The 57,450-nt window shown below is 60.5% G+C and carries 51 protein-coding genes and 1 tRNA gene; 25 read left to right on the top strand and 27 right to left on the bottom strand.

What is annotated here, in order from left to right; all coding sequences use genetic code 11:
• The first annotated feature begins 128 nt into the window (after nt 1-128).
• Entirely contained in the window at nt 129-1,220 is a 1,092-nt protein-coding gene (locus AB5Z09_RS16280; RefSeq protein ID WP_201990886.1) for a hypothetical protein, read from the top strand.
• Between the two features lie 64 nt (nt 1,221-1,284).
• Here the strand turns inward: AB5Z09_RS16280 and priA are convergent, their stop codons facing one another.
• Nucleotides 1,285-3,492: a primosomal protein N' gene (priA, locus tag AB5Z09_RS16275; protein ID WP_201990885.1), complete on the bottom strand. Its 2,208-nt coding sequence runs from the start codon at nt 3,490-3,492 to the stop codon at nt 1,285-1,287.
• A gap of 147 nt (nt 3,493-3,639) precedes the next feature.
• On the opposite strand from priA, the gene rpmE reads away from it, so the two are divergent.
• Nucleotides 3,640-3,855 carry a 50S ribosomal protein L31 gene (rpmE, locus tag AB5Z09_RS16270; RefSeq protein WP_005340673.1) on the top strand — a complete coding sequence of 72 codons (216 nt, stop codon included), beginning with the start codon at nt 3,640-3,642 and terminating at the stop codon, nt 3,853-3,855.
• Between the two features lie 99 nt (nt 3,856-3,954).
• Here rpmE and AB5Z09_RS16265 read toward each other — a convergent pair whose 3' ends face one another.
• Both AB5Z09_RS16265 and AB5Z09_RS16260 read right to left on the bottom strand, forming a co-directional pair.
• The gene (locus AB5Z09_RS16265; protein WP_021230765.1) at nt 3,955-4,605 is read right to left on the bottom strand and encodes a chromophore lyase CpcT/CpeT; all 651 of its coding nucleotides are present in this window, start codon (nt 4,603-4,605) and stop codon (nt 3,955-3,957) included.
• A gap of 122 nt (nt 4,606-4,727) precedes the next feature.
• Entirely contained in the window at nt 4,728-6,581 is a 1,854-nt protein-coding gene (locus AB5Z09_RS16260; RefSeq protein ID WP_368195733.1) for a methyl-accepting chemotaxis protein, read from the bottom strand.
• Nucleotides 6,582-6,727: 146 nt separating this feature from the next.
• Between AB5Z09_RS16260 and rraA the strand changes: the two genes are divergently transcribed.
• On the top strand, nt 6,728-7,213 hold the full coding sequence (gene rraA, locus AB5Z09_RS16255) for a ribonuclease E activity regulator RraA (protein ID WP_005340678.1): 486 nt from the start codon (nt 6,728-6,730) through the stop codon (nt 7,211-7,213).
• 270 nt (nt 7,214-7,483) lie between these two features.
• Here the strand turns inward: rraA and AB5Z09_RS16250 are convergent, their stop codons facing one another.
• From AB5Z09_RS16250 to AB5Z09_RS16240, 3 genes are all read right to left on the bottom strand, one after another.
• Nucleotides 7,484-8,158 carry a 7-cyano-7-deazaguanine/7-aminomethyl-7-deazaguanine transporter gene (locus AB5Z09_RS16250; protein ID WP_127007303.1) on the bottom strand — a complete coding sequence of 225 codons (675 nt, stop codon included), beginning with the start codon at nt 8,156-8,158 and terminating at the stop codon, nt 7,484-7,486.
• A 159-nt stretch (nt 8,159-8,317) separates the two neighbouring features.
• Entirely contained in the window at nt 8,318-8,605 is a 288-nt protein-coding gene (locus tag AB5Z09_RS16245) for a DUF3630 family protein (RefSeq protein WP_193860912.1), read from the bottom strand.
• 10 nt (nt 8,606-8,615) lie between these two features.
• Nucleotides 8,616-10,043, bottom strand: coding sequence for a YdiU family protein (locus tag AB5Z09_RS16240; protein WP_368195732.1), 1,428 nt, complete (start codon nt 10,041-10,043; stop codon nt 8,616-8,618).
• A 105-nt stretch (nt 10,044-10,148) separates the two neighbouring features.
• On the opposite strand from AB5Z09_RS16240, the gene AB5Z09_RS16235 reads away from it, so the two are divergent.
• Entirely contained in the window at nt 10,149-10,451 is a 303-nt protein-coding gene (locus AB5Z09_RS16235; RefSeq protein WP_127007298.1) for a cytochrome c, read from the top strand.
• A gap of 67 nt (nt 10,452-10,518) precedes the next feature.
• Here the strand turns inward: AB5Z09_RS16235 and recQ are convergent, their stop codons facing one another.
• Nucleotides 10,519-12,354: an ATP-dependent DNA helicase RecQ gene (recQ, locus tag AB5Z09_RS16230; protein WP_042081697.1), complete on the bottom strand. Its 1,836-nt coding sequence runs from the start codon at nt 12,352-12,354 to the stop codon at nt 10,519-10,521.
• Between the two features lie 133 nt (nt 12,355-12,487).
• Between recQ and AB5Z09_RS16225 the strand changes: the two genes are divergently transcribed.
• Together AB5Z09_RS16225 and AB5Z09_RS16220 are read left to right on the top strand one after the other, a co-directional pair.
• On the top strand, nt 12,488-12,952 hold the full coding sequence (locus AB5Z09_RS16225) for a thioesterase family protein (protein ID WP_005355465.1): 465 nt from the start codon (nt 12,488-12,490) through the stop codon (nt 12,950-12,952).
• 124 nt (nt 12,953-13,076) lie between these two features.
• Nucleotides 13,077-13,604: a hypothetical protein gene (locus tag AB5Z09_RS16220; RefSeq protein ID WP_005356927.1), complete on the top strand. Its 528-nt coding sequence runs from the start codon at nt 13,077-13,079 to the stop codon at nt 13,602-13,604.
• Nucleotides 13,605-13,884: 280 nt separating this feature from the next.
• Here AB5Z09_RS16220 and AB5Z09_RS16215 read toward each other — a convergent pair.
• From AB5Z09_RS16215 to AB5Z09_RS16175, 9 genes are all read right to left on the bottom strand, one after another.
• Nucleotides 13,885-13,961, bottom strand: a tRNA-Pro gene (locus tag AB5Z09_RS16215).
• 155 nt (nt 13,962-14,116) lie between these two features.
• The gene (locus AB5Z09_RS16210) at nt 14,117-14,821 is read right to left on the bottom strand and encodes an MOSC domain-containing protein (RefSeq protein ID WP_368195731.1); all 705 of its coding nucleotides are present in this window, start codon (nt 14,819-14,821) and stop codon (nt 14,117-14,119) included.
• A 45-nt stretch (nt 14,822-14,866) separates the two neighbouring features.
• A complete protein-coding gene (locus tag AB5Z09_RS16205; RefSeq protein ID WP_031227712.1) occupies nt 14,867-15,709 on the bottom strand; it encodes an ABC transporter permease subunit in 843 nt (280 codons plus the stop codon).
• The gene (locus AB5Z09_RS16200) at nt 15,709-16,614 is read right to left on the bottom strand and encodes an ABC transporter permease subunit (RefSeq protein ID WP_005340703.1); all 906 of its coding nucleotides are present in this window, start codon (nt 16,612-16,614) and stop codon (nt 15,709-15,711) included. The genes AB5Z09_RS16205 and AB5Z09_RS16200 overlap by 1 nt, the downstream gene beginning before the upstream one ends.
• Nucleotides 16,611-17,765, bottom strand: a complete 1,155-nt coding sequence (gene potA, locus AB5Z09_RS16195; RefSeq protein ID WP_005340704.1) for a polyamine ABC transporter ATP-binding protein — start codon at nt 17,763-17,765, stop codon at nt 16,611-16,613. The genes AB5Z09_RS16200 and potA overlap by 4 nt, the downstream gene beginning before the upstream one ends.
• A 78-nt stretch (nt 17,766-17,843) precedes the next feature.
• Nucleotides 17,844-18,929, bottom strand: coding sequence for a polyamine ABC transporter substrate-binding protein (locus AB5Z09_RS16190; RefSeq protein WP_005355476.1), 1,086 nt, complete (start codon nt 18,927-18,929; stop codon nt 17,844-17,846).
• Nucleotides 18,930-19,048: 119 nt separating this feature from the next.
• Nucleotides 19,049-20,146 (bottom strand): extracellular solute-binding protein, encoded by a 1,098-nt coding sequence (locus AB5Z09_RS16185; RefSeq protein ID WP_005340709.1) that lies wholly within the window; start codon nt 20,144-20,146, stop codon nt 19,049-19,051.
• Between the two features lie 53 nt (nt 20,147-20,199).
• Nucleotides 20,200-21,561 carry an aspartate aminotransferase family protein gene (locus tag AB5Z09_RS16180; RefSeq protein WP_139433466.1) on the bottom strand — a complete coding sequence of 454 codons (1,362 nt, stop codon included), beginning with the start codon at nt 21,559-21,561 and terminating at the stop codon, nt 20,200-20,202.
• Nucleotides 21,562-21,747: 186 nt separating this feature from the next.
• Complete coding sequence (locus AB5Z09_RS16175; protein WP_013723370.1) at nt 21,748-23,079, bottom strand: glutamine synthetase family protein; 1,332 nt, start codon at nt 23,077-23,079, stop codon at nt 21,748-21,750.
• Between the two features lie 480 nt (nt 23,080-23,559).
• Here AB5Z09_RS16175 and AB5Z09_RS16170 point away from each other — a divergent pair, with 480 nt between their 5' ends.
• The 9 genes from AB5Z09_RS16170 to malZ all read left to right on the top strand — a co-directional run bounded on the left by AB5Z09_RS16170 (nt 23,560) and on the right by malZ (nt 31,835).
• A complete protein-coding gene (locus AB5Z09_RS16170) occupies nt 23,560-23,946 on the top strand; it encodes a TraR/DksA C4-type zinc finger protein (RefSeq protein ID WP_005356952.1) in 387 nt (128 codons plus the stop codon).
• Nucleotides 23,947-24,093: 147 nt separating this feature from the next.
• Nucleotides 24,094-24,951: a hypothetical protein gene (locus AB5Z09_RS16165; protein ID WP_368195730.1), complete on the top strand. Its 858-nt coding sequence runs from the start codon at nt 24,094-24,096 to the stop codon at nt 24,949-24,951.
• A 62-nt stretch (nt 24,952-25,013) separates the two neighbouring features.
• A complete protein-coding gene (locus AB5Z09_RS16160) occupies nt 25,014-25,460 on the top strand; it encodes a DUF962 domain-containing protein (protein ID WP_201954191.1) in 447 nt (148 codons plus the stop codon).
• Between the two features lie 26 nt (nt 25,461-25,486).
• Nucleotides 25,487-25,981, top strand: a complete 495-nt coding sequence (locus AB5Z09_RS16155; protein ID WP_005355485.1) for a CreA family protein — start codon at nt 25,487-25,489, stop codon at nt 25,979-25,981.
• Between the two features lie 74 nt (nt 25,982-26,055).
• A complete protein-coding gene (locus tag AB5Z09_RS16150) occupies nt 26,056-27,045 on the top strand; it encodes a 2-hydroxyacid dehydrogenase (protein ID WP_005340720.1) in 990 nt (329 codons plus the stop codon).
• Between the two features lie 92 nt (nt 27,046-27,137).
• Nucleotides 27,138-28,499 (top strand): molecular chaperone, encoded by a 1,362-nt coding sequence (gene yegD / locus AB5Z09_RS16145; RefSeq protein ID WP_368195729.1) that lies wholly within the window; start codon nt 27,138-27,140, stop codon nt 28,497-28,499.
• 165 nt (nt 28,500-28,664) lie between these two features.
• Nucleotides 28,665-29,081, top strand: coding sequence for an META domain-containing protein (locus tag AB5Z09_RS16140; RefSeq protein WP_159142717.1), 417 nt, complete (start codon nt 28,665-28,667; stop codon nt 29,079-29,081).
• A gap of 70 nt (nt 29,082-29,151) precedes the next feature.
• Nucleotides 29,152-30,000, top strand: a complete 849-nt coding sequence (locus tag AB5Z09_RS16135; protein ID WP_064341032.1) for an HDOD domain-containing protein — start codon at nt 29,152-29,154, stop codon at nt 29,998-30,000.
• Between the two features lie 5 nt (nt 30,001-30,005).
• A complete protein-coding gene (gene malZ / locus AB5Z09_RS16130) occupies nt 30,006-31,835 on the top strand; it encodes a maltodextrin glucosidase (protein ID WP_206876819.1) in 1,830 nt (609 codons plus the stop codon).
• Nucleotides 31,836-31,934: 99 nt separating this feature from the next.
• On the opposite strand, the gene AB5Z09_RS16125 is transcribed toward malZ, so the two are convergent.
• A complete protein-coding gene (locus AB5Z09_RS16125) occupies nt 31,935-32,468 on the bottom strand; it encodes an ATP--cob(I)alamin adenosyltransferase (RefSeq protein WP_043821496.1) in 534 nt (177 codons plus the stop codon).
• A gap of 89 nt (nt 32,469-32,557) precedes the next feature.
• On the bottom strand, nt 32,558-33,700 hold the full coding sequence (locus AB5Z09_RS16120) for a DUF5610 domain-containing protein (RefSeq protein ID WP_368195728.1): 1,143 nt from the start codon (nt 33,698-33,700) through the stop codon (nt 32,558-32,560).
• Between the two features lie 170 nt (nt 33,701-33,870).
• Here AB5Z09_RS16120 and trmA point away from each other — a divergent pair, with 170 nt between their 5' ends.
• The gene (gene trmA, locus AB5Z09_RS16115; RefSeq protein ID WP_368195727.1) at nt 33,871-35,004 is read left to right on the top strand and encodes a tRNA (uridine(54)-C5)-methyltransferase TrmA; all 1,134 of its coding nucleotides are present in this window, start codon (nt 33,871-33,873) and stop codon (nt 35,002-35,004) included.
• A 67-nt stretch (nt 35,005-35,071) separates the two neighbouring features.
• Here the strand turns inward: trmA and AB5Z09_RS16110 are convergent, their stop codons facing one another.
• From AB5Z09_RS16110 to AB5Z09_RS16085, 6 genes are all read right to left on the bottom strand, one after another.
• Nucleotides 35,072-36,805, bottom strand: coding sequence for a methyl-accepting chemotaxis protein (locus tag AB5Z09_RS16110; protein WP_368195726.1), 1,734 nt, complete (start codon nt 36,803-36,805; stop codon nt 35,072-35,074).
• A gap of 51 nt (nt 36,806-36,856) precedes the next feature.
• Nucleotides 36,857-37,867, bottom strand: coding sequence for a galactose/methyl galactoside ABC transporter permease MglC (gene mglC, locus AB5Z09_RS16105; protein WP_005342585.1), 1,011 nt, complete (start codon nt 37,865-37,867; stop codon nt 36,857-36,859).
• Nucleotides 37,868-37,883: 16 nt separating this feature from the next.
• Nucleotides 37,884-39,404 carry a galactose/methyl galactoside ABC transporter ATP-binding protein MglA gene (gene mglA, locus AB5Z09_RS16100; protein WP_041234376.1) on the bottom strand — a complete coding sequence of 507 codons (1,521 nt, stop codon included), beginning with the start codon at nt 39,402-39,404 and terminating at the stop codon, nt 37,884-37,886.
• 53 nt (nt 39,405-39,457) lie between these two features.
• Nucleotides 39,458-40,444, bottom strand: a complete 987-nt coding sequence (gene mglB / locus AB5Z09_RS16095) for a galactose/glucose ABC transporter substrate-binding protein MglB (protein ID WP_005340747.1) — start codon at nt 40,442-40,444, stop codon at nt 39,458-39,460.
• Between the two features lie 276 nt (nt 40,445-40,720).
• Nucleotides 40,721-43,780, bottom strand: a complete 3,060-nt coding sequence (locus AB5Z09_RS16090; protein ID WP_368195725.1) for a beta-galactosidase — start codon at nt 43,778-43,780, stop codon at nt 40,721-40,723.
• 189 nt (nt 43,781-43,969) lie between these two features.
• Nucleotides 43,970-44,977 carry a substrate-binding domain-containing protein gene (locus AB5Z09_RS16085; RefSeq protein WP_110304264.1) on the bottom strand — a complete coding sequence of 336 codons (1,008 nt, stop codon included), beginning with the start codon at nt 44,975-44,977 and terminating at the stop codon, nt 43,970-43,972.
• A 201-nt stretch (nt 44,978-45,178) separates the two neighbouring features.
• On the opposite strand from AB5Z09_RS16085, the gene galE reads away from it, so the two are divergent.
• From galE to bacA, 5 genes are all read left to right on the top strand, one after another.
• Nucleotides 45,179-46,192 (top strand): UDP-glucose 4-epimerase GalE, encoded by a 1,014-nt coding sequence (gene galE, locus AB5Z09_RS16080; protein WP_368195723.1) that lies wholly within the window; start codon nt 45,179-45,181, stop codon nt 46,190-46,192.
• 59 nt (nt 46,193-46,251) lie between these two features.
• Entirely contained in the window at nt 46,252-47,310 is a 1,059-nt protein-coding gene (locus AB5Z09_RS16075; protein ID WP_128816173.1) for a UDP-glucose--hexose-1-phosphate uridylyltransferase, read from the top strand.
• Nucleotides 47,307-48,455, top strand: a complete 1,149-nt coding sequence (galK, locus tag AB5Z09_RS16070; protein WP_368195722.1) for a galactokinase — start codon at nt 47,307-47,309, stop codon at nt 48,453-48,455. Before AB5Z09_RS16075 ends, galK begins: the two co-directional genes overlap by 4 nt.
• Nucleotides 48,452-49,441, top strand: a complete 990-nt coding sequence (galM, locus tag AB5Z09_RS16065; RefSeq protein ID WP_368195721.1) for a galactose-1-epimerase — start codon at nt 48,452-48,454, stop codon at nt 49,439-49,441. Before galK ends, galM begins: the two co-directional genes overlap by 4 nt.
• A gap of 115 nt (nt 49,442-49,556) precedes the next feature.
• Entirely contained in the window at nt 49,557-50,372 is an 816-nt protein-coding gene (gene bacA, locus AB5Z09_RS16060; RefSeq protein WP_069527669.1) for an undecaprenyl-diphosphate phosphatase, read from the top strand.
• A gap of 66 nt (nt 50,373-50,438) precedes the next feature.
• On the opposite strand, the gene AB5Z09_RS16055 is transcribed toward bacA, so the two are convergent.
• From AB5Z09_RS16055 to AB5Z09_RS16045, 3 genes are all read right to left on the bottom strand, one after another.
• On the bottom strand, nt 50,439-51,134 hold the full coding sequence (locus tag AB5Z09_RS16055) for a ChrR family anti-sigma-E factor (RefSeq protein WP_236350602.1): 696 nt from the start codon (nt 51,132-51,134) through the stop codon (nt 50,439-50,441).
• Nucleotides 51,127-51,696, bottom strand: a complete 570-nt coding sequence (locus AB5Z09_RS16050; RefSeq protein ID WP_368195747.1) for a sigma-70 family RNA polymerase sigma factor — start codon at nt 51,694-51,696, stop codon at nt 51,127-51,129. The genes AB5Z09_RS16055 and AB5Z09_RS16050 overlap by 8 nt, the downstream gene beginning before the upstream one ends.
• 140 nt (nt 51,697-51,836) lie before the next feature.
• Nucleotides 51,837-52,403 (bottom strand): LON peptidase substrate-binding domain-containing protein, encoded by a 567-nt coding sequence (locus AB5Z09_RS16045; RefSeq protein WP_368195720.1) that lies wholly within the window; start codon nt 52,401-52,403, stop codon nt 51,837-51,839.
• Nucleotides 52,404-52,713: 310 nt separating this feature from the next.
• Between AB5Z09_RS16045 and argS the strand changes: the two genes are divergently transcribed.
• The 4 genes from argS (at nt 52,714) to hslU (ending at nt 57,424) form a co-directional block, all read left to right on the top strand.
• Nucleotides 52,714-54,459 (top strand): arginine--tRNA ligase, encoded by a 1,746-nt coding sequence (argS, locus tag AB5Z09_RS16040; RefSeq protein WP_368195719.1) that lies wholly within the window; start codon nt 52,714-52,716, stop codon nt 54,457-54,459.
• 3 nt (nt 54,460-54,462) lie between these two features.
• A complete protein-coding gene (locus AB5Z09_RS16035; protein ID WP_005340771.1) occupies nt 54,463-55,308 on the top strand; it encodes an SPOR domain-containing protein in 846 nt (281 codons plus the stop codon).
• Nucleotides 55,309-55,495: 187 nt separating this feature from the next.
• Nucleotides 55,496-56,029 (top strand): ATP-dependent protease subunit HslV, encoded by a 534-nt coding sequence (hslV, locus tag AB5Z09_RS16030; RefSeq protein ID WP_005342555.1) that lies wholly within the window; start codon nt 55,496-55,498, stop codon nt 56,027-56,029.
• Between the two features lie 66 nt (nt 56,030-56,095).
• The gene (gene hslU / locus AB5Z09_RS16025) at nt 56,096-57,424 is read left to right on the top strand and encodes an HslU--HslV peptidase ATPase subunit (protein ID WP_005340773.1); all 1,329 of its coding nucleotides are present in this window, start codon (nt 56,096-56,098) and stop codon (nt 57,422-57,424) included.
• Nucleotides 57,425-57,450: the final 26 nt, after the last annotated feature.

The raw sequence follows: 57,450 nt of genomic DNA, 5'->3' as shown, positions 1-57,450 counted from the left end.
ACCGGGCTGGCAACCTGAATGCCCATCATCCAGCCTCACCGTCACTTTGCAACATGGAACTAACAATTCTGCCTATTAGTCCGATTTGGTGTTAATCCCGGTTTATTTATCGGTCGATAACTGACCAGATGTATAGCGCCGAGGGCGAAGATATGCGCATCGATCACTACGACCTCCAGGGGGAGGTGCAATACCGGCAACAACAGGCCCAAAGCCGCAAGGTGCGCAACCTCGGGCCAGTGCCACCCGCCGTCAATCCACCGGAGGGCAACAACACGGCTGCGGCCAGCGAACGCAGCAGCACTCTGACCCTCACCAGCGCCCTGACGCTGCAAACCGCAAGGCAATCAGCCGCCAGCAAGCAAGCGACAACACCTCCCGCCCCGCCCGCAGCGGACATCGGCAAAGAGCCGGATGGCATTCCCGACGATGGACTGGATAACCGCCAGCGGCTGATCAAGCTGATGATTGAAGCGATGCTGGGCCACGAAATCGAGCTGCCCAAGCCGATCAAACCCTCCGAAGAGGGAGGCGATGGAGTGACCCAAGGAGATGCCGCTGCTCAAGCCGCCGAGCCGGATCAACTGGTGGAGGTGACTGACACCCTGCTGCAACAGGAGCAACTCAACGTGGTGGCATCGGCCAGCGTAGCGACTCGGGATGGTCAGACTATTCAGCTCGATCTCGGCTTTGTGCTCGACTGGCGCCAGCTGGAGGTGAGCCAGCGGCGCACCACCCTCAATGCCCTCAAAGATCCGCTGGTGCTCAGTCTGGATGGCAAGATTGCCGATCTGACCGAGGCACGGGTCACTTTCGATATTGATCAGGATGGCAAAGAGGATAGCCTCCCGGGCTTGAGTGAAGGCAGCGGCTTTGTGGCGCTGGATCGCAATGGCAACGGCACCATAGACGATGGGGGCGAGCTGTTTGGTGCCCGCTCCGGCAATGGCTTCGGCGAGTTGGCCACCCTGGATGAGGATGGCAACGGGGTGCTGGATGAGGGGGATAGCCAGTTTTCAGCGCTGCAGTTCTGGCATCCGGAGCACGCACCTATAGCTCTGGTCGAACTGGGGATCGGCGCCATCCTGCTGCGCCCCCTCGACACCCCCTTTAACCATCTGGGGGAGAACGGCAATCAGGGGGTGCTGCGCCAATCCGGCCTCTATCTCACCGAACAGGGTAAAGGAGGCTGGGTGCAGCAGATCGATCTGCGGGTCTGAGCCTTTAAACGGAATCAGCAGCCCGGTCGCTGACGAGCTCTGCCAGCGACCGGCTCCGGCACTATCAATTCAGCTCGGTGGGGTCGATATCCAGACTCCAGCGCACCTTTTTGGTCTCGGGCCAGCCTTCCAGCTCCTTCACCGCCCAATCCAGCAGTTGGGCCAGCGGTGCCCGATTTGGCCCCTGCACCAGCAACTGCATGCGAAACTTGCCCGCCTTGCGCTCCATAAAGCCGCTGATGGGCCCCAGCACCTGAACGTGGGGATAGCGGGCGCTGCGCAGGGTATCGGCGAGGCGGGCGAGGAACAGCTGCACCTCGTCACGGCCGTTGGCCTCGGCGCGGCACAGACCCTGATAGCTGAAGGGCGGCAGCCCCAGCAGGCGGCGCTCTTTCAACGCCGTATCGGCGAAGTGGCCGTAGCCATTCTGGGTCAGATCCTGCAGCAGGGCGTGCTCCGGATGGTGGCTCTGCAGCACCACCAACCCGGGTTTGCTGGCGCGACCGGCACGGCCCGCCACCTGGGTGTAGAGCTGGGCCAGCTTCTCGGCGGCGCGAAAATCGGCGCTGAACAGGGCGCCATCCACATCCAGCAGGCCCACTAGCGTCACATCCGGGAAGTGGTGGCCCTTGGCCAGCATCTGAGTGCCGATCAGGATCTTGTACTTGCCCGCCTTGATGTCGCCGAGATGGGTCTCCAGCTCCCCCTTGCGACGGGTGTTGTCCCGATCGATGCGCACCACCGGATATTGCGGGAAAACCGTGGTGAGCAACTGCTCCAACTGCTCGGTGCCCACTCCCGATCCAATCAACTCGTTGCTGCCACACTCGGGGCAGTGGTGGGGCAAGGGGCGCACGCTGTCGCAATGATGGCAGTGCAGCCGCCGCCCGGCCTGATGCCAGGTGTACCACGCATCGCAGCGCTCGCAGGCGGCGCTCCAGCCACACTGGTGGCAAATCAGAGCCGGGGCATAGCCACGGCGGTTGAGGAACAGCATCACCTGGTTGCCCGCCGCCAGATGTTCCGCCATCAGCTGCTCCAGCTGGGGGGAGAGCCCGGCCTGCAAGCGCACGTTCTTGATATCCAGGATCACCTGACGGGCGGTCTGGGCATTGCCGGCGCGGCGAGTCAGGGTGAGATGGTGATACTTGCCGCTGCGGGCATTGTGCAATGTCTCCAGCGACGGGGTGGCCGAGCCAAGCAGGATGGGGATACCGGCACGATGAGCCCGCATCACCGCCAGATCCCGCGCGTGGTAGCGAAAACCGTCCTGCTGCTTGAAGGAGCCGTCGTGCTCCTCGTCGATGATAATGATGCCGAGGTTGTGAAACGGGGTGAACACCGCCGAGCGGGTGCCGATCAGGATGGCGGCGCCGCCGTCGCGGCAGGCGAGCCAGGCATCGAGCCGTTCCCGATCGTTCATGGCGGAGTTCATTGCCACCACCGGCACGTTGAAGCGGCGGCGGAAGCGGTTGATGGTCTGCGGGGTAAGACCGATCTCCGGCACCATCACCAGCGCCTGCTTGCCCGCCGTGAGCAAGGGCTCGAGGATGCTTAAATACACCTCGGTTTTGCCGGAGCCTGTGATGCCATCCAGCAGGAAGGCACCAAACTTGTCGCTCTGGCTGGTAACGGCAGAGACAGCCAGCGCCTGCTCGCCATTGAGGCGCAGCCCCTCCCCCGGCTCGAAGCGGGCAGCCCAATCGCCATCGTGGCTCGGCTCCAGCGAACGCTTCTCCAGCAGCCCCTTCTTCTCCAGCGCGGTGAGAGCTGCGCTCTGGATCTCCTCCTGCTTGAGAGCGGAGGGGGTCTGCGGCCCCTTGCGCAGCAAGGCGAGCGCTTGCTGCTGCTTGGCCGCCCGCTTGAGCTCGTTAAGGTCGATGGCCATGCCAGCCTCAGTGGCAAACCAGAACTCCAGTTCACGATAAGCGGCAGGCTCCCCCTTGCGCACCAGCACCGGCAGGGCGTGGGGCAGCACTTCCCCCAGCGGATGCTGGTAGTAGCTGGCGCTCCAGTTCATCAGCGCCAAAATATCCGGCCCCAGCACCGGTGCCGTGTCCAATACCCGTTTGATGGGCTTGAGCTTGTTGCGGGGCACCTGGCTGTCGGCCGGATGATCCACCACCAGCCCGACCAGGGTCTGGGGACCGAAAGGGATCTCGACCCGGCAACCGGGGGCAGGTAACGGCAGGGGAGAGAGATAGTCGAAGTGACGGCGTAACGGTACCGGGACAGCGACACGAACCAGATCCAGCGTTTGGGAAGAATTCACCAGGGGTTGCCTATTTTTTCTGCGAAGCCACTTGCCTGATCTCAGGCATTTCCTATATTATTCGCAGCCTTTGAAACTGTGTTCAACAATCGTGTGGTGTCCGACAAGAGATCGGATGGCGACACGGCCTATTAATTGAGGTTGTCCATGAAAGCTGGTATCCATCCTGACTACGTAGCCATCACCGCCAAGTGCTCTTGCGGTAACGTCATCAACACTTTCTCTACCATCGGTAAAGATCTGAACCTGGACGTGTGCTCCGAGTGCCACCCGTTCTACACCGGCAAGCAGAAAGAAGTTTCTAGCGGCGGCCGCGTAGACAAGTTCAACAAGCGTTTCGGTGCGATGACCACCAAGAAGTAATTTTACTTCTGAAGAATTCTGAAAAAGGCGCCCAATGGGCGCCTTTTTTACGATCCCTGTTTTTCATCCTTCATGTTCCCGCAGCCAGACCACTCGCCCCTACTGGCCAAACCCTTTGGAACGACGCAAATAGACATACCCCTCACCCGGGCTACCCCAGCGCGGGCTCCCTGCGTTGTCATAGGCGCGATCCAGCAATCTGACGCTATCGGGGCCAATCCAGATATGCTGCACCAGCGTCGTGGCACCGCCAAAATCGGTGGAGCAGTGGCCCACCCGGGTGTGACCGGCATATTCGCCGGAGGGGGTACGGGTCAACCAGATCTCGCATCCGTGGCGCAAGGAGAGCTGCTGCGGGGTCAGACTGTCGAGCAGGGCGGGATCATGCCAGGCACCGGCAAAATCGGTGGCACGGGGCATGGTCAGTTCGGCCATCAGGATCCGCCCGTCAGGGGCAGGTGAGAAGCGATAGATGCGCTGGCGGAAAGGACGGACGGAGCGCATGCTCAGATACTGCTCGGCATAGACCCAGCGATAGCCCTGATAGCCGGGCCAGATCTCCATCAGGCGAAGCTCGGCACTGGTAAAGCGGCTGTCGTAACTGGCCTGCTCCCGGCTCGTAAAGGCCCCGTTGAACCAGCTGAGTAGCGGCTCCATACCGGGCTTGAGTGGGGTAGCCTGAGGCGCCGATCCTGCCAACACCAGACAGGAACAGAGCAGCCCGAATACGGCCACCAGCAACTTTGCCATCGAATCCTTCCGAATCATCATAGTGGCGGCGATTATATGAGCGAATTTCCCCAATAACAGCCATTACGATCAAATCATTGCCACTCTGGTGCAAAAACCTCACAAGGATGCCAGTCCGCTCACTAAACCCGATATTTTGCCACCGCCTTGTTGAGCAGCTGTGCCTGCTCGTTGAGGCCCTCGCTGGATCTCGCATTTTCCTCTGCCATGATGCTCGACTCCTGGGCGATGTCGCGGATGTTGTTGACGTTGCGGTTCACCTCGTTGGCCACCAGACTCTGCTGTTCGATGGCGGCGGCAATCTGGGTGCTCATGTCCATGATATGGGTAACATCCTGAGTGATCTGCCCCAACAACTCCCCTGCAGTACTGGCCTGATCCGAGCTGCGGTTGCCCTGCTCGCGGCAGGTCGCCATTACCTCTACGATGCTGCCGGTCTGTTTCTGCAGCGAGCTGATGATGCCGGCGATCTCCTGGGTCGATTTTTGGGTACGGATGGCCAGATTGCGTACCTCATCAGCCACCACCGCAAAGCCACGCCCCTGATCCCCTGCCCGGGCCGCTTCGATGGCCGCGTTGAGGGCCAGCAGGTTGGTCTGCTCGGCAATACCACGGATCACGTCGAGCACGGAGCCGATGGTCTCGCTCTCTTTTTGCAGCTGGCTCACCTCGCGAGATGAGCTCTCCAGATTGTCCGCCAGCGAGCGGATCTGCTCGACAGTATTCTCGACCGCAGCCCGCCCCTCCATCGCCTTGTTGTTGGTTGCCTGTGCATTGTTGGCCGCCTGCTCGGTGTTGCGGGCGATCTCTTCGATGGTGGAGCCCATCTCGGTGGAAGCGGTCGCCACCATATCAGTCTCCTGCAGCTGGCGCGCCGCCCCTTCACTGGTGCGCTTGACGTTGGCCGAGAGGTGATCCGCCGCTTCGGTCAGGGTGTGCACGCTCTGCTTCACATCGCCAATCAGGTTGCGAAACCCGCCCAGCATCACGTCGAGATTACCTGCCAGCTGGGCCATTTCATCTGCCCCGCGCAGCTCTATCTTCAGGCGCAGGTCATTATCCTGACGAATGCGGTTGACGGTATCATTCACCTGAGTAATGGGACGGTCGATGCTGCGCCCCAGCAGCACGCTCATGATGCCGATCAGCACCACAATCACCCCGCCACAGACCAGCATCAGGCTGTTGAGGCGAGCGCTCTGCCGCTCCAGCTCAGCGACAATGTGCTGATCGACGGCGGCAAACCCCTGTTCGGTCTGATGCACCAGATCCCGCATCTGGTTGCGCAGCCCCTCATCCTCTTTCAGCCCCAGTACCTGCATCCCCTGCACCAGCGCCACAAAGTCCTGCCGGTACTGCTTGCTGGCCTGCTCCAGCTTGCCACGATCCCCCTCCGGCAAGGTGGCAAGGCTATCCTGAAAACTCTTGTGCAAGGTCTCGAAACGCTCCAGATACTGGATATCGGAGCGCAGCATGAAGTCCTTCTCCGCCCGTCTCAACTGCAACATAGTGATGAGCAACCCCTGCTGATCCAGCTGCTTGAGCCCATTCTCCACCTCATGCACCGCCGCTCGCAGCTTGCCATAGAGCCCCTCCTCCGGCCCCAGACCAATCTTCTGCTGCTGGGCCACCAGATCGTTGAAGGCTTTGCCATAACCGCTGATCTGCTGATCCAGTCTGGTCAGCTCCCCCTCGACAGCCGCCAGATTGTCATCGGTCACCAGCTCCCGATTGTGCTGGTGAAAGTCAGACAGCCCCTGATTGAAGCGCTCGACGAAGGTCATATCCTTGCGGATCAGAAAATCCTTCTCGGCCCGCCGCAGGTTGAGCATGGCGATTTCCAGCTGGTCGATATTGCGCTGGGCTTCGGTCAGGTGACGGTGCACCTGGCTGGAGTAGATAAACAGGCCGCTCAGTACCAGCATGGCAACGGCAACCAGCACGGTATTCAGGATCAACTTATGACGGATAAGCACGATGGACCTCTCGCAAACAGACAGTGAACTGCATTGAGCTTATGCAGAAAAGCGGCGACAGGTGATCTGTGCAAGGAATATTCATTGAAATGCCACACCCACTCCTTATACTGGTTGCACCTGTTTCCAGCCGTGGATTTGACACTATGGAATACAATACTTCTGAATTGTGCGACATCTATCAGGACATGGTGGATGTGCTTGAACCCATGCTCTGCTCCTTCGGCGGCCGCGCCTCTTTCGGCGGCGTCATCACCACCGTCAAATGCTTCGAATCGAATGGCCTGATCCGTGAACTCGTCAAAGAGAACGGACTGGGACGCGTCTTGCTGATCGATGGCGGTGGCTCCATGCGCCGAGCTCTGATCGACAGCGACATCGCCACCACGGCGGCAGAGAACGATTGGGAAGGGATTGTCTGCTACGGCTGCGTCCGCGAAGTCGATATTCTGGAAGATCTGGATATCGGCATTCAGGCACTGGCAGCCATTCCGGTCGGTGCCGACAGCAAGGATGTAGGGGAGACCGATCTGCCGGTCAACTTCGGTGGCGTGACCTTCCTACCTGACGACCACCTCTACGCCGATACCACAGGGGTGATCCTCTCCCCCGAGGCTCTCGATATCGAGTAAGCCACAGACAGCGTGATGACGGGAGCCTTGGCTCCCGTTTTTTATGCCTGCAACTTGCTGAAAAATGACAAAAAAAGAGGGCCAGATAAACTGGCCCTTAACTGGAAGCAATGTGAGCAATGTCGTGCCTTCACAAGAAGTCCATCACGTTGGAACGAATGAAGTCTTTCCCGGAAAACAAGTTAACAATAATCATTCTCATTTGACTAAGCAAGCGCTATTTGCAGAAAGTGCAAAAAAATTGACCACCGCGAAGGGTGGTCAATCTGGTCAGGCTTGCCGGGTGGCCGCTTGCAGGCTGGATAATCCGGCCTCGCCCACCAGCTTGCGGCTGAGGTAGCGCAACAAGACACCGTAGAGCGGCACGAACAAACCAAGACTTATCAGCAACTTGAATACGTAATCGACGGTTGCGATCTCGACCCAGTGCTCTGCCATGAAAGGATCTGTCGTGCGCCAGAAGGCCACACTGAAGAAAGCGATGGTATCAACCAGATTACCAAACAGGGTGGAGGCCGCAGGTGCAATCCACCACTGCTTGAGCAAACGCAGCCGGTTGAACACCACCACATCCATGAACTGCCCTACCAGATAGGCCATAAAGCTGGCCAGCGCGATACGCGCTACGAACAGGTTGAACTCGGCCAGATGACCAACGCCCTGGAAGCTCCCTTCAAAGAAGAGTACGGAGAGCGCATAGGAGACCGCCAGTGCTGGCAGCATCACGGTCTGGATAATCTTGCGCGCCAGACCGGCACCGAAGATCCGCACCGTCAGGTCAGTGGCGAGGAAGATAAACGGGAAGCTGAACGCACCCCAAGTGGTGTGGAAGCCAAACACGGTGATCGGCAGCTGCACCAGATAGTTGCTGCTGGCAATGATCAGAATGTGGAACAACGACAGGCGAACGAGCGCCGTTTGGTACTGCGCAGGGGTCAGATTCATCTTGTGACCTTTTTGGTTAATGGGGTTAGGGAACCCATATCGCCACCATTGGCGATAATCGAGGGGCAGGATTATACGCCCCAAAACCGATAGTTCAATCTTTATGCGATTACGCTTGTCCAGGTTGGCCAGCGGCAGAACAGGCCTTGTGGGCGATAGTCACGCCTTGTGCTGTCTGGCGAGCCAGAGCAGTGCCTCCCGATCCGCCGGGCGCACCGCCTCCAGCCAGCAGCCGCTGTAGTGTTCATACTCCAGCCGAAACTGGCTCCCTTCAAACTCCAGCAACCAGCTATGGCGGTCGGCCCCCGCATCCTGCTCGAGCGGCTGCAGCTCCCACTCTCGCAGCAAGGCCTGCGCCAACAGCGGAAACATGTCCCAGTCGAGAGCCGGACAATCCAGCGTCACTACGCCAGCTTCGCTATCTACCTGTTTGATTTGCCAACTCATGCCCAATCTCTCAGCTGCTGCAGGAGAGCTCACCCCCGCAATACCATGCCGGAGTCGGGGTGGCGAGATCCTCATATTCGGGTTGTTCATCATAGGGGTGCCGCAGGGCGGCGAACAGCCGCTCGAACGGCCGCATATCCCCTGTGTCGGCGGCGTCGATCACCTGCTGGGCCAGCGCATTGCGCAGCACATACTTGGGATTGATGGCATCCATCTGCGCCTTGCGCACGGCATCCTCGCTGCCTTCGCGCATTAGCCGCGCCCGATAGCGCTCCAGCCACTCCTGCCAAACACCAGGTTCAGACAACAGGGCCAGCAGAGACGCAGGCCACGCCCCCTCTTGCGTTACCTCACCGAGACGACGAAGGAACAGGTGGTAATCCACCTTGTGGGCCGCCAGCAACCGGAACAGCTCGCGGAACAGAGCCGGGTCATCCTCCTCCCACACTGCCAGTCCGAGCTTGGCCCGCATCAACTCGGAGTAGTGCAACATCAGCTGCTGCTCGTACTGGGCCAACGCTGCAGCCAGCGCATCACCGTCTACATGGCCAGCCAGCGCCTGCGCCAGTTTTTGCAGATTCCAGTAACCGACCGCAGGCTGCTGATCCAGCGCGTAGCGGCCCGCCGGATCCGAGTGGTTGCAGACAAAGTCCGGCACATAGGCATCGATAAAGCCGTAGGGGCCGTAATCCAGCGTCAGGCCGAGCAGCGACATGTTGTCGGTATTCATTACCCCGTGACAGAAGCCCGCCGCCTGCCATTTGGCAATCAGCCGCGCGGTGCGGCGCACCACTTCGGCAAACAGTTCGGCACCACTCTCCTGTTCGGGGAAGTGGTGGCGCAGCAGATAGTCGATGAGTGGCGGGATCTTCTCTCCCTGCCCGCTCCAGGCGAAATACTCGATATGGCCGAAGCGCAGATGGCTGGGGGCGGTGCGCAGCACGGTCGCTCCCGTCTCCACCTGCTCGCGGTAAACGGGCTCCTGACTCCCCACCAGCACCAGCGCCCGGGTGGTCGGTATGCCGAGGGCATGGAGCGCCTCGGAGGCGAGATATTCGCGAATGCTGGAGCGCAGCACGGCGCGGCCGTCACCAAAACGGGAGAACGGCGTCTTTCCTGCTCCCTTCAGGTGGAGATCCCAACGCTGACCATCCGGCGCCAGCTGCTCACCCAGCAGCAGCGCGCGACCATCCCCAAGCCGGGGGCTATAACCCCCGAACTGATGGCCGGCATAGACCTGCGCTACCGGTTGCATACCGGGCAGCACTTTTCCCTCGCCACAACAGGCGATCCAGTCAGCCTCGCTGATGCCTCCCAGCCCCAACTCATCCAGCAAAGCCCGGTTGAGATGAAGCAACCGGGGTTGCTGCAGCGGCTGGGGGACCACGGGTTCACAGGCCCAGGGCAACTCGGTCGCAAAAGTGTTGATCAACTTCATGGTTGTGCCATTCGTCCCTGCGTATGCTCGTGTCACTCTTTATACTGCCGTCAGCCATGCTTGCGCTAACTGGCGACCATCATTTTTCAATTCAAGGAGAAGAAGATGCAAAAATGGGTATATGCCCTGCCCTTGCTGGCACTGGCGTGGGGTCATCAGGCCAAGGCTACAGATATCGAGGCAGGCAAAGCCAAGGCGGCGGTCTGTGCTGCCTGTCACGGCGTGGAAGGCAAGGCGATGATCCCCAACTATCCCCATCTGGCGGGTCAGAATGCCGCCTATCTGGTGAAACAGTTGAAAGCGTTCAAGGATGGCACCCGCAAAGAGCCCTTGATGGACCCCTTCATGGCGCCGCTGACCGATGCGGATATCGACAATCTGGCCGCCTTCTACGCCAGCCTGAAATAACCTCGCGTCTGAACCCAGGTTCTTCCGAGCCGCGCTTACCGTGGTCGATTAGGCTGCCTAATCGACCCTAACGACGGCAGTAGTCGATGATCAGGTCCATAAAGGCTTCACCGAAGCGTTCCAGCTTGCGGTGACCGACGCCGTTGATGGCCAGCATCTCGTCTTCAGTCATCGGCATCAGTTGAGCCATCTCAACCAGGGTCGCATCGTTGAACACCACGTAGGGCGGCACCTCTTCATCCTCGGCAATCTGCTTGCGCAGGCCGCGCAGCTCCTTGAACAACCGCTTGTCATAGTTGGCATTGTCGAGCAGACCGTTGCGCTTCTCCTTGCGGCTGGAGATAGGCTGCAGTCGGGGCACCGCCAGCTCCAGCTTCACCTCGCCACGCAGCACGGGGCGAGCTGCTTCGGTCAGCTGCAGCACCAGATTGCGAGTGATGTTCTGGGTCAGCAGCCCCTTGTGGATCAGCTGGCGGATCACGCTCATCCAGTATTCATGGCTCTGATCCTTGCCGATGCCGTAGGTCGAGAGCTTGTCGTGGCCGTGATCCTTGATGCGCTGGTTCAGCGAACCGCGCAGCACCTCCACCACATAGCCCACCCCGAAATTCTGCCCCACCCGCCAGACGCAGGAGAGCGCCTTCTGGGCATCTTCAGTGCCGTCATAGCTCTTGGGCGGATCGAGACAGATATCGCAGTTGCCACAGGGCTTGTCGTTGTACTCGCCGAAATAGTTGAGCAGCACCTGACGACGGCAGGTCTGCGCCTCGGCAAACGCCGCCATCACGTTGAGCTTGTACTGCTCCACCTGCAACTGCTGCGGGTTCTCGATGTTGTCGAGCAGGCGGCGCACCCGGCCGATATCGGCGGGATCGTAGAGCAGCAACGCCTCGGCGGGGGTGCCATCGCGACCGGCGCGGCCGGTCTCCTGATAGTAGGATTCGATGTTCTTCGGAATGTCGTAGTGCACCACGAAGCGCACGTTGGGCTTGTCGATGCCCATACCGAACGCCACCGTTGCCACCACTATCTCGATATCATCCTTGAGGAAAGCATCCTGGGTCTGCTGACGCTGCTCGAGCGGCAGCCCCGCATGATAGGGCGCGGCCTTGCAGCCGTGGCGGGATAACCGCTCGGCCACCTCCTCCACCCGGTTGCGACTGGAGCAGTAGACGATGCCGCAGTTGCCCTTCTGGCTCTGCACGTAACGCAGCAGCTGCTCGGCCGCCTTGAACTTCTCCACCAGGCTGTAGCGGATATTGGGGCGATCGAAGCTGGCAGTATGAATAAAGGGATCGTTGAGCTCCAAACGGTGCAGCATGTCGCTGCGGGTCGCCTCGTCGGCAGTGGCGGTCAACGCTACCACCGGCACCTGCGGGAACCACTGCTTGAGTCGCCCCAGCGCCGCATACTCAGGCCGGAAATCGTGGCCCCACTGGGAGACACAGTGCGCCTCGTCGATGGCGAACAGCCCGAGCGGCAGCTCGGCCAGCCGATCCATAAACTCGTGCTGCAACAGTCGTTCGGGGGAGACATAGACCAGCTTGATCTCGCCGCGGCGCATGGCGGCGAAGTTCTGGATCATCTCCTCCCGACTGAGGGCCGAGTTGATGTAGACCGCCGCTACACCGTTGGCGCGCAGGCTGTCGACCTGATCCTTCATCAGCGAAATAAGGGGAGAGACCACCACACCGAGCCCGGGCCGCAGCAGTGCCGGGATCTGATAGCAGAGCGACTTGCCGCCGCCAGTGGGCTTGAGCACCAGTGCATCGCGCCCCGCGACGATCTGCTCGATGATTTCGAGCTGACCCGGCCGAAACTGCTGATAGCCGAAGACCGCCTGCAGCAGGGCAAGCGGACTCTCTGGCTGAGGATCTGGCAGGGTTTCGGCAATCGCGGTCATGGGCTCTCCTTTGGGGTCGCCATTCTAAAGCAGCCGCCGCCCACAATAAACCTGCCATTGCGACTGTTAAGGAACTGTTGCAGACTGGCTGGAGTTTTTACTCGGCTTTGATGACAAGGATTGGGATCAGAGAATGAAACAGATGCTCAAGAAGATGGCGCTCAGTGGCATTGCCAACCTGTTTGCCGAGAAGATGCCGTTCAACAAGCTGATCGGCATGCAGGTGACCCACTACGACTTCGACAAGGTGGAACTGCGCATCAAGATGGACGAGAAGCTGATCGGCAACCCTTTCCACAACATCCTGCACGGCGGCGTCACCGCCACGCTGCTGGATGTGGCGGGCGGCATGATAGTCGCCGCCTCCTGCATCGACGAGCTGGAGGAGTTCTCCCCCAGCTATCTCAAGGAGCGCTTCGCTCGCCTCGGCACCATAGATCTGCGGGTGGATTACCTGCGCCCGGGACGCGGCAACGAGTTTATCGCCACCGCCCACATCATCCGGGCGGGAAGCAAAGTCGCCGTAGCCCGGATGGAGCTGCACAACGAAGAGGGCACTCACATTGCCTTCGGCACCGGCACCTATCTGGTGGGTTGAACCAAGTTAGTGCATAAAAACCACGCGGCTAATCCACTTTTAATCATTAGATTCCTTACCCCCTCTGGCCGAACAAGGTCCATACTGGTAGTCGGGATTGTGTGCAGAGGGAGGATTGCAGGCGATGAGTGCGAAACTGGCCATCAAACCATCCAGAGCCTTGTTGACACAGCTCGAGTCCATGCTCGACGAGGTGCAGACACCCGAGTGTCGCCACTGGTTGGAACAGGAGCTTGAGGGGTATTCTCTCTCCTCACCCCTGCCTTGGTATCGCATCGTTCCCTGTCGGCAACGCGGTCACTTTCTGGATCTGAAAACGGGAAAATATTTGACCTGTCACATCAACAGTCAAACGCTATGCCAACGCGATCTGGCCCAAATTCAGTTCATTTATGCCCGTGAACCCGCCGCCCACTATTTGCTGCAACGCAATTCCGGTATTGAACCCTGGCCAGAACAGCTGCTGGAAGATTATCAGGAGCAGTTGATCCCCGGCCATTTATGCCTGCAAGCTTGGCATGAGCCCGTGATTTCATTACGTGCACAACTGATGGAGGGAATAGAACATTTCATTAGTGAGTACCCCAAGCACGCGGCCTTGCTGCCTCAACACAGTTTCAAGGCTTTGCGGCATCAGCACTGGCATATCTGAGTAAGCGCCTGGCGCGCAAGGAGGGCACCATAGACAAGACACATAGCGAGATTGCCACAATCTAGAGTGCCGGAGTCAGGATCAGACTCCACCGATGGGCCACCGAGCGGTGGCCCTTTTAATGTCTGTGGTGGCCCTTTTAATGTCTGTGGTCTTGCTTCGACCCTGCATACTGCAAGTCAGATCCCTTGGCCAGGTAACAGGTCAGCAGCTAATGAAAAGCCGAGTAACTGGAAGGGAAATGCAAAAAGGCCGCTCTATTGAGCGGCCTTTTCAAATTTGGTCGGTGTGAGAGGATTCGAACCTCCGACCCCTTCGTCCCGAACGAAGTGCGCTACCAAGCTGCGCTACACACCGATGTCTGCGGGACGGGAATTTACCGAAAGCCCTGACCTGACACAAGCCTTTTTTGCATTTTGCAGGAAAAAAAGTGCTGTTCGCTCAACTATTCAGCACTCTTTTCATCCGTTTACCGGGCTGCTGCCAGCTGGTGACATTCCGGTAACCGGCTGTCAGGCAAGGCGCAGGGAGGCTGGCCCCAGCAGACGGCGCTGCCAGTCAGCCACAGTGCCATGCTCCAGCCAGTCGGCTGCATGCTGGCGCCAGTTGGGGGAGAGGGCCGGATTTTCCAGCAACAGCAGCAGGTCGATCTCATTGCGCACCTGATTGAACAGGATATCCGCCGTGCGCTTCACCGTCAGTTCGGGATAGGGTCTGTCTACCAGCTCCATGGCCGTGTCAGGCGCGATCATCCCCTCCTCCAGCACCCGCAGCAGCCAGCCACAACGGCCATTTAGCTGCATCACCTGGGACATCTGGCCATAGCCAAAGCGCTGGTTGAGCTTGAAACAGGGGGATCTCGGCTGGCTGATCTGGATCAGCGCCTCGCCGAGTCGATAGACATCGCCAATGCAGGCTTGCACCTCGGTCAGCCCGATACCGGAGAGGTTCTCGCCAAAGGCGGCAGGTTGCCAAGGTGTGCGTGGCGCAGGCAAGCCCAGCGCGGTTTGCCAGGTCTGCCACCAGAGATAGTGATCGGCAGGATAGTAGTGGAGCGCCCGATCCGGGCCACCGTGGTGGCGCTGGTCACACTGTTCATCTCCTTCCAGACCGGCAAAAGTACAGCGAACTGGTGCAGAGATCGGTTGCTTGTGAATGGCGCTGGTGAGGCCGGGCACCAGCTCGGTGCCACGACCGCTAAAAAGGGAGACCCGCATACTCATCCTCCAGGTTGACGAGAGTAGGCGGATCTTATCATGGCGTCAGACCACGGCCTGCATCTGGGTGGTCATGGCTATCTCGGCGCGACGGCGCTTCTCCGCCCTGGCCATCAGATACCAGCTGCCGAAGGTAAAGAGCGATACCGACAACAGGATCAGGCTGGCCACCGCGTTGATCTCGGGTTTCACCCCGAGCCGCACCGCCGAGAAGACCTCCATCGGCAGGGTGGTGGAGCCCGGGCCGGAGACGAAGCTCGCCAGCACCAGATCATCCAGCGACAGGGCGAACGACATCATGCCGCCTGCCGCCAGCGAGGGGGCAATCATCGGGATGGTGATCAGGAAGAACACCTTCCACGGCTTGGCGCCAAGATCCATGGCCGCCTCCTCGATGGAGAGATCCAGCTCCCGCAACCGCGCCGACACAACGATCGCCACGTAGGCGGTACAGAAGGTGGTATGGGCGATCCAGATGGTCAGCATGCCCCGCTCGGCGGGCCAGCCCACCAGCTGGGCCATCGCCACGAACAGCAGCAACAGCGACAGACCGGTGATCACCTCGGGCATCACCAGCGGCGCCGTCACCATGCCGCCGAACAGGGTGCGACCACGGAAGTGGGGAATTCGGGTCAGCACGAAGGCTGCCACCGTCCCCAGCGCCACCGCGGCGATCGCGGTGTAGAAGGCGATCTCCAGCGAGCGGAACACAGATCCAATCAGCTGCTTGTTGTCGAGCAGGCCGAAGTACCACTTGAGTGACCATCCGCCCCACACCGTCACCAGCTTGGAGGCGTTGAAGGAGTAGATCACCATGATGATCATGGGCAGGTAGATAAACAGCAGCCCAAGCCAGAGCATCAGCTTGGCAAAACCGAAACGTCTCATCATGCCTTGCCCTCCAGCTCTTTGGCCTGGTTACGGTTGAAGAGGATGATCGGAATGATCAGCACCGCCAGCATCACCACCGCCAGTGCAGAGGCGACCGGCCAGTCGCGGTTGTTGAAGAACTCCTGCCACAGCACCTTGCCGATCATCAGGGTCTCCGGGCCGCCCAGCATTTCCGGAATAACGAACTCCCCCACCACCGGAATAAACACCAGCATGCAACCGGCGATAATGCCGTTCTTGGAGAGCGGTACCGTGATCTGCCAGAAACGGGTCAGGTTGCGGGCCCCCAGGTCAGAGGCCGCCTCCAGCAGGCTCTGATCGTGTTTGACCAGATTGGCGTAAAGCGGCAGCACCATGAAGGGCAGATAGGAGTAAACGATGCCGATATAGACCGCCAGGTTGGTGTTGAGGATCTGCAGCGGTTCGTCGATCACCCCGATCCCCAGCAAGACGCTGTTGAGCAGGCCGTTGTTGCTGAGGATCCCCATCCACGCGTAGACCCGGATCAGAATGGCGGTCCAGGTCGGCATCATGATCAGCAGCAGCAAAACGGTCTGGGTCTCCTTGTTGGCCCGGGCGATGGAGTAGGCCATCGGATAGCCAATCAGCAGGCAGAGCAAAGTACTGACAAAGGCCATCTTGAGGGAGCCCAGATAGGCCGCGATATAGAGCTCATCCTCCTGCAGCAGCAGGTAGTTGCCCATGTTGAGCAGAATGGTGAGCTGATTGTCGGCCCAGCTCACCACGTCGGTGTAGGGCGGGATCGCCACATCCGCTTCCGCAAAACTGATCTTCACCACGATGACAAAGGGCAGCAGGAAGAAGAGGAACAGCCAGAAGAAGGGGATGCCGATCACCAGTCGGCGCCCCCCGACCCGCTTCAGTCGTTGCAAGAACTTCATGATTGCAGCACCACGCCGCTGTCATCTTCCCAGTAGAGGAACACCTGGTCATCCCAGGTTGGCCGCTTGCCGTGGCGTTCGGCATTGGCGATGAAAGCCTGAACGATTTTGCCCGAGGGCAGCTGGATGTGATAAACCGAGTGACCACCCAGATAGGCGATGTCATAGACCTCACCCTTGGTCCAGTTGAAGTCCGGGTGCTCGATCTCCTCCGGCTTTTGCAGACTCATCAGCAGTTTTTCCGGCCGCAGGGCGTAGGTCACCTTCTTGTTTTCGGCGCGGGAGCTGATGCCGTGGCCCACATAGATGGGCTGCTCCAGATCGGCGCAGGCGATGGTGGCGTGGTCCTGCTCATCCTCCACCAGCAGGCCGTCAAACAGGTTGACGTTGCCGATAAACTCGCACACCAGCCGACTGGCCGGAGTCTCGTAGATATCCATCGGACTGCCGATCTGCTCGATGCAGCCGAGGTGCATGATGGCGATCCGCTCCGCCATAGTCATGGCCTCTTCCTGATCGTGGGTCACCATGACGCAGGTAACCCCGACCCGTTCGATGATCTCAACCAGCTCCAGCTGCATCTTGGAACGCAGCTTCTTGTCGAGCGCCCCCATGGGTTCATCCAGCAGCAGCAACTTGGGACGCTTGGCCAGGGAACGAGCCAAGGCCACCCGCTGGCGCTGGCCACCGGAGAGCTGATGCGGTTTGCGGCGGGCATACTGGGTCATCTGCACCAGCTTGAGCATCTCTTCTACCCGGGCATCGATCTCGGCCTTGGGCAGGCCATCCTGCTTGAGGCCAAAGGCGATGTTCTGGGCCACCGTCATATGGGGGAACAGGGCGTAGGACTGGAACATCATGTTGATGGGGCGTTCATAGGGGGGCATGTCGGTGATGTCGACCCCGTCGAGGAACAGCCGCCCCTCGGTCGGGCGTTCGAAACCGGCCAGCATCCGCAGCAGGGTCGATTTGCCGGAACCGGAGCCACCGAGCAGGGCGAAAATCTCTCCCTTGTGAATATTGAGAGATACGTTATCGACCGCCAGCGTTTCGTCGAACTGCTTGCTTACCCGATCAATTTTCACCAGCACTTCTTTGCGCTGCTGACTGCCCTCGAGGGCTTTCTTGTAGGCACTGGAGGCTATCGCCATTACCAAACTCCCCAACGTGATACCGGCCTTGCGGCCGATCCATAAAAGCGATTTGGCGCCCCCGAACGGGCACCAAGGTTAGGTACCGGACTTGATCTTGGTCCAACTCCGGGTGATTAGACGCTGTACCGAGCGGGGATGTGCTTCCTGCACATAGAGTCGCTCCAGCACGGCTTGAGGGGGATATACCTCCTCATTGTTGCGCACCGCCTCATCCATAAACTCGCCCGCCCTTGAGTTGGGATTCGCGTAGCCCACATAGTCGCTGACCTTGGCGATCACTTCGGGCTGCAGGACGTAGTTGATGAGAGCGTGCGCCTCTTTGACATTGGTGGCATCGGACGGGATCGCCATCATGTCGAACCAGAGATTGCCCCCCTCTTTCGGAATGCTGTAGGCAATTTTCACCCCCTTGCCAGCTTCATCGGCGCGGGCAGCGGCTTGCAGGATGTCGCCGGAAAAACCGGCCGCCACGCAGATGTCGCCATTGGCGAGATCGCCGATGTATTTGGAGGAGTGGAAGTAGGCCACATAGGGCCGCACCTTGAGCAGCAGCGCCTCGGCCTGCTTGATATCCCCCGTCGCATGACTGTTGGGATCGAGCCCGAGGTAGTTGAGGGCAGCAGGGATCATCTCGTCGGCAGAGTCGAGGAAAGCGACGCCGCAGCGAGAGAGTTTCGCCATGTTTTCCGGTTCGAAGATAGTGGCCCAGGAGTCAATCTTGTCGACCCCCAGCACCGCCTTGATTTTGTCGACGTTGTAGCCGATGCCGTTGGTCCCCCACAGATAGGGCACCGCGTACTGATGACCCGGATCCACCTTGTCGAGCTGCTTGAGCAGCACGGGATCCAGGTTGGCCAGATTGGGCAGCAGGGATTTATCCAGCTTCTGGAAGGCTCCCGCCTTGATCTGCTTGGCCAGGAAATTATTGGAGGGCACCACCAGATCGTAACCGGTCCGCCCCGTCAGCAACTTGCCTTCCAGGGTCTCGTTGGAGTCAAACACGTCATAAACGGTCTTGATCCCGGTCGCCTGCTGGAAATCGCTGAGGGTGGTCTCGCCGATATAGTCAGACCAGTTGTAGAAGTGCAGCACAGGGGCAGCCTGGGCCACATTCGCCAATCCCATGGTCAGCGCTATGGTTAGCAATCTGGTTGTATTCACGGTGTCAGTTCTCCTGTTTCAGTGGTTGACCGTCTGCGCATCCATTCGCGCGGCCCATCCGGATGGATGGCATCACTACCCTCCCGGCCGAACTGCGGACCGGGAGGGGCATTCGTTACTTACTTGCCGGACTTGATCTTGGTCCAGCTGCGGGTCATCAGACGCTGCACCTTGGCCGGCAGATCCGGGAAGGTGTAGATCTTCTGCAGGGTCGCCGCATCGGGGTAGATACCCGGATCGGTGCGGATCGCCTCATCCACCAGCGGGGTCGCCGCCTTGTTGCCGTTCGGGAACTGCACCACGTTGGTGATGTTGGCGATCACCTCGGGCTTCATCAGGTAGTTGATGAAGGTGTGGGCCGCCTCGACGTTCTTGGCATCCGCCGGAATGGCGATCATGTCAAAGAAGCTGCCTGCCCCCTCTTTCGGAATGGTGTAGGTGAGCGCGACGCCATTCTTGGCCTCGGCTGCCCGCGCCTTGGACTGCTGCAAGTCACCGGAGTAACCGACCGCTACGCAAAGGTTGCCGTTGGCCAGATCCGAGATGTACTTGGAGGAGTGGAAATAGGCGGTATAGGGACGGATGGAGAGGAACAGCTCCTCAGCCTTCTTCAGCTCGGCCGGTTTCTGGCTATCCGGTTTGAAGCCCAGATATTGCAGGGCAGCCGGCAGCATTTCGGTCGGTGAATCGAGGAAGGAGACGCCACACTCTTTCAACTTGGCCATGTTCTCCGGCTTGAACACCAGATCCCAGGAGTTGACCGGGGCATCGGCCCCCAGCACGGCTTTCACCTTCTCGGCGTTGTAGGCATAGCCGATGGTGCCCCACAGATAGGGGATGGAGTACTGGTTGCCCGGATCGCTCGGCTCGAGCGCCTTGAGCAGGTCGACATCCATGTTTTGCCAGTTGGAGAGCTTGGACTTGTCCAGTTTCTGGAACACGCCCGCCTTGATCTGCTTGGCCAGGAAGGGGTTGGATGGCACCACGATGTCGTAGCCAGAACTACCCGCCAGCAACTTGGCTTCCAGTACCTCGTTACTGTCGAACACGTCATAGACCACCTTGATCCCCGTCTCCTTCTGGAAGTTATCCAGGGTATCCGGCGCTATGTAGTCGCTCCAGTTGTAGACGTGCAGCACCTTCTCTTCAGCCATTGCTCCGGCACTTGCCATGACCAGAGCCACAGAGGCAGCGATCACTCCTGTTTTGAAAGACATCATCCTTGTCTCCTAAGCAAATTGTATGCGCATGCCAACCTGCCCGACCCACCTCAACCCTTCAGCTTTGCGGCTGTCAGATCCAGACTGCGCCTGGCCAGATCGACCAATTCATCAACCTGTTCCTCGGTGATGACCAAGGGGGGCGATATGATCATGGTATCGCCTACCGCCCTCATCACCAAGCCATTGTTAAAGCAGAACTCCCGGCAAGTCATCCCCGCATTTGCCTGAGCCGGGAAACGCCGGTTGGTCTGCTTATCCTCAACGATTTCCAGCGCGGCGACCAATCCTTTGCCTCGGGTTTCTCCCACCAGCGGATGATCGGCCAGCTCCGCCCAGCGGCGCTGCAAATAGGGGCCGATAGTATCATGCACTCGCTTAACTATGCTCTCTTTCTGCATAAGCTGGATATTGGCCACCGCCACGGCGCAAGAGACCGGGTGACCCGAATAGGTGAAGCCGTGGTTGAACTCCCCCCCCTCCTCCACCAGCCCCTTGGCAACCCGGTCACTGACCATCACTGCGCCGAGCGGCAGATAACCGGAGGTGATCCCCTTGGCCAGACACATCAGGTCCGGCTTGATGCCAAACCCTTCGCTGGCAAACCAGTGGCCGGTACGGCCAAAGCCGCAGATCACCTCGTCGGCGATCAGCAGGATGCCGTAGTGATCGCAGATGCGCTGGATCTCCGGCCAGTAGCTGTCGGGCGGAATGATTACGCCGCCCGCCCCCTGGATCGGCTCGCCGATAAAGGCAGCCACCTTGTCCACCCCCAGCTCCAGAATCTTCTGCTCCAGCTGACGGGCCCGCTCCAGCCCGAAGTCGTGGGCGCTCATCCCCTGCCCCTCACCGAAGTGGTAAGGCTGATCGATGTGCACTATGCCGGGAATGGGCAGACCACCCTGGGCATGCATCCCCTTCATGCCGCCCAGGCTCGCCCCCGCCACGGTAGAACCGTGGTAGGCGTTGTGGCGACTGATGATCACCTGTTTGTCAGGCTGACCCTTGCTGGCCCAGTAGTGGCGCACCATCCGCAGCACGGTGTCGTTGCACTCGGAGCCGGAGCCAGTAAAGAAGACGTGGTTGAGATGGGCTGGCGTCACCTCGGCCAGCAGGGTCGCCAGCTCGATCACCGGCGGGTGAGCGGTCTGGAAGAAGAGGTTGTAGTAGGGCAACTGCTGCATCTGGCGGGTAGCGGCATCCACCAGCTCCTGGCGGCCATAGCCCATATTGACGCACCACAGCCCCGCCATGCCGTCGAGAATGCGTTTGCCCTCGGAATCCTCCAGATAGACGCCGCTGGCCTTGGTAATGATGCGCGAACCCTTCTTGTTCAGGGCCTGAAAGTCGGTAAAGGGGTGCAGGTGGTGGCTGGCATCCAGTTGTTGCCACTCACGGGTTGTCTGCTGCATTTGTTGCTCCTCGGTTCCTTCGATTTGGCAATATTCAGTCGTCAAATAGTCAGGTGGGTAGTCAGGCGGGCTTGCATGCTCGCAGCCACAACCACTCACAGGTGGCTGCCGCCACCTGACTCGCGTTCCGGTCTCTTCGATACAGGGATCGGGGAGGCCGACTCCGGCCCCCCCGTTACAGGGGGATCAGACGTTCAGCAGCAGGAACTCCCGCTCCCAGCGACTGATCACCCCGAAGTAGGTCTCGTACTCTTTGCGTTTGACCGCGACGAAGGCGCGGGTGAAGCGCTCCCCCAGCATCTCCTTGATGGGCTCGCACTGTTCGAGATGGCTGAGCGCCTCTTCCAGCGAGCGGGGCAGGCTGTAGGGCAGGTCATAGGCGCTCGACTTCATCTCCGGCAGCGGCTCCAGCTTCTCCATCATGCCGAGATAGCCACAAGCCAGAGTGGCGGCCAGTGCCAGATAGGGGTTGGCATCGGCACCGGCGAAGCGGTTCTCCACCCGCCGTGCGCTCGGGTCGGAGAAGGGCACCCGCAGGCCGCAGGTGCGGTTCTCGACACCCCACTGGACGTTGCGTGGCGCGCTCTCGCCAAAAGTGAGGCGGCGGTAGGAGTTGACGTTGGGGGCCAGCAGGGCTGTCACCGCTGGGGTGTATTTCTGCAAACCGGCGATGAAGTGCATGAACTGTTCGCTGTTGCCGCCGTTCGGGGTACCGAACAGGTTGTGGCCGTTCACATCTTCCAGACTCTGGTGGATGTGCATGGCCGACCCCGGTTCGTCACTCATCGGCTTGGCCATGAAGGTGGCATAGATGCCGTGGCGGTGAGCGGCCTCACGCATGGTGCGCTTGAACAGGAACACCTGATCTGCCAGATCGATGGCATCACCATGCAGGAAGTTGATCTCCATCTGGGCGGCGCCCGACTCGTGGATCAGGGTGTCCACCTCCAGCTCCTGCGCCTCGCAGTAGTCATACATGTCTTCAAAAATGGGATCGAACTCGTTGACCGCATCGATACTGAACGACTGGCGGGCGGTCTCAGGGCGGCCGTTGCGACCGACCGGCGGCACCAGCGGATAGTCGGGGTCTTCGTTGCGGGTGACCAGATAGAATTCCAGCTCGGGCGCCACCACCGGCTTCCAGCCCTGCTTCTCGTAAAATGACAGAACCCGACGCAGCACGGAGCGCGGCGCGATGTCGATCAGCTTGCCGTTGACGTCGAAACAGTCGTGGATCACCTGTGCAGTGGGCTCCAGCGCCCAGGGGACAAAACGGATGGTGTTGGGGTCAGGATAGAGCTGCATGTCCCGCTCCAGCGGGTCGATCATGCTGTCGTCATCCGGATATTCACCGGTCACCGTCTGGGTGAAAATCACCTCGGGCAGACGCATGCCCCCTTCGCGCAAAAACTTGTTGGCTGGGATGATCTTGCCCCGGGCGTTGCCGGTGAAATCCGGGAACAGGCACTCCACTTCCGTGATGCGATTGCTCTCCATCCAGCCTTTGATACTGTCCATGTTAAACCCCGACTTTACGGTTGCCATTGGCAAGGGTGTCTAATATATGGAACACCCTTGTTATAAAATTGTAATCAACATCACCATAAAAGCCCGCCATCAAGGGCAATGTCAAGCGGGCGTGTTTAAAAAACTATAAATAACGGCGCATATAATGACCAAGGCGGCACCAAATACTAAACACTCAAATCCGTACGAAGCCCCCCCCTCTCGTCGTTGCAAAGGCGATGCCAACAGAGGGTGACGCGGACGCCAGATCCCGACCAATCCCCCACAGGAACGGACCATTTTTTTGCAAGGGCGCACAATCCTTATCCTATTTGCTTTGCTTGGCTGCATTTTTTTGGTACAAGGCCCGCCCTGATTTGCACTCTCTTGCATGAAACAGGTGCAAATCGGGATACAAGGGCTTGGTCTGTAGGCAGACAGCCCCCATAAACAGGGATAATTGGGTTAGTAAACTGACTGGTAGTTAATCGTATGTGTGATTTCATGACTGAAGACCAACTGGCCTTTTACAAGGGGCAGATCGAGCGACAGATCGTCGAGCTCGAAGAGCGCCTGAACTCCCAGGCCAGCCAGGCCATCGCCACCGACACCAACGAGATGGCTGATGAAATTGACCGTGCCAGTATCGAGGAAGCCCGCCGTCTGGAGCTGAACCGCATCGAGCACGACAAGCTGCACCTGCGCAAGCTGCGGGGCGCATTGAAGCGCATCAGCGAAGGGGATTTTGGTTACTGCGAATCTTGCGGTGACGAGATCTCCCTCAAGCGGCTGCATGCCCGTCCGGAATCCCGTTTCTGCGTCGAATGCCAGAGCACCAAGGAATTTAACGATACCCACGTGTTCCGTCGCGTCGCCTGATTCTTCGAAGAACCGTCACCATTCTGGTGCAACAGACGCCAGCAAGGCAGGGCCCTGCGCTCAAACCTTGCACAACGCCTCGCAGCAAGATGGTGACAAGTTCTGTTAGACTCCGGACACCTTCCGGAATCTACAGGAGAACAGAGAGTGAAATGGCTCATCAAGCTGTGTTTGTGCCTGCCACTGCTGGCACAAGCACAGGTTCTGACGGTCAAGGTCCCCAGCCGTCCCGTCAACAATCTTGACCAGGAGTACCAGTACAAGCTGCTGGAACTGGCCCTGACCCGCTCCGGGCAACCCTTTCGCATCCAGCCTGTCGAACTCGACCTCAACCAGTTCACCCTCCAGCAGCAGCTGAGCAAGGGCAAGACCATCAACGTCTTCTGGATGGGCACCTCCAGCACACTCGAATCCTCCCTGATTGCCGTCCCCATTCCGCTGTTTCGCGGGCTGGAAGGATTGCGGCTGTCCTTCATCCACGCAGATGCACAAGAGAAGTTCAACCAGATCAATACCCTGGCCGACCTCAAACAGCTGAAGGCGGCGCAAGGGGTCGGTTGGGCCGATAACAAAATTCTGGAAAATGCGGGTATCCCGACCTTATCCGGCCGATACAGCAGCCTGTTTCGCCTTATCAACGACGGCGACAAGATCGACTTCTTCCCGCGCGCCCTGGTGGAAATCTTCGCCGAGCGCAGCGAGCTTGTGGCGCAGTATCCCAACCTCGCCATCGAGCAGCATCTGCTGATCCGCTACCCCTTCGCCCAGTTCTTCTTCGTCAGCCCCGAATACCCCAAGCTGGCCAAGGCGATTCAGACCGGGCTGGAGCGGGCCTATGCCGATGGCAGTTTTATGAAGTTCTTCAATGACAACCCCAAGATCCGCGAAGCGCTCGCCAGCGCCAACCTCGATCAGCGGGTCACCATCGCCCTGCCCAATCCGGATATGACCCCGTTGCTAAAATCCATTCCGGCCCAATATTGGGAGTATCCACCGCAAAGATAAGCATCCCGAGCGCCTGGCCACGAAGGTCAGGCAGCGAGAACACAGTGCGCCAGGGAGGTGCCATGAAGGGAATCCAGGAGTGGTTTGCGCAGTACGGCCAGAGCCATCGCCATCCGATAAACGTTGCCATCCACAAACTGGCGGTGCCGGGCATCTATCTCTGCTCGCTGGCGCTGCTCTGGTGTCTGCCACACGGGCCCTTGCCAGAGCCCCTCAACTGGGCGGCAGTGGCAGCCATTCCGGTGCTGCTGTTCTATTTGCAGCTGTCGTTTTCGCTGTTCGCGGGGATGGCTGGGCTGACCGCACTGGGACTGTGGGTCTGCCACCAATGGCAGGGGCCGCTGTTGTGGCCCGCCGTGGCAGCGTTCGTGCTGCTCTGGATAGCCCAGTTTGTCGGCCACAAGATCGAGGGCAAACGCCCCTCCTTCCTCGCCGACCTGCAATTTCTGCTGATAGGCCCCGCCTGGGTGCTTGCCAGCCTCTATCGTCGCCTGGGCATTCCCTATTGAGGAGTGCCGGGCCAGCAGGAGAGACCATGACACATAACCACACGCGACATAATGCCCTGCGCCGCGCCCTGCCCCTGCTGCTGGGGGCCCTGTTTGCCGGCCCGGCACTGGCCGACAAGGCCGACCCGGTCGGTGAAGTGAGCACAGCCTTCAAGCTCTTCGGCCCCAACCACAAGATCCTGGTGGAGGCGTTCGACGACCCGCGCATCGACGGCGTCGCCTGCTATCTGGCGCGCCCCAAGACCGGTGGTGTAAAAGGCGGGCTGGGACTGGCGGAAGATCCCTCCCACGCCTCCTTGTCGTGCCACCAGATCGGCCCCATCACCCTGCCCGAAAAGCTGAAAGCGGGGGAAGAGGTGTTCGATGTCAGCACCTCGCTGGTGTTCAAGGAGCAGAAAGTGGTGCGTTTTTACGACAAGAAACGCAATGCACTGGTTTACCTGACCTACAGCACCAAACTGGTGGATGGTTCGTACAAGAGTGCAGTCAGCGCCGTTCCCATTATGCCGTGGGGACAATAACCAGCCGGTTTGTCCGGTGATAGCCGACCCATTTTGTTGTAATTTAACGACACACACGCTGCGGAGCACATACCATGAAAGTCGCCGTATTCAGTACCAAGAGCTATGACAAAGAGCATTTCAACCAGGCCAACAGCCAGTACGGCTTCGACCTGGAGTTTTTCGATGTGCGGCTGGAGGCCAAAACGGCCCGACTGGCTCACGGCTTCCCGGTGGTGTGTCTGTTCGTCAATGACGATGCCGACCGCGAGGTATTGACCGAACTGGCTGCCAACGGCACCCAGGTGATAGCCCTGCGCTGCGCCGGTTACAACAACGTGGATCTGGCCGCAGCCAAAGAGCTGGGGTTGAAAGTGGTGCGGGTGCCCGCCTACTCCCCCGAGGCGACCGCAGAACACGCCGTCGGCATGATGATGTGCCTCAACCGCCGCATCCATAAGGCTTATCAGCGCACCCGCGACGCCAACTTCTCGCTGGAAGGGCTGGTCGGCTTCAACATGCATGGCAAGACCGTTGGCGTCATCGGCACCGGCAAGATCGGTCTGGCCGCCCTGCGCATCCTCAAGGGCTTCGGGGTTCGCCTGCTGGTCAACGATCCTTACCAGAATCCGGCAGCCATCGAGCTGGGAGCCGAGTACGTGGATCTCGATACCCTGTTCCGCCAATCCGACATCATCAGCCTGCACTGCCCGCTGTTCAAAGAGAACTACCACCTGTTGAACAAGGAGGCATTTGCCAAGATGAAGGACGGGGTGATGATCATCAACACCAGCCGGGGCGGCCTGCTCGACTCCAACGCCGCCATCGAGGCGCTCAAGACCTCCCGTATCGGCGCGCTGGGGCTGGACGTCTACGAAGAGGAAGAGGATCTCTTCTTCTCCGACAAGTCCAACGAGGTGATCACCGATGACGTGTTCCGCCGCCTGTCTGCCTGCCACAACGTGCTGTTCACCGGCCATCAGGCGTTCCTGACCCGCGAGGCACTGCACGCCATCGCCGATACCACCCTCGGCAATATCCGCGCCATCGAGAGCCAGGGCCGCTGCGACAACGAAGTGGAATAGGGGCTCGCCCTCTCTTCGTCACGCGCCGGGTTGTGAGACCCGGCGCCTTCGGGTAGGCTAGCCCCCCTTTTTTATTCAGGAGTCTGGCGCCCATGTTTATCGGATTTGATTACGGCACCTCCAACTGTGCCGTGGCCGTGATGGAACAAGGTAGCCCCAGGCTGCTGAATCTTGGTGCATCCCGCTATCTCCCCTCCACCCTGCATGCCCCCCACCGGGATGCTATCGCCGGTCTGTTGGCCGAAGGGCTGGCCCCCGCCCAGCAGGCGGAGTACCTCAAGCTGCGTGGCCCCGTGGTCACCCGTGCCCAGATGATTCGCCGCCAGATGCGCGAAGAGGGACTGATCGACGAGCTGAGCTTTGGCGGTGCCGCGCTGGAGCGCTATCTGGAAGAGCCGGACGACGGCTACTACATCAAATCGCCGAAATCCTTCCTCGGTGCCTATGGCCTCAAGGCCCCCCAGATCGCCCTGTTTGAAGATATCGTCTGCGCCATGATGCTCCATGTCCGCCAGCAGGCGGAGCAGCAGCTCGGCGCCCCGATCCGTCAGGCGGTGATCGGCCGACCGGTCAACTTTCAGGGGCTGGCGGGGGAAGAGAGTAACCAGCAAGCTATCGCTATCCTGACCGAAGCGGCCCGTCTGGCCGGTTTCGAGCAGGTGGAGTTCCTCTATGAGCCGGTGGCCGCCGGGTTTGAATTCGAGGCGCGCCTCACCGAAGACGCCGTGGTGCTGGTGGTGGATATCGGTGGCGGTACCACCGACTGCTCCATGCTGCGGATGGGCCCGAGCTACCGCGATCAGCTGGATCGCAGCGGCGATCTGCTCGGCCACAGCGGCCAGCGGATCGGCGGCAACGACTTCGATATCCGTCTGACGGTGGAGGGGATGATGCCGCTGCTCGGCATGCACGAGACCCTCAAGACCGGCAAGCCGCTGCCCCACCCGCTGTTCTGGGATGCGGCCGCCATCAATGACGTCAGCGCCCAGAGCCGCTTCTACAGCCTCGACACCGCCCGCCAGCTGCAGGATCTGCAGCTCGACAGCCAGCCCGGTAGCAAGCTGGGGCGTCTGGCCAGCCTGCGGGCCCACAAGCTGAGCCACCAGCTGGTCTGGCGTGCCGAGCAGGGCAAGATCGCCCTCTCGGAGCAGGAGCTCAATCGCCAATCGCTGGCCGAGCTGGAAAAAGGGCTGGAAGCGGAGCTGACCCGCGAACAGCTGGCCAACGCCTCGGCCCTGCTGCTGGAGAAGATTGGCGAGCTGATGGACGAAGCGATTGCCGCTGCCGGTGTGCAGCCGGATCGCATCTTCGTCACCGGCGGTAGCGCCCGCTCGCCGCTGATCGCCAGCTTTATCCGCCAGAAGCTCCCGTCCATACCGCTTGAGGGTGGCGATGACTTCGGCTCGGTGGCTGCGGGTCTTGCCCGTTATGCCGAGCGGCTGTTCGCCAACTGAGCCCTGAGATAGCGTAAATCGATGGCAACATCACCCGTGTGTTGCCATTAAGCGACAGTCATGCGGGACAAGGGGCGACAGAAGCGGTCGGTCGTCCCCTCTCCCGCCCTGCTCCCGACTGCCCAAAAAGGGTATTCTTGACGCTCCCCCAACCGGAGCCCCCTCATGCCCAGATTGCCCTTTTTGCTGATCCCCCTGTTACTGCTCGCTGGCTGCAGCTCGACCGCCTTTGTTCAGCAAGATCTGCAACACCACCACTGGGTACTGAGCAAACTGGATGACGAACCGATCAAGGCCCCCCGCGACAATCCCCCCGATTTCGAGATCGGCGAGCACTTCACCGTCAACGGCATCGCCGGTTGCAACCGCTACTTCGGTCAGGGCCATCTGGAAGATGACAAACTGTGGGTCACCAGTCTGGGCAGCACCGAAATGGCCTGCATGCCGCCGCTGGACACCATAGAGCAGGCCGTGCTGACCACCCTTACCGAGGGGGCGACCCTGAGCGGCACCAGTCAGAACCTGATCCTGCAGGGCAAACAGCACCGTTTGGAATACACCTTGCGCGACTGGGTGTTCTAGCGCTCACAAAGCCGCATCACAAACAGGAACATGTTGTCTGGCTGTGGCACAATATGAGGCAGAGTTCGCAATGGAGGCTGCCTCAGCCATGTCGATGGATCGCCTGTTTGACAAGATCAAACAACTCCCCACTATTCCCAAGCTGCTGCACGAGTTGATGCAGAGCTTCAACGACGAGAATGCCCGCATCGACGAGATTGCGGCCAAGATCGCCATGGATCAGGTGATCAGCGTCAAGGTGCTGCGGATGGCCAACTCGGCCGCCCTGCGCCGGGGCAACGAAGTGACCTCCATCGAACAGGCGGTGATCCGGCTCGGCTTCAACCGGCTGCGCTCCGTGGTGGTCGCCTCCGGCATCATCGGCACCTTCAAGGCCCCGCCCAGCTTCGACAAGAACAAGTTCTGGACCGAGACCTTCCAGGTCGCCACCATCGCCAAGACCCTGGCGCAGGAGGCCAAGGTGATGGATCCCGAGACCGCCTTTACCTGCGCCCTGATCCACAACATCGGCGAGCTGCTTATCCAGAGCACCTTGCCGGAAGAGGCCGAGCTCATCAACATGGCGATCCAGAACGGCAGCAGCCGGGTCGAGGCCCAGCGGGAGATGCTGGGCTACGACTATGCCCAGCTCGGTGCCGAGCTGGCGCGGCGCTGGAACCTCTCCGAGGCCTTCGTCGATGCCATCTCCCAACAGCTTGACCCGCTCTCCCACGATCCGGTCAGCAAGGAGGCGGTGCTGATCCGCCTCGCCGTGTTTATCTCCTTCGCCTGGAACGCGGGCGTGCCTGCCCAGGCCATCATCGCCCGCTTCCCCAAACCGCTCGCCGACCAGTTGGGACTGGATCCCAAGTCGCTGGCAGGCCAGCTCGAAACACTGCATGAACAGGGTAATGCCCTCGCCGATCTTCTGACTCAATAAGCATCATGACCCATCCGTTTCTGTTTCATCCCCAGGTGGCGCCCTGGTTCAAAGAGAGCGCCGACGCACTGCAATTGACCCTTTTTAGCGAGCTGGATGCGCCGATCCGCGAGGTATGGCTGCGCCACGAGCCGGATAACGAGGAGTACCTGATCCCGATGACGGCAGTCTCCACCCGCGATCGGCTGCAGGTGTGGCAGGCGACCCTGCCGCTCATCAAGGGACAGGATATCCACCTCTACAGCTTCAAGTGCCTCACCGACGAGGAGCAGTGGTGGTTGCACGGGGCGGGCGTCAGCGCGTCCATGCCGCCACGGGAACAGCATTTTCGCTTCAACAGCCTGCATCAGCCACCGGCCTGGGTGCAGGATCAGGTGTTCTACCAGATCTTCCCCGACCGCTTCTGCAACGGCGATCCGTCGCTGAGCGTCAAGCATCACGAGTACGAGTACCGTGGCAAGGCTGTGATCAGCAAGGCGTGGGGCGAGCCGGTCAGTCGCCACGAAGAGGGCCACGGCGCCTGCGAATTTTACGGCGGCGATCTGGCAGGCATCGATGCCAAGCTCCACTACCTGCAATCTCTCGGGGTGACGGCGCTCTACCTCAACCCCATCTTCGATTCGCCGAGCAACCACAAGTACGACACCCAGGACTACTTCAAGGTGGACGCCCACCTCGGCAGCAACGAGCAGTTCGCCGAGCTGACCCGCAACCTGCACCAGCGCGGCATGAAGATCATTCTCGATGCGGTGGTCAACCACACCTCTACCGAGCATCCCTGGTTCTGCCCGCCACTGGGCGCCCAGAGCAACCCGGACTCCCCGTGGCGCAGCTTCTACACCTTTGATAAAGAAGGGGATTACGTCAGCTGGAAGGGCATTCGCAGCCTGCCCAAGCTCGACTTCTCCTGCGAGAAGGTGCAAGACGCCGTCTATCGGGCCGACGACGCCATCCTCCGTTACTGGATGCGCGCCCCCTACCAGATCGATGGCTGGCGCTTTGACGTCATCCACATGCTGGGGGAGCGCGGCACCGCCGAGGGCAATCGCAGCCATGTACGCGCCATTCGCGGGGCAGTGAAGCAGGAGAACCCGGACGCCTATGTGCTCGGCGAACACTTCTTCGAGGCGAGCCAGTGGCTGCAAGGGGATCAGGAGGATGGCGCCATGAACTACTATGGCTTCGCCCACCCGGTCCGCGCCTTCCTGGCGGGGCAGGATATCGCCTACCACCCCATCAAGATCAGCGCCGAAGAGCTGGATCGCTGGCTCAAGCTGGCGCGGGCCCACATCCCGTTCAAGAACCAGCTGGCCCAGTTCAACCTGCTGGACAGCCACGATACCGCCCGCTTCCTCCATCTGCTGGGAGAGGACAAACAGCGGATGCAGCTGGCCGCCACCCTGCTGCTCACCTATATCGGCGTGCCCTCCATCTACTACGGCGATGAAGTGGGGCTCTCCGGCGGCAACGATCCGGACTGCCGCCGCTGCTTCCCGTGGGATACCACAGACTGGGATCATGTGCTGCACGACCACTATCGTCGGCTGATCCAGATCCGCCGCCAGCGCCCCTCCCTGCGCCGTGGCGATATCCAGACCCTCTACGCCGGGCCCCACAGCTATGTGTTCGCCCGTACCCTGCAAAGCGATCAGGTGGTAGTGGCCTGCAACCGCCATCCGAGCGAGCCGCGCACCATCAGCCTGCCCCTGTGGCAGACCGCCAGCCCTGCCAGCCGCTTCACTGACGCCTTCAACGGCGAGAAGTTCGAGGTGGTGCAGGGCGAGGTGCAGCTCACCATCCCGGCCAACTCGGCGAGAGTGCTGATCTCCAGCTGAGCGGGCAACTGACGCGCTGAAAAACAAAACCGGAGCCCAAGGCTCCGGTTTTTTATTCCATTCAATCCACCATGACGTCTGGCCCCTAACCAGCCGCCATCAGTAGTTGATGCTGACGTAGGGCACTTCCGGCACCTGCCAGCGCTGCTTGAGGTAGACGGTGAGCACGAAGAAGAAGTTGGCCAGCAGGTTGGCGAAGCGATAGAGAATGGGATCGAAGGCCACCCCGCTCTCTTCCAGCCTGACCAGCAGCCGCACCACCTTCTTGCTGCCGCAGCGGCACAGATGGAGGGTGGGGATGGGCTGCGGCCCCTGTGGCAGCACAAAACCGGTGACGCTGCCGCGACTCGCCTCGTTGTAGTGGTCGTAACGGGCCTTGAGCCACTCAAGGTCTGCATCGAAGATCCCCAGCTTACCGCGTACCGAGCCATTGAGGTTGTAGATAAGTCGCTGCAACGCCGCGAGATCCGCCAGCATGGGCTCGGTATCGGCATCCGGCGCAAGGTGTGACAGCACGGCCCCGACCTGACAGCAGAGCTCGTCGGTGGCGATTTCAAAATCACATTTGAGCGAGGTTTCGAAGATAAAGGGGTAGCAGAGCTCGCGCTTGTCTCTTGGCTTCTTGGGGTTCATGGGGCAACCGGATTGGAGAAAAGGCCAGTTTGCCAGCCCCGAGAAGAGCTGGCAAACGGCAGGTCATTACTTGCGTAACGCGCTGTGGCTCAGACGCGCTTGCTGGCGGGCTCGGTGGAGGGCTGGAACTGGTTGATCATCCGCAGCGCCTCCAGCATCCGCTGGTTGAAGCTGGTGAAGCGATCGACCTGCGCCGGTTCTTCTTCTCCTCTCGCGGCCAGCACGGCCGGGGTCAGCGCCTGTTGTTGGGATGCTGGCAGCAGGCTATCCGCCTGTTTCTGCACCTGATCCAGCTTCGGCAGATAGTCGGCAAACGGCTTGATCAGATCCTGCAGGGAGTGCGCCCCCTGATAGGTCTGGCTCAACTTGACGCTCTGCTTGAGCTTGAGGGAGTAGGAGGCCAGCTGACTGTCATCCAGCTTCAGTTCATTCGCCTTATCCAGCAGATCCTCGAAGTTGCCGGAGAAGAAGTTCCCCGCCAGCTCGTCGATCCCCTTGACCAGCTTGCCGATGGACTCCATCTCGTCGCTGTTGAGATCCCCCTCCAGCGAGAAGCTGAAGCTCTGGCTCGACTTGAGGCTGAACTGGCTGCCGCTCTCGCTGCTCTGGGACTTGGTCTGCCAGCTGTCGTTGAATCGCAGCACCACCTTGTCGCCATCCTTGGTCTGGATCTCCAGATACCCCTGCTGGCGACTGGCCATCTCGGCCTGTCCCATGTCGGTCGGAGAGACCTTGCCGAAGAACTCCTTCTCGAACTCCTCGAGCCCTTTCTGGATCAGCTTGTAGCTCTGATCGATACCGGTTTTGATATCGTCGTTGTCAGTCGCCCACTTGCCGAGCTGCTTCTTCGCCTCGTCAAAGCCCTTGTCGACCCCCTTGCGGGCCTGCTCCATCATCCCGGTCAGGTCGTCGTCAGATTTGCCATCGGCGCGCGCGGCACCAAGCCGCCCGGTCACGAACTGCAGCACGTTGTCCGCCACCGACTGGAAGTCGAACAGGGTCTCCGGGGTGATCTCCTCAGGTTCTTTCACCTTCGGCGCCTGATAGCCCTGGCCGTTGATCTCCAGCGAGAACTGCAATGCCTGCTGGATCAGCACCTGCGCCCACTTGGGCGGCTTGTGCAAGGAGACCTCCTCCTCGCTCTTGACCTGTTTCTGCTCCGCCTGTTGGGGCGATTTGGGAGAAACACCCACTCCCTTGGGTTGGGCTGCGCCCACGCCTTCGATCTGCATAATGTGTCCTCCCACCATGCCTGTAGATCAGCTATCGGCCTGACTGAACACTTCTTGACCACAAAATACTGGACAATCTGCGGCTGGCTTTTAAAATCGGGCCCCTTTGGGTGGCCTGTTGCCTTCCCCCGATTTCGACCCGGCCCGGCCGGTGTGCATGTGAGGTATTTATGACCCAGTCCCAACAGCCTTCCGCGAACGCTCCGGCGCCTAGAACCGCGGCCGACTATCAGGCCCAACTCGACGAAAAGCGCGCTCGCCTCACCGAGCTGTTTGCCGGCTTCACCCTCCCGGCGCTGGAAGTGCACAGCTCACCGGCAGAGTACTACCGGATGCGCGCCGAATTTCGCATCTGGCACGAAGGGGATGACCTCTTCCACTGCATGTATGCCCCGGCGACCAAAGAGATCATCAAGATAGACCACTTCCCTACCGCCAGCCGCCTCATCAACCAGTTGATGCCGCTGCTGCTGGAGGGGCTGCGCCCACACCCGGTGCTGCGCCGCAAGCTGTTCCAGATTGACTACCTCTCCACCCAGTCCGGCCAGATCATTGTCAGCCTGCTCTATCACCGCAAGCTGGAGGCCGAATGGCAACAGGCCGCCGAAGCGCTGCAGGCCGATCTGCGCGCCAAGGGGTTCGAGCTGCAACTGATTGGCCGCGCCCACAAGCAGAAGATCTGTCTGGGGGATGACTTCGTCATCGAACAGCTCAACGTGGCGGGTCGCCAGCTCATCTACAAGCAGGTGGAGAACAGCTTCACCCAGCCCAACGCCGCCATCAACGAGCAGATGCTGGCCTGGGCGCTGGATGTGACCAAGGGGAGCGAAGGGGACCTGCTGGAGCTCTATTGCGGCAACGGCAACTTCTCGATTGCGCTGGCGCAGAACTTCCGCAAGGTGCTGGCCACCGAGATCGCCAAGCCGAGCGTGGACTCCGCCCAGTTCAACATCGCCGCAAACGGCGTCGACAACCTGATCATCCTGCGCATGTCGGCCGAGGAGTTCACCATGGCGATGCGCGGCGAGCGGGAGTTCAACCGCCTCAAGGGGGTCGATCTCGGCGCTTACCAGTGCAACACCATCTTCGTCGACCCGCCCCGTGCCGGTCTCGACGATGCCACCGTCAAGTTGGTGCAGGAGTACGACAACATCCTCTACATCTCCTGCAACCCCGAGACTCTGCAAGCCAACATGGCGGTGCTGGGCGATACCCACGAGATCGCCCGCTTCGCCCTGTTCGACCAGTTCCCCTGGACCCACCACATGGAGGCCGGGGTCTACCTGCGCCGCAAAGCCGGTTAATTCAGGCAGACAGGAAAACAACAACAGGGCCGGATGGCCCTGTTTTGTTATTGACTGAACACCGGCCTCACTCCAGCCGGAAGTGACCCACGATCTCCCGCAGCCGGTCGTAGGTCTGCTGCATCGCCGCAGAGCTGGCGACCGTCGCTTCGCCATTGTGGGTCAGCTGGCGGATCACTTCAGCGATGGCGCTCATGTTGCGATTGATCTCTTCGGCCACTGCGCTCTGCTGCTCCGCCGCCGTGGCGATATGGCTGATGAGATCGTTGATCTCCACCACTTCCCCCGCCATCAGATCCAGCGACTCGTTGACTTTAGTGGTGTTCTCGGCAGCCCCCTGACAGCTCTGCTTGGTGTTGCCCATGGCCTCCACCACAGTCCGGGTGCCCCGCTGCAGGCTGGCCAGCATGGTCTGGATCTCTGCAGTGCTCTTCTGGGTACGGGCCGCAAGCGAGCGTACCTCATCCGCCACCACCGCAAAGCCACGACCCTGTTCCCCGGCGCGAGCCGCCTCGATGGCGGCATTGAGGGCCAGCAGGTTGGTCTGTTCGGCAATGCTGCCGATCACCCCCAATACAGAGCCAATCTGCTGCACATCCTGCTGCATCGCCTCGATGGAACGGGCGGTCTCCTCCACCTCGTCCACCAGCGCCATCACGCTGGCCATGGCCTGATCCACCACCTGACGGGACTGGCTCGCCAGTTGCTGGCTCTGGCCGGTGAGCCGGGCGGTGCTGGCCGCACTCTCGGAGACGGAGACCGCGGTGCGGCTCATCTCGTTGATGGCGGTCACCACCTGCTCGGTCTCGCGTACATGATCCGCCAGCAGGGACTGGGCGGCGCCGGTCTGGCTGGCCAACCCCTCGATGCCGCTGTTGAGCTGGCCGCTCGCCTGCCGCACCTCCCCCATCATCTCCTGCAACCGCTCGATAAAGCGGTTGATGCCGGCCGAGATCTGGCCCAGGTCATCCTTGCTGGTCACCGCCAGTCGGCGGGTGAGATCGCCGCTGCCGCGAGAGAGCTCCAGCACCAGATCCCGCAGCGAGAGGATGGGGCGATAGGCCACATTGAGCGCCAGCATCGCCAGCACCATCACCACGATCGCCACGCCGCACAGCGCCATGATGATCTGGCCGTTGAGAGCCCGGGTCATGGCCCGGATGTAGTCAAGATCGATGTAGCCGGTCAGGGTCCAGCTGCTGCCGCGAATATCCAGCTGGTTGGGGCGTGCCTCGTTCTCCCCTTGCGGCTTGCTGTCATAGAGGCTGTTGCCCTGACTGTCGGCCAGCGAGAAGTAGCGGCCATCGCCACTCATCTTCTCCAGCAGACTTTTGAACTCGCTCATGTCGAGGTAGTAGAGATAGGCGGAATCGGCACCGCGCGGCACCAGAATGGTGATGACCGGCTTGCCATCCACCTGTTGCAGCGGGCTGACGGTAATCTGGTTGTTGGCGGCGGGGATCAGCTTGCGCAGGGCATCGACTTTGGCACTGTCGTTGATGACCCCGTTCACGTCGAAGGCCATGTCGCCGATCACTTTGACGATATTGTGAAAGCCGGTCTCTTGCAGGGTCTTCTTGACGTTGGTCACCCCGAAGTTGAGGTTGGCGGCCAACAGGATTTTCTGATTGATGTCGCTGGCCAGCTTCTCTTTGACCAGAGTGATCTGCTCGGTGATGTTGTGGGTGGCCTGAGTGCGAATATAGCCACTGATGAAGTGATTCACGCTGAGCCCGGCGGTGCCGATGGTGACCAGAATGGCCAGTAGCAGCAAGAGGTAAATCTTGACCTTGAATGGCATGGGTTCCCTCCAGAAGAGAGGGCTGGCAACGCCAACCCTCCCTGCCAATCGTTATTTCTTCTTGGCGTACTTCATGGAGTCCAATGCCACCGCCAGAATGATGATGCCGCCCTTGATGATGAACTGCCAGTAAGGGCTGACACCGATATAGGTCAAACCATAGTTGATCAGGGTGAAGATAAGTACGCCGGTGATCACACCTGCGACCGTTCCCACCCCGCCGGCAAACGACACCCCGCCCACCACGCAGGCCGCGATGGCGTCCAGCTCGTACATGAAGCCGAGGTTGTTGGTGGCACTACCGATCCGGCCCGCTTCCAGCATGCCGCCGAAGGCGTAGAAGACCCCCGCCAACGCATAGATCATCACCAGATTGACCGCCACGTTGACGCCGGATACCTTGGCCGCTTCCGGGTTGCCGCCGATGGCGAAGATGTTCTTGCCAAAGCGGGTCTTGTTCCACAGCACCCAGACAAAGACGCTGGCGATGGCAGCATAGAAGGTGAGGTACGAGAGCTTGAAGCCGCCGATCCGGATAAAGCCCTGGGCGAAGCTGGAGAAGCGGGGGTCAAACCCGGCCACCGGCGAGGCACCCACCGAATCGAAGTAGAGGGAGTTGATACCGTAAACGATGATCATGGTGCCCAGAGTGGTAATGAACGGGGTTACGTTCAGGTAGGCCACAATGAGACCGTTGACCAGACCAATCAGCGCCCCCACCACACAGACCAGCAGGATCACCGCCGGAATGGGCACCTCTCCCAATGTCGGGAACACCTTGTTGACGTTGGTCAGCGCCTGCAACATGGTTGCCGCGATGAGTGCCGCCAGACCGACCTGACGACCGGCCGAGAGATCCGTCCCCTGGGTGATGATGATGCCCGCCACCCCCAGCGCTATGATGACCCGCACCGAGGACTGGGTCAGGATGTTGCTGAAGTTGGTGAGGCTCAGGAAGGAGGGCTCCTGGATCACGATGACCATGAGCAGCACCAGCAGCACCAGATAGATGGCGTTTTCCTTGAGCGCCTGCATCAGATTGAAATTTTTAGCCGACTCCATAAATGTCTTCCTGTCTCTAGAGGTACAGAGATGCCAGGCGCAGTATCTCGCTCTGGTCAGTTTCTTTGGTATTGACGATCCCGGCGACCCGGCCATTGCTCATCACCATGATGCGGTCGGTGATCCCCAGCAATTCCGGCATCTCTGACGAGATGATGATGATCCCCTTGTCCTTCTTCGCCAGCTCCAGGATGAGCTGGTAGATCTCGAACTTGGCCCCGACGTCTATGCCGCGGGTGGGCTCGTCGAGCATCAGGATCTCCGGCTGGGTCAGCAGCCAGCGACCGATGATCACCTTCTGCTGGTTGCCCCCGGAGAGGGAACCGATCTGGGTCTGCTGGGTCGGCGTCTTGACCCGCATGGAGTCGATCACCCACTGGGTATCGCTCTTCATCTTGTTGTCGCTGAGCAGCCCCATGGAGCCCTTGTAGCTATCCATGTTGGCGATCAGGGAGTTGAAGGCGATATCGAGCCGGGAGTAGATACCGGTGGAGCGGCGCTCTTCCGTCACCAGCGCAAAGCCGTTGCGGATCGCTTCGTGGGCGTTGTGGTTGGCCACCTCTTTGCCGTGCAGCTTGATGCTGCCCTGGCTGCGATCGCGAATGCCGAACAGGGTCTCGACGATGTCGGTGCGCTTGGCCCCCACCAGTCCGGCGATGCCGAGGATCTCCCCCTTGTGCAGGTTGAAGGTCACATCCTGAATGGAAGGCTGGTTCTTCGCCGTCAGGTGTTCGATCTCGAGGATCACCTCTTTCGGCTGGTTGGTCTTTTCCGGGAAACGCTGGGTCAGTTCACGGCCGACCATCATGCCGATGATCTGATCCATGGTCATGCCCTTGAGCGGCTGGGTTGCCACCCACTGGCCATCCCGCAATATGGTGATCTCGTCACAGAGCTGGAAGATCTCCTCCATCTTGTGAGAGATGTAGACGATGCCGCACCCCTTCTCCTTTAACTTGTTGATGATCTTGAAGAGGTGATTCACCTCTTTCTCGGTCAGCGAGGAGGTGGGTTCGTCCATGATGACGATCTTGGCGTCGTAGGAGAACGCCTTGGCGATCTCGATCATCTGCATCTGGGAGACCGACAGGGTCGCGACCTTCACCTTGGGGTCGATGTCGATATCCAGCTCATCGAAGATGCGCTTGGTGTCGTCATACATCTTGCCGTGGTCGATAAACCACCCCTTGGTGGGGTAGCGGCCGAGCCACATGTTGTCCATCACGGTACGCTGCAGCACCAGGTTGAGCTCCTGATGCACCATGGAGACGCCATTTTCCAGCGCCTCTTTGGAGGAGGTGAAGTTGATCTCCTGCCCCTTGAAGAAGATCTTGCCCTGATCCTTCTCGTAAATGCCGAACAGGCACTTGAGCAGTGTGGATTTTCCCGCCCCGTTCTCGCCCATCAACGCATGCACAGAATGAGGACGGACCCGTAAATTGACATTATCGAGTGCCTTGACGCCGGGAAAGCTCTTACTGACGTCAATCATCTCCAACAGCCATTCTGATTGTTGCTGTGTTGTCATATCAGCCATCACATCTGGTTGAAAAAAGGGCAAGGGGATCTCCCTTGCCCTGGAGGAGGGAATTACTCGAATTGGGACAGGTTGTCTTTATCCACACCGACGTAGGCAACACGTACCACCTTGTCGACGATATTCCACTTGGTGCCTTCACCGGCCGGTTTGCCTTCAGCCAGGTTCTTGGTCAGCTCGAAGGTGGCTTTGGCCTGGTTGGCCGCATCGTTCAGCACGGTACCCGCCATGGCACCGCTCTTGACCATGGCCAGCGCTTCCGGCAGCGCATCGACGCCGAACACCGGAATGGCAGTCTTGCCCTGTGCTTTCAGTGATTCGACTGCGCCCATTGCCATGCCGTCGTTGTTGGCGATGACCACTTCGATCTTGTTGGCGTTGGGGCCGGAGATCCAGGCGTCCATCTTGTCTTTCGCCATGGCGGTATCCCACATACCGGTATCCATGTGCAGTTGTTCAGTCTTGACGCCGCCATCGTTCAGGGTCTTGACCACGTAGGAGGTGCGCGCTTCGGCATCCGGGTGGCCCGGCTCCCCTTTCAGCAGCACGAACTGGATCACGCCATCCTTGTTCAGATCCCACTCCGGATGGGCTTTCCAGTGTTTGGCAATCAGCTGACCCTGGATGATCCCTGACTCCTTGGAGTCGGTGCCCACGTAGTAGGCCTTGTCGTAGCTGGCCAGATCGGTAGCACTCGGCTCCTTGTTGTAGAAGACCACCGGGATATCTTCGCCACGGGCTTTCTCAATCACCACCGGGGCCGCAGCCGGGTCAACCAGGTTGATGGCCAGCGCCTTCACCCCTTTGGCCAGCAGCACGTCGATCTGGTCGTTCTGCTTGGACTGGTCGTTCTGGGAGTCGTTCATCAGCAGCTCCACCCCCGGAGTGGCTGCCGCCTCCTTCTCGATGGCCTTGCGCACGACCGCCATGAAGTTGTCGTCGTACTTGTAGACGGTTACCCCGATACGAGTGTCAGCCTGGGCATTAGCTCCAGCCATCATGCCCATCAGCAGGGCGGCAACTGTGGTCAGTTTTTTCATTATGTGTGCTCCGATGTGTCTATCTGTGTTGTAGGGTGGCGAGCAATTGAGCAAGCGCCAATCAATGTAATCAGTTTGTTGTCATTTCTTCTGTGATCATGACGACAAAATGAAAACGTTTACACTCTGTTACATTGAAACTTTATATTTATTTTTCAAATACATATAAATAAAAATCAGATTTGAGACTCAATCTTTCCCACAGCATTGAGGCTAGTCGTTACTGGTCTGTTGTCAAAATGGCGCACTGGCTCGACAGTCGTCTCAATAGCTGGCTTAACGGAGAGTGCAGCTCCAACGGTAACGACGCTCGAGCAGTTGATACTCGGGACGCACGCTCTGGCTCCAGGAATCATCCCCACCCACCCCCATGTGGACGCCATCGAGACAGACCCACAACCCCTCTTCGGCCACCAGATCGCTCTGGTGACGGGCGGCGGCCAGCTGCTGCTGACTGAAGCGGCTGGCACTGAAATGGAAGCTGCCGTTCACCGTCGTGCTGCCCAGCTGCAACTGGCGGGTATCGCAGCGCAAGCCGTTGTCGCTCGGGAAGATGTAAGGGGTGTGCATCGCCTCCAGCGGCAAACTCCAGCGCCCCAGATCGGCGCCCAGCAGGCGATCCGGATAGTTCTCATGAGGGCCACGCCCCAGCCATTCGGCTCGCGCTGGCACCTCGGCCAGATGGAGCAGCAGACCGATCCGCGGCAGCGAAGGCAGCGCTTGCGCCAGCTCGGTTTCTATCTCCAGGCTCATGGCGCCATCGTCGGTAAAGCGGTGATGCCAGTGACTCACCAGCAGCAGCTCATCGTGGTGAAAGTAGCCATGACTGACCCGGATATCCGCTCCGGCGACCGCGATCCCCAGACAGCGGTGCTGCCACTGACCGAGGCCACAGCCCTGCCAGCGAGCAATCCAGGAGTTAGGGTCGGCGTGATCCGCTTCGCTGGTGCCAATGTCGTTGTCGAGCGGTGCGCGATAGAAGTGATCCATGATCGGCGCCAGCAACTGCTCCTGCCCCGATTTTTGCCAACTGGTGATGCGGCCGCTCAGCTTGTCGAGCCGCCACTGGCTGTTTGCGGCGGTGATCCGCCAGCCATCCGGCTGCTCGCTCAGGGTGGCGGCCGCGACTGGCGCAGGCAGAGCAAGGGGGGTCGGCAGGGTGAACTGCTGACGGGCGGCCTTGTGATCCGCCTGCGACCATAGGGTAGCCTGCGGCTGAACGATGGCCAGATCGAGCCAGGCCAGTGAGCCTGCCGTAAAGGGAGGCAGCCTCTCGCTCAGGGTCAACTCGACCACCCCTTGCGGCGCCAGCATGAGGGAAACCTCCCCCTGCAGCTGCACATGGCCGTTCTCGCACAGCTGCCAGCACAGCCGCTCGTTGTCGGTTTCCCGGAACAGATATTCGCTCTCGATCCGCACCCGCAACGGGGTGTGCTCAAGCAGGGTGAAGCGGAACGGCTGCTGGGCACGCTTTGCCTCGCACAGGGCTGGATGGGGGGTGCGATCCGGGAACAGCAGGCCGTTGCAGCAGAACTGGCGATCGTTTTGCAGGTCACCGAAGTCACCGCCATAGCCCCAGTAGTGACGGCCATCGGCGGTGTATTTATCGAGCCCCTGATCGACCCAATCCCAGACAAACCCGCCTTGCAGACGTGGATGATCGCGAAACGCCTGCCAATAGTGGGCGTAGCCCCCGAGACTGTTGCCCATGGCGTGGGCATATTCGCAGAGGATCAACGGCCGGTGCTCGCCGGGCAGGCCGATCCACTTGGCCAGCGCCCACTTGGGCACCGCCGGGAAAGGTTGATCCTGATGGGTTCTGGCATACATGGGGCAGATGATGTCGGTGGCCGGGGTATCGGCCCCGCCCCCCTCGTACTGCACCGGACGGCTCGGGTCGCTGCGCTTGATCCAGCCATACATGGCATCGTGGGCCGGGCCGTAACCCGACTCGTTGCCCAGCGACCAGATGATGATCGAGGGGTGGTTGAAATCCCGTGCCACCATGCGGGTCGCCCGCTCCAGAAAGGCATTGCTCCAGGCGGGATCCCGCGCCAGCCGCCCCATGGGGGTCATGCCGTGAGTCTCCAGATTCGCCTCGTCCACCACATAGAGGCCGAGCCGATCGCAGAGGCGATAGAAGTCGGGGTGGTTGGGATAGTGGGAACAGCGCACCGCATTGAAGTTGTGCCGCTTCATCAGCAGCAGATCCCGCTCCATGGTGGCGCAATCGATAGCATAGCCCTTGGCGGGATGGTGTTCATGACGGTTGGCACCGCGAATAAGCAGCGGCTGACCATTGACCCGCAGCAGACCGCCACGGATCTCCACCACCCGAAAGCCCACATCACATGCCTCACTCTCGATAGCCTGGCCCTGTTCGTCCAGCAGGGTCAGGGTAAGGCGATAGAGATGGGGCGTCTCGGCGCTCCACTTGCACGGCGCAGCTACATCGAGCCACAGCTCGGCGCGATCGTCATAAGCCCCTTTTTCATCAATGACTTGGGTGCCGATCGGCTGGCGCAGGGTCGCGACCCGCTCGCCACCGTCATAGAGATTGGCCTCCACCGACAGACCGGCCGCATTGGCCACCTGCAGGGCAATCTTGAGACGGCCATCCCGATAGCAGGCATCCAGCTCGGGCGTCACCCGCATATCCATCAGATGGCGGGACGGTTTGTGCAGCAGGCTGACGGAGCGAAAGATCCCCGACAGCCACCACATATCCTGATCTTCCAGATAGGAGCCGTCGGACCAGCGCAGCACCAGCACCGCCAGCCGGTTGCGACCGCTCTGCAGATAAGGAGTCAGATCGAATTCGGCGGGCAGGCGGCTGTCCTGGGAGTAACCGACCCAGCGGCCGTTGCAGAAGAGGTGGAAGGCGCTGCTCACCCCGTCGAAGATGATCCGGCTCTGACCGCTGGCCAGCCAGTCGGCGGACAGTTCGAACTCGCGGGAGTAGCAACCGGTGGGGTTCTCTGCCGGCACCCGGGGCGGATCGCAGGGAAAGGGGTACTTGATATTGGTGTAGATGGGGCCATCGGTGAGCGGCCGCGCAGCTGGATAGGCGGCATCCAGCTGCCAGTTACCCGGTACGGTAATGGGAGTGGCATCCACCATATCCTGCGCCAGCCAGCTCTCTGGCACCAATTCGGGAGCGGCAAAGAAGGAGAAGCGCCACTCGCCATCGAGCAAGAGACGGGAGGAAGAGGCCAGATCACCCCTGGCATCCGTTTCGCTGCGCCAGCTGAACATGGGGGTATGGGCAGCCAGCCGGTTTACCGACGTAATGGCCTGAGTCTGCCAATCCTGACGCGCCACTATCTCCCTGAGCATTCACTCTCTCCCTGCTGATTGGAAAACGTATTCAGTCTAGAGAAGTATGACGCAGGGAACGGCGATCTCGCTCACACAGATGTAAACGATTACACTAATTTTGTTAAGTAAAGCGGAGTAAAAATGATTAAAAATAGGTAAAACAATAACTGTGCAAGAAACGGCCCCGAACAGGGCCGCAAAAGGGGGCTATCCGGCCCGAACCGGTGCCACCGAGTGGCGATTGATCAGGGTGGGGGTATAGATCCGGCTCTGGGTCGCGTCACTCTCCCCCGCCGCCAGCTGAATGGCCAGCTTGGCCGCCTGGGCCGCCATCAACTCGATGGGATAGCGCATGGTGGAGAGCTTGGGGCGCAAATATCTGGCATAGATGATGTCATCGAAGCCCACTACCGAGACCTCCTCCGGCACTCGCAGGCCGTTGTCGGCCAGCACAGAGATGGCGCCCGCCGCCATGGCATCGTTATAAGCCACCACGGCGGTCACCTTGAGCCCCTTGGCCAGCAGGTTGAGCATGGCACGCTCCCCCCCCTCCTCGTTCGGTGTGCCGCTCTCGATAAGCTCGGGATCGGCTGCCAGACCCGCCTCCATCAGCCCATCCTGATAACCTTGCAGACGCAAGGTGGCATCCTCGATGGCGTGATCCGAGCTGATAAAGGCGATATGGCGGTGGCCCAGCTCGATCAGATGACGGGTCGCCGTGGCGGCACCCAGCCGGTTGTTGAGGGCGATGCAGCGCCCCCTGAGGGCCGGAATATCGCGGTTAATCAGCACCATACCGGGCACCCGCATGGCGTAATCGTAAAGTTCCTCGTCGCTCAGCGCCTTGCTGTGCACCACCAGCGCCTCGCAACGCTTGCCGATCAGTAGCTCGATCGCTTCACGCTCCTGACGCGCCTTGTGAAAACCGTTACCCATCAGCAGGTGAAGGTTCTGCTCGACGGCGATGCCGGAGACACCCTTAACCAGTGCACCGAAGAAGGGATCGGCCACGTCACCGACCACCACCCCCATGGTGTCGCAAGTCTGGCTGACCAGTGCCCGCGCGTTGGCGTTGGGGGTGTAGCCCAGTTCGGCCATTGCCTTCTGCACCACTTCGCGAGACGCAGCGCTGGCCTTGGGGGAGTTGTTCATCACCCGTGAAACCGTTGCCACCGACACATTGGCCAAACGGGCGACATCCTTGATGGTGCTCATGCTGTTTTCACTTCTTTCACTGTGCAATAGAGCGCCATTATACCCAGCAAACCCATTGAAAACAGGGGTGAAACGTATATCTGCCGTCAGGATGACCATAAAAACTGTGTAATCGTTTACACTGTTTTGCAAGCAAGCTCACAGTTTGGTCGCCACACCCTCGGCTAGACTGCTTCCAGACACTTTTCAGTGGAGAGCAAGATGAACGTTCTGGTCACCGGCGGTTGCGGATATATCGGCAGCCACACCTGTCTGGCCCTGCAAGCGGCAGGCATGAATCCCGTGGTGGTCGACAACCTCTGCAACAGCAAGCGCAGCGTATTGACTCGAGTCGCGGCTATCAGCGGCCAGCAACCCGTGTTCTATCAAGGAGATATTCGCGATGCCGCCCTGCTGGACCGGATCTTCGCCGAACAGCAGATCGACGCAGTGATCCACTTTGCCGCCCTCAAGGCGGTCGGTGAGTCGACTCGCATTCCACTGGATTACTACGAGAACAACCTCGGCGGCACCCTCACCCTGCTGCAGGCGATGAAACGGGCCAATGTGCACAATCTGGTGTTCAGCTCCTCGGCCACCGTCTATGGCGATCCGGCCAGCCTGCCGATCCGCGAGGATTTCCCCCGCAGCGCCACCAACCCCTACGGACGATCCAAGCTGATCATCGAGGAGATCCTCGAAGATCTGCAGTTGGCCGAGCCGCACTGGAGCATGACCCTGCTGCGCTACTTCAATCCGGTCGGCGCCCACGAATCGGGCACCATGGGGGAAGACCCGCAGGGGATCCCCAACAACCTGATGCCCTATATCACCCAGGTCGCCATCGGCCGTCGCGACTGCCTGTCTGTCTTTGGAAACGATTACCCCACCCCGGACGGCACCGGCGTGCGCGACTACATCCACGTGATGGATCTCGCCGAAGGGCACGTCAAGGCGTTGCAACACTGCGCTGGCAAGGGTGGCGTGCACACCTACAACCTGGGCACCGGCCAGGGCCAGAGCGTGTTGCAGCTGGTCGCCGCTTTCTCTGCCGCCTGTGGCAAGCCGCTGCCATTTCGCATCGAACCGCGCCGCCCGGGCGACATCGCCGCCTGCTGGGCCGATCCGGCCAAGGCCGAGCGCGAGCTGGGCTGGCGGGCGACCCGCAACATCGACGCCATGTGCGCCGACAGCTGGCGCTGGCAATCCGCCAATCCGAATGGTTACGAGGAGTAGGCCTGCCTGCTCCCTGTTAATAGATGACCCTATTTTTCAATACCTTATTAGGAGAGATGATGTTCAACCCCGTCGATCATCCCCATCGCCGCTTCAATCCGCTGACCGGCCAGTATGTGCTGGTATCCCCCCACCGGGCCAAACGCCCCTGGCAGGGACAGGTGGAGAAGGTGAGTCAGGCCCCCAAACAGGCCCACGATCCCGACTGTTTCCTCTGCGCGGGCAACACCCGGGTCACCGGCGACATCAACCCCGACTATCAGGGCACCTTCGTTTTTACCAACGACTTCGCCGCCCTGATGCAGGATACCCCGGCCGCCGATAGCGCCAGCGATCCCCTGCTGAAACTGGAAGCCGCCCGCGGCACCAGCCGGGTCATCTGCTTCTCGCCGGATCACGGCAAAACCCTACCCGAGCTGCCGCTGCCCGCCATCGAGGGGGTGATCACCGCCTGGATGGATCAGGTCGCCGAGCTGTCGGCCCAATGGAAGTGGGTGCAGGTCTTTGAAAACAAAGGGGCCGTCATGGGCTGCTCCAACCCACACCCCCACGGCCAGATCTGGGGCAGCGACTTCCTGCCCAACGAGATCGCCCGCGAAGAGCAGCACCAGTGCGACTGGCTGTCAGAGCATGGCCGCCCCATGCTGCTGGAGTATGTGGAGCGGGAGCTGGCGGATCGCTCGCGCATCGTGGTGGAGACCGAGCACTGGCTCGCCGTGGTTCCCTTCTGGGCCGCCTGGCCGTTCGAAACCCTGCTGCTGCCCAAGGCGCACGTCCCCTCCATGCTCAACCTGACCCAGGCCCAGCAACAGGATCTGGCGGTGGCGCTCAAGGAGCTCACCAGCCGCTACGACAACCTGTTCGAGTGCAGCTTCCCCTACTCCATGGGCTGGCACTTTGCGCCGCCCAAATCGGAGTGCCCCGAGGCGTGGCAACTGCATGCCCACTTCTATCCGCCGCTGCTGCGCTCCGCCACCGTGCGCAAATTTATGGTGGGCTTCGAGATGCTGGCAGAAACCCAGCGTGACCTTACACCCGAGCAGGCCGCCGAGCGGCTGCGCGCGCTGAGCCCCATTCACTACAACCAGACCAATCACACCGATGAGGAGGCCCTATGAACCCGAGCCAACGCGTCAGCACCGTTTTTGCCGAGCAATTTGCCAAAGCGCCCGATCTGCTGGTGCGCGCCCCCGGCCGCGTCAACCTCATCGGTGAACATACCGACTACAACGACGGCTTCGTGCTGCCCTGCGCCATCGACTACAAGACCTGCGTCGCCATCGGTCTGCGCGATGACCGGCAAGTACAGGTGATCGCCGCCGACTACGACAACCAGCGCGACCAGTTCGACCTCGACCAGCCCATCGAGCACCACCCCAGCCAGCGCTGGAGCGACTACATCCGCGGCGTGGTGAAGTATCTGCAGGAGCGCGGTTATGCCCTGCGCGGCCTCGATCTGGTGGTCTCCGGCAACGTGCCGCAGGGGGCGGGGCTCTCCTCCTCCGCCTCGCTGGAAGTAGCCATCGGTCAGGCATTCAAAGAGGCTCTGGGGCTCGACATCAGCCAGGCCGAGATCGCCCTCAACGGCCAGCAGGCGGAGAACAAGTTCGTCGGCTGCAACTGCGGCATCATGGATCAGATGATCTCCGCCAGCGGCAAAACGGATCATGCCCTGCTGCTCGACTGTCGCTCGCTGGAGACCCGTCTCATCCCCATGCCCAGCGATCTGGCGGTGCTGATCGTCAACTCCAACGTGCGCCGCGGTCTGGTGGACAGCGAATACAACACCCGCCGTCAGCAGTGCGAAGCGGCCGCCCGTCACTACAGGGTCAAGGCGCTGCGCGACCTCGATCTGGCCGGACTGGAAGCGGGCAAAGCCGGACTGGATGAGGCCTGCTATCGCCGTGCCCGCCACATCGTCGGTGAAAACGCCCGCACCCTGGCGGCCGCCGATGCGCTGGCGAGCCACGATCTGACCCGACTCGGCGAGCTGATGGCCGAGTCGCACGCCGCCATGCGCGATGACTTCGAGATCACAGTGCCCGCCATCGACGGTCTGGTGGAGATCATCAAGGCCAGGATAGGCACAGATGGCGGCGTGCGGATGACCGGCGGCGGCTTCGGCGGCTGTGTAGTCGCCCTGCTGCGCCCCGAGAAAGTGGCCGAGGTGATTGCCGCCGTCGAGGCAGAGTATCCGGCCCTCTCCGGCCTCAAAGCCGACTGCTACGTCTGCTCTGCCAGCGCCGGTGCAGGCAAGCTATGAGCAGCGCCATGACGCCATTCGAACTGGAAAACGAGGAGGGGCTGCGCCTGAGCGGCCTCGACTTCGGCGCTACCCTCACCTCCCTCACCCTGCCGGTGGCGGGCAAACGGCGCGAAGTCCTGCTGGGTTGTGCCGACGACGCCTATCCCGCCCAACAGGCGTGGCTGGGCGCGGTGGCCGGGCGTTTTGCCAACCGCATCGGCGGCGCCGAACTGCTACGCGATGGCAAGCGCTGGTCGCTGGATGCCAATCAGGCCCCCAACTGCCTGCATGGCGGGCAGGCGGGCTTTCATCGCCAGCAGTGGCAGATCAAGGAGCTGGAAGCGGATCGGGTCAAGCTGGCGCTGCTCTCCCGAGCGGGGGATCAGGGCTTTCCCGGCAATCTGCGGGTCACCCTGGAGTACCGGCTGGAGCAGAACGATCTGGTGGTCGATTTTGTGGCCAGCACAGATGCAGCGACCCCGGTCAGCCTTACCAGCCACGCTTACTTCAATCTCGATGGGCAAACCGATGGCGGCGATGTGCGTGACCACCTCATCAGCATCAATGCCGACCACTTCCTTCCGACCGACCCGAGCGGTTTGCCGATCGCCATCACCCCGGTGGAGGGGCCGTTCGATTTGCGCCAAGAGCGCCTTGTCGGGCAGGATTGGCTGAGTCATCCCCAGCAGCAACAAGCCAAGGGGTACGATCATGCCTTTGTGCTCAACGGCCCAACGCAAGTGTGGGCTGCTCGCGTGGTATCAGGGGACAGGCAGCTGGCGATGGAGGTCTACACCAACCAACCCTCGCTGCAGTTTTACACCGGCAACTGGCTGGCCAATACCCCGAACCGCAGCGGCCTGTCGCACCGGGATCACGACGGCTTCTGTCTTGAGGCGCAACAGCTAACGGACAGCCCGAATCGCCCCGAGCTGGGCAACCCCTGGCTGCTGCCTGGCGAGCGTTATCACCACCAGACCCGCTACCGCTTTATCCGCGACTAACTTAAAGAATTCATGATTTTTACATAGCCTCAGCAGTCACAATCGAGCAAGATATGCCGCCCCGAGACCCTTTCGGGGCGTTTTTACATCAACGAAGTTAAGGATTGTTTGTTCGATGACTGACACTTATAGCCTGCTGGTCGCCTTTATTCTGGGCGTCGTCGAGGGGCTGACCGAGTTCCTCCCCGTCTCCTCCACCGGCCACATGATTATCGTCGGCCATCTGCTGGGCTTTGAAGGGCCCAAGGCTGCCACCTTCGAAGTGGTGATCCAGCTTGGCTCCATCCTCGCCGTGGTCGCCGTCTTCTGGCGCCGCCTGTTTGGCCTGATTGGCATCCACTTTGGCCAGAAGCCGTCCCGGGATCACGCCACCCTGTCGCTGATCCACGTCATCCTCGGCATGCTGCCCGCCATCGTGGTCGGTCTGGCCATCCACAGCTGGATCAAGGCCAACCTGTTTGGCCCACAGACCGTGATGTACGCGCTGGTCGCGGGGGGTATCCTGCTGATCATCGCCGAGAAGTTCCGCCCGGCCGTCACAGCCGAAACCCTGGATGACATCAGCTACAAGCAGGCGTTCGGCATCGGTCTGTTCCAATGTCTGGCCCTGTGGCCCGGCTTCTCCCGCTCCGGCGCCACCATCAGTGGTGGCATGCTGATGGGGATCAGCCGTCACGCAGCCGCCGAGTTCTCCTTCATCATGGCAGTGCCCATGATGGTGGCGGCCAGTGGGCTGGATCTCTACAAGAGCCGCGATTTCCTCTCGATGGCCGACTTCCCGATGTTTGCAGTGGGCTTTATCACCGCCTTCGTGGTAGCGATGTTTGCGATCAAGACCTTCCTGACATTGATCCGCCGCATCGACTTTATCCCGTTCGCCATCTACCGCTTTATCGTGGCATTCGCCGTCTATCTGGTGTTTGTCGCCTGACCGGCAACCAGCAATCAAATGAAAAAAGGGACCAATCTGGTCCCTTTTTCTATGGCGTCATAGTGCTCAGTAGAGGTGCTGGCTGATGCCATTCAGCAGCCGCGACAACCCCTTGGTGAACTGCACCGGCGCATCCTGCACCGTGTAGCAGAGGCAGCCATCTGGCGTATGCGGGCTATGGGAGTGGCTGGCATCGCGCCAGATGAAATCTCCCGCCTTGTAAAGGGTATCGCCATCCTGAATATTGCCCGCCAGCAGCAGGGTCAGCTCATAACCCTGATGGGTGTGCTCGGGGATGCGGCCGCCCGCTTCGATGTGGAGCAAACTGGCGCGCGCGCCCATCTCATCCAGCGGCAGACTCTGCTGACGAATGGCCCCGATATGGCGCCACTTGGGCGAACGATAGCGGGCCAGCACCCGTGGCAAACGGTAGGCATGACCGGCCACCTCCAGCTCGCCGTGCTGCGTTCGGGGCTGGTCATGTGTTGGCTCGGAGAGGGGCTCTGCCAGCGGCTGGGCCAGAATATCCGCCAGCATGGCGTCGAATCCGGCGTCCAGTCCCACTTCATCACGGGAGTCCACCTCGGGCTCTGCTGGCGAAGCAAGATATTGCTGCGCCAGCTCCTCTTCGAATGTCTTCAGTCGGGCAGCACAATCGGGGCAGAGTTCACAGTGGGCGGAGAGCCCCACCGCCAGCGGCAGAGGCAGCTCGTCGGCGGCGAAGGCGCGCAGCATAGGGTCGGTCGGATGGGCTTTAATCATGGCCTTGCTCCACTTGCTCTTTCAGTTTCTGTAACGCCAGCCGGAGGCGGGACTTGATGGTACCGAGCGGCACGCCGAGTCGCTCCGCCAGCTCCTGCTGGGAGAACTCCTGCAGATAGATGCCGCGCACCACCTGCTGTTGCAGCTCCGGCAGGGTGCCCAGGTAGTGGGCCATCTGACGGGTCAGCACCGCATCCTCCCCCCCGCTCAGGTGCTCCTCTTCGGCCTGAAACTCCAGCACCGGCCACAGCTCCTCGGCACAGAGATCCTCCTTGCTGGCGCGACGACGGCGCAGCATGTCGAAGCACTGGTTGCGCATCACGGTATAGATCCAGGTGGTCGGCGCCCCCTTCTCGGGGTGGTAGAGACGCGCCTTCTGCCACACCAGCAGCATGGTCTCCTGCACCAGCTCCATGGCGTTGGCTTCGCTGCCGAGGTGGCGCAGGCCGTAGCTGCGAATACGCGGCGCAAAGTGTTGGAACAGGCGGGCAAAAGCAGCCTTGTCGGCCTGCTCTGCCACCCTGATCAGCAGAGATTTGAGGTCGCCATCCGGGTTATCCATCACGGGCGAGGTCCTGCGTATGGTCGAGTGTGGTTGGCCAGTATATGCCATTGCGCCATCCCTTTGGTGTGCTGTCGAGCATGCTGTGGTGATGACTTGTACGGCGCTGCGGCAGTGGCGGATCAGCGGGTCAGAAAAAATCAGTGGCTGGCCACCAGTACCCCCTTGAGCAGAGCGATGGCGGGCTGATTGTCGGCGGCGGCCAGCAGCAGTTGTTTCTGTTCAGGGGGGATCGGCAACACCTCCAGCCAGCGCTGGGCCACCCAGTTGCCATCGTCCCAGCAGGGGGCGGGATAGAGGGCGGCATAGTCGGGATAGTCGGCAAACACCTCCCGCAATGCCTCGGCCAGCGGTTGCTGATCGGGATGGAGCCGGCGGGACGGCCAGGCCGTCAGCGGCGTCACCTCGCCGATACGCAGGCCATCGGGCTCCTGCCACAAATCCTCTATCTGCACCCGCTCCATCCCCAGCACCGTGATCCCCAGCATGCCGTCTGGCAGCCGGTCGAAATCGATGATGGTGACCCGGGTGGCGATGGGCAGCATGTTGCGCAGGGCGTCGGGCTGGCGAGGGTCCACCATGCAGAGGGCAAAGCCGGGCTCCCCCGCCTCGGCAATCATCCGCTGGTATCTCGGTTCGAAGATCCGCAGCGGCATGATGCCGCCGGGCAGCAGGTGGGCAGATAGGGGAAACAGCGCCAGTCGCATCGCAAACTCCTCGGTTGGGAACGTATGTTGATACGCCGGGCCAGAGGGAGGAGATCATTCCCGTCAGCGGAAAGGAAAAACCCTTAACAATCAGGGGAAAATAGCCTGGACAAGCCGCTTCGATATGCAGTAGAAATGGATAAGCACCGTAATTTCCGCCCAATATTCTGGAATATGGCGCCAAACGCAGTGAAATATCCGCCCGACAGCGAGCGGCGGGTCATCCCTATAGTTTTCTCGGGCCGATGCGGGTAAAATTCACGCCCTTATATATCAGTCATTTTTCGACGCGCAACCTTGGTGGTCAGTTATGAAAGAGCATATTCATCATCTACTTGAACAAACGGTAGCCAATCTCAAGTCAGCAGGCGTCCTGCCGGCGGACCTGGAAGCCCGCGTGCAAGTAGACCGATGCAAGGAAAAAGCTCACGGCGACCTGGCTACCAACCTGGCCATGCTGCTGGCCAAACCGGCCCGCAAGAATCCCCGTGAGCTGGCAGCGGCCATCATCGAGCACCTGCCTGCCTCCGACCTGATCGCCAAGGTCGAGATCGCCGGCCCCGGCTTCATCAACTTCTTCTTCGACCAGCGCTGGCTGGCCGGTCAGGTCGAAGCCATGGTGACCTCTGCCAACGCCAACGTACGGTTGCCCGCGCCACAAACCGTGGTGGTGGACTACTCCGCCCCCAACGTGGCCAAAGAGATGGCGGTGCACCACATCCGTTCCACCGTACTCGGTGACGTAGCTGCGCGCGCGCTGGAATTCCTCGGCCACAAAGTGATCCGTGCCAACCACATCGGTGACTGGGGCACCCAGTTCGGCATGCTGATCGCCTATCTGGAAAAGATGTCCAACGAGCACGCCAGCGACATGGCGCTCAAGGATCTGGAAGCCTTCTACACCCAGGCCAAGCGTTGCTACGACGAAGACGAAGCCTTCGCCGAGCGCGCCCGTAACTACGTGGTCAAGCTGCAGGGCGGCGATGAGTACTGCCGTACCATGTGGAAGAAGCTGGTCGACATGACCATGGAACAGAACCAGATCAACTACGACCGCCTGAATGTCTCCCTGACCAACAAGGACATCATGGGCGAGTCCATGTACAACGACATGCTGCCGGAGATCGTGGCCGACCTGAAAGCCAAGGGGCTGGCGGTCGAGAGCGAAGGCGCCACCGTTGTCTTCCTGGACGAGTTCAAGAACAAGGATGGCGAGGCCATGGGCGTCATCATCCAGAAGAGCGATGGCGGTTTCCTCTACACCACCACCGACATCGCCTGTGCCAAATACCGTTATGAGACCCTGGGCGCCGACCGTGTCATGTACTTCATCGACTCCCGTCAGCACCAGCACCTGATGCAGGCCTGGACCATCACCCGCAAGGCGGGCTATGTGCCGGAATCCGTACCGCTTGAGCACCACGCTTTCGGCATGATGCTGGGCAAGGATGGTCGTCCCTACAAGACCCGTTCCGGTGGCACCGTCAAGCTGGTTGACCTGCTGAACGAAGCCGAAGAGCGCGCCGCTGCCCTGCTGGAAAGCCGCAACAGCGACCTCTCTGCCGAAGAGAAGGCCAACGTGGTCAACGCCATCGCCATGGGCGCGGTCAAGTATGCGGATCTCTCCAAGAACCGCACCACCGACTACATCTTCGACTGGGATCTGATGCTCTCATTTGAAGGCAACACTGCCCCTTACCTGCAGTACGCCTACACCCGTATCCAGTCCATCTTCCGCAAGGCCAACATCGATGTCGAAACGCTGACCGGCAACGTGACCCTGAACGAAGAGGCCGAAGAGGTGCTGGCCCAGAAGCTGATCCAGTTCTCCGACGCGGTCAACGGCGTGGCCGACAAAGGCATGCCGCACCTGCTCTGTACCTACCTGTACGAGTTGTCCGGCAACTTCATGACCTTCTACGAAGCCTGCCCGATCAACAAGGATGGCGTGGACGAAGCAACCCGTCAGAGCCGTCTGCTGCTGTGCGCCGCCACCGCCAAGGTACTGAAGCTGGGCCTCGGCGTACTGGGCATCCATACCCTGGAGCGCATGTAATAGATGGCAACCCGGGATTATGTCGGCAGCCGCCCGCGACGTCGGGCGGGTGGCCGCAATACCAAGAAAGCGGCCCCTCGCCGCTTTCCTGTTATTCCAGTGCTGCTGGTCGTGGCACTGCTGGCAGGCTTTGGTGGCTTCCTTTACATGATCAATGGCAAGGGCAACGACGCCCCCACCATTGAGGAGCAGGTAAAGGCCAACAAGCCAAAAGCGCAGAATAACGGGCTGCCTCAGGAGAAGTGGAGCTACATCGAACGGCTTGAGAACAAGCAGGTCGATATCATAGAGCCGCCGACCCAGCCGGGTGTGCTGCCGCCACCGCCGGCAGATACCATGACCCTGCAGCCGGAAAAACTGCCGCAGCCGGTGCCGACCGACATTCCCCAACCGGGAACGCCCATCGGCCAGCCCAAGCCCTATCAGCCCAATCCGGCGACCACCCCTTCCACCTCGGGTGCACCGGTTGCCAGCGCGCAAGAGCAGGTGATCGACCGCAAGGCCGAACGGGAACGGATGGAGCGGGAGATCCGCGCCGAGCTGGAACGGGAGCGGGCCGAAGCGGCCAAGGCCAAAGCGGCCACTCCGCCAGCCCAGACCGCCGCCGCCGACAGCGGTCGCTACATGATGCAGTGCGCCGCCCTGCGCTCGCAGGATTCCGCAGAGTCGCTCAAGGCGCGTATCGCCTTCACCGCCGGTCTCTCTTCCAGCCTGCAGGTGATCAATGGCGCCAACGGCACCGTCTACAAGGTGATGGTGGGCCCCTTCAACGGCAAGGCGGCCGCCGACGCGGCCAACAGCAAGCTGCAGAGCTCCGGCATCAGCGGCTGCATTCCCAAGAAAGGGTAATCCGCTTACCGATGACGCAGGGCCGGGTGGCAACACCCGGCCCTGTTCTTTTGGTGTCACTCGCACCCACCCTGATTGCTACCCCGTTTATCCCGACCAAAGGCAGGGTTGAAAAGCCCGTTTGCCATCCCCATCTTTCTTGCCATGCACAGTCAGGCCGTCATTCGGCTCAAGCGAGGTAAGTAAAGTGACTACCATAGTTTCAGTTCGCCGCAACGGTCAGGTCGTCATCGGTGGCGATGGCCAGGTCTCTCTTGGCAACACCGTCATGAAGGGCAACGCCCGCAAGGTTCATCGTCTCTACAACGGCAAGGTGCTGGCCGGTTTCGCTGGCGGTACCGCCGACGCCTTCACCCTGCTCGAGCGTTTCGAAGCAAAACTGCAGGCCCATCAGGGTAATCTGGAGCGCGCCGCCGTGGCGCTGGCCAAAGATTGGCGCACCGATCGCGCCCTGCGCCGCCTCGAAGCGCTGCTGGCCGTGGCCGACGAACACAAATCCTTCATCATCACCGGCAACGGTGACGTGGTGCAGCCGGAGCACGATCTCATCGCCATCGGCAGCGGTGGCAACTTCGCCCAGTCTGCCGCCATCGCGCTGCTGGAAAACACCGAGCTGGATGCCAGGACCATTGTCGAGAAGTCCCTCAAGATTGCGGGCGACATCTGCGTCTTCACCAACGGCAACCACACCATCGAAGTGCTGGACTACGCCGCCAAATAAGGCCGCCAGCCAAACCCAATTTCCCAAGGGGTGGGCACTGCCCGCCCCGGATACAGGAACACCATCATGTCCGAGATGACCCCGAGAGAAATCGTCCACGAGCTGGATCGTCACATCATTGGTCAGGCCGATGCCAAGCGCGCCGTTGCCGTTGCCCTGCGCAACCGCTGGCGCCGGATGCAACTCAACGAAGAGATGCGCCATGAAGTGACCCCGAAAAACATCCTGATGATCGGCCCGACCGGTGTCGGCAAGACCGAGATCGCCCGTCGTCTGGCCAAGCTGGCCAACGCCCCCTTCATCAAGGTGGAAGCGACCAAGTTCACCGAAGTGGGCTATGTCGGCAAGGAAGTGGACAGCATCATCCGCGATCTGACCGATGCCGCCATCAAGCTGGTGCGCGAGACCGAGATGGAGAAGATGAAATACCGCGCCGAGGAAGCCGCCGAAGAGCGCATCCTCGACGCCCTGCTGCCCAACCCGCGCAACACCTGGGGTGAAGAAGAGAAAGCCGATAACTCCAACACCCGCCAGATCTTCCGCAAGAAACTGCGGGAAGGTCAGCTGGATGACAAGGAGATCGAGCTAGAACTCTCCGCCTCCCCAATGGGCGTCGAAATCATGACCCCGCCGGGCATGGAAGAGATGGCCAACCAGCTGCAGGGGCTGTTCCAGAATCTGGGCCAGAACCAGAAGAAGAAGCGCAAGATCAAGGTCAAAGAGGCCATGAAGGCGCTGATCGAAGAGGAAGCAGCCCGTCTGGTCAATCCGGAAGAGCTGAAACAGAAAGCCATCGCTGCGGTCGAGAACAACGGCATCGTCTTCCTCGACGAGATCGACAAGATCTGCAAGCGCGGCGAGAGCTCGGGCCCCGATGTCTCCCGTGAAGGGGTACAGCGCGACCTGCTGCCGCTGGTTGAAGGTTGCACCGTCAACACCAAGCACGGCATGGTCAAGACCGACCATATCCTGTTTGTCGCCTCCGGCGCCTTCCAGATCGCCAAGCCGTCCGACCTCATCCCCGAGCTACAGGGCCGTCTGCCGATCCGGGTCGAGCTGACCGCCCTGACCACCGATGACTTCGAGCGCATCCTGACCGAACCGAACGCCTCGCTGACCGATCAGTACAAGGCGCTGATGGCCACCGAAGGGGTCAATATCGAGTTCACCAAGGATGGCATCCGCCGTCTGGCCGAAGCGGCCTGGCAGGTCAACGAGCGTACCGAGAACATCGGTGCCCGTCGTCTGCACACCGTGATGGAGCGCCTGATGGAAGATATCTCCTACGACGCCTCCGAGAAGTCCGGCGAGACCTTTGTCATCGACACCGACTACGTCAACGCCCATCTCGGTGCGCTTGTCGAGGATGAGGATCTGAGCCGCTTTATTCTGTAAGCGCAGTTCTGTTTGTAAAAAAACGC

Source organism: Aeromonas sp. R2-2, from assembly GCF_040908355.1.
GTDB classification, from domain to species: domain Bacteria; phylum Pseudomonadota; class Gammaproteobacteria; order Enterobacterales; family Aeromonadaceae; genus Aeromonas; species Aeromonas veronii.
Note: the sequence above shows the minus strand (reverse complement) of the source record. Positions and strands in the feature narration are given on the sequence as shown.

Coding starts and splice junctions, on each gene's coding strand:
- AB5Z09_RS16085 (WP_110304264.1), bottom strand. CDS start 44,977: ATGAGCACCATCAAGGATGTCGCCCGTTTGGCCAATGTGTCGGTGGCA.
- AB5Z09_RS16210 (WP_368195731.1), bottom strand. CDS start 14,821: ATGCGGGTCTCCCTTTTTAGCGGTCGTGGCACCGAGCTGGTGCCCGGC.
- galM (WP_368195721.1), top strand. CDS start 48,452: ATGAGCAGCGCCATGACGCCATTCGAACTGGAAAACGAGGAGGGGCTG.
- AB5Z09_RS16240 (WP_368195732.1), bottom strand. CDS start 10,043: ATGAAGTTGATCAACACTTTTGCGACCGAGTTGCCCTGGGCCTGTGAA.
- AB5Z09_RS16200 (WP_005340703.1), bottom strand. CDS start 16,614: ATGAAGTTCTTGCAACGACTGAAGCGGGTCGGGGGGCGCCGACTGGTG.
- AB5Z09_RS16235 (WP_127007298.1), top strand. CDS start 10,149: ATGCAAAAATGGGTATATGCCCTGCCCTTGCTGGCACTGGCGTGGGGT.
- rpmE (WP_005340673.1), top strand. CDS start 3,640: ATGAAAGCTGGTATCCATCCTGACTACGTAGCCATCACCGCCAAGTGC.
- argS (WP_368195719.1), top strand. CDS start 52,714: ATGAAAGAGCATATTCATCATCTACTTGAACAAACGGTAGCCAATCTC.
- yegD (WP_368195729.1), top strand. CDS start 27,138: ATGTTTATCGGATTTGATTACGGCACCTCCAACTGTGCCGTGGCCGTG.
- AB5Z09_RS16205 (WP_031227712.1), bottom strand. CDS start 15,709: ATGAGACGTTTCGGTTTTGCCAAGCTGATGCTCTGGCTTGGGCTGCTG.
- AB5Z09_RS16185 (WP_005340709.1), bottom strand. CDS start 20,146: ATGTCTTTCAAAACAGGAGTGATCGCTGCCTCTGTGGCTCTGGTCATG.
- AB5Z09_RS16050 (WP_368195747.1), bottom strand. CDS start 51,696: ATGGATAACCCGGATGGCGACCTCAAATCTCTGCTGATCAGGGTGGCA.
- AB5Z09_RS16075 (WP_128816173.1), top strand. CDS start 46,252: ATGTTCAACCCCGTCGATCATCCCCATCGCCGCTTCAATCCGCTGACC.
- AB5Z09_RS16055 (WP_236350602.1), bottom strand. CDS start 51,134: ATGATTAAAGCCCATCCGACCGACCCTATGCTGCGCGCCTTCGCCGCC.
- AB5Z09_RS16135 (WP_064341032.1), top strand. CDS start 29,152: ATGGAGGCTGCCTCAGCCATGTCGATGGATCGCCTGTTTGACAAGATC.
- AB5Z09_RS16175 (WP_013723370.1), bottom strand. CDS start 23,079: ATGGACAGTATCAAAGGCTGGATGGAGAGCAATCGCATCACGGAAGTG.
- bacA (WP_069527669.1), top strand. CDS start 49,557: ATGACTGACACTTATAGCCTGCTGGTCGCCTTTATTCTGGGCGTCGTC.
- AB5Z09_RS16045 (WP_368195720.1), bottom strand. CDS start 52,403: ATGCGACTGGCGCTGTTTCCCCTATCTGCCCACCTGCTGCCCGGCGGC.
- AB5Z09_RS16160 (WP_201954191.1), top strand. CDS start 25,014: ATGAAGGGAATCCAGGAGTGGTTTGCGCAGTACGGCCAGAGCCATCGC.
- malZ (WP_206876819.1), top strand. CDS start 30,006: ATGACCCATCCGTTTCTGTTTCATCCCCAGGTGGCGCCCTGGTTCAAA.
- AB5Z09_RS16090 (WP_368195725.1), bottom strand. CDS start 43,780: ATGCTCAGGGAGATAGTGGCGCGTCAGGATTGGCAGACTCAGGCCATT.
- AB5Z09_RS16125 (WP_043821496.1), bottom strand. CDS start 32,468: ATGAACCCCAAGAAGCCAAGAGACAAGCGCGAGCTCTGCTACCCCTTT.
- mglB (WP_005340747.1), bottom strand. CDS start 40,444: ATGAAAAAACTGACCACAGTTGCCGCCCTGCTGATGGGCATGATGGCT.
- AB5Z09_RS16155 (WP_005355485.1), top strand. CDS start 25,487: ATGACACATAACCACACGCGACATAATGCCCTGCGCCGCGCCCTGCCC.
- AB5Z09_RS16245 (WP_193860912.1), bottom strand. CDS start 8,605: ATGAGTTGGCAAATCAAACAGGTAGATAGCGAAGCTGGCGTAGTGACG.
- AB5Z09_RS16180 (WP_139433466.1), bottom strand. CDS start 21,561: ATGCAGCAGACAACCCGTGAGTGGCAACAACTGGATGCCAGCCACCAC.
- AB5Z09_RS16280 (WP_201990886.1), top strand. CDS start 129: ATGTATAGCGCCGAGGGCGAAGATATGCGCATCGATCACTACGACCTC.
- AB5Z09_RS16170 (WP_005356952.1), top strand. CDS start 23,560: ATGTGTGATTTCATGACTGAAGACCAACTGGCCTTTTACAAGGGGCAG.
- AB5Z09_RS16225 (WP_005355465.1), top strand. CDS start 12,488: ATGAAACAGATGCTCAAGAAGATGGCGCTCAGTGGCATTGCCAACCTG.
- potA (WP_005340704.1), bottom strand. CDS start 17,765: ATGGCGATAGCCTCCAGTGCCTACAAGAAAGCCCTCGAGGGCAGTCAG.
- AB5Z09_RS16140 (WP_159142717.1), top strand. CDS start 28,665: ATGCCCAGATTGCCCTTTTTGCTGATCCCCCTGTTACTGCTCGCTGGC.
- recQ (WP_042081697.1), bottom strand. CDS start 12,354: ATGACCGCGATTGCCGAAACCCTGCCAGATCCTCAGCCAGAGAGTCCG.
- AB5Z09_RS16035 (WP_005340771.1), top strand. CDS start 54,463: ATGGCAACCCGGGATTATGTCGGCAGCCGCCCGCGACGTCGGGCGGGT.
- AB5Z09_RS16250 (WP_127007303.1), bottom strand. CDS start 8,158: ATGAATCTGACCCCTGCGCAGTACCAAACGGCGCTCGTTCGCCTGTCG.
- AB5Z09_RS16110 (WP_368195726.1), bottom strand. CDS start 36,805: ATGCCATTCAAGGTCAAGATTTACCTCTTGCTGCTACTGGCCATTCTG.
- rraA (WP_005340678.1), top strand. CDS start 6,728: ATGGAATACAATACTTCTGAATTGTGCGACATCTATCAGGACATGGTG.
- galE (WP_368195723.1), top strand. CDS start 45,179: ATGAACGTTCTGGTCACCGGCGGTTGCGGATATATCGGCAGCCACACC.
- hslU (WP_005340773.1), top strand. CDS start 56,096: ATGTCCGAGATGACCCCGAGAGAAATCGTCCACGAGCTGGATCGTCAC.
- trmA (WP_368195727.1), top strand. CDS start 33,871: ATGACCCAGTCCCAACAGCCTTCCGCGAACGCTCCGGCGCCTAGAACC.
- mglC (WP_005342585.1), bottom strand. CDS start 37,867: ATGGAGTCGGCTAAAAATTTCAATCTGATGCAGGCGCTCAAGGAAAAC.
- AB5Z09_RS16265 (WP_021230765.1), bottom strand. CDS start 4,605: ATGGCAAAGTTGCTGGTGGCCGTATTCGGGCTGCTCTGTTCCTGTCTG.
- AB5Z09_RS16220 (WP_005356927.1), top strand. CDS start 13,077: ATGAGTGCGAAACTGGCCATCAAACCATCCAGAGCCTTGTTGACACAG.
- AB5Z09_RS16120 (WP_368195728.1), bottom strand. CDS start 33,700: ATGCAGATCGAAGGCGTGGGCGCAGCCCAACCCAAGGGAGTGGGTGTT.
- mglA (WP_041234376.1), bottom strand. CDS start 39,404: ATGGCTGATATGACAACACAGCAACAATCAGAATGGCTGTTGGAGATG.
- galK (WP_368195722.1), top strand. CDS start 47,307: ATGAACCCGAGCCAACGCGTCAGCACCGTTTTTGCCGAGCAATTTGCC.
- AB5Z09_RS16150 (WP_005340720.1), top strand. CDS start 26,056: ATGAAAGTCGCCGTATTCAGTACCAAGAGCTATGACAAAGAGCATTTC.